Annotated in this window: 52 protein-coding genes and 5 tRNA genes (2 of these 57 cut by a window edge); 20 read left to right on the top strand and 37 right to left on the bottom strand. The window is 68.4% G+C overall.

From position 1 onward, the window contains the following. Positions 1-245, bottom strand: partial view of a thiamine-phosphate kinase gene (locus OID54_RS27275; protein WP_329023690.1) — the beginning only. 724 nt of this gene lie to the left of the window's left edge; only the first 245 of its 969 coding nucleotides appear in the window; its start codon is at positions 243-245; its stop codon lies off the left edge, out of view. 335 nt (positions 246-580) lie between these two features. Here OID54_RS27275 and OID54_RS27270 point away from each other — a divergent pair, with 335 nt between their 5' ends. Continuing rightward, a complete protein-coding gene (locus tag OID54_RS27270) occupies positions 581-814 on the top strand; it encodes an Lrp/AsnC ligand binding domain-containing protein (protein ID WP_329023688.1) in 234 nt (77 codons plus the stop codon). A gap of 503 nt (positions 815-1,317) precedes the next feature. On the opposite strand, the gene OID54_RS27260 is transcribed toward OID54_RS27270, so the two are convergent. The 3 genes from OID54_RS27260 to OID54_RS27250 are packed head-to-tail and all read right to left on the bottom strand — an operon-like array spanning position 1,318 to position 4,308. Continuing rightward, the gene (locus tag OID54_RS27260; protein ID WP_329023686.1) at positions 1,318-2,490 is read right to left on the bottom strand and encodes a D-alanine--D-alanine ligase family protein; all 1,173 of its coding nucleotides are present in this window, start codon (positions 2,488-2,490) and stop codon (positions 1,318-1,320) included. Between the two features lie 58 nt (positions 2,491-2,548). Next, a complete protein-coding gene (locus OID54_RS27255; protein ID WP_329023683.1) occupies positions 2,549-3,559 on the bottom strand; it encodes an NAD(P)H-dependent glycerol-3-phosphate dehydrogenase in 1,011 nt (336 codons plus the stop codon). Beyond that, entirely contained in the window at positions 3,556-4,308 is a 753-nt protein-coding gene (locus OID54_RS27250) for a lysophospholipid acyltransferase family protein (protein ID WP_329023681.1), read from the bottom strand. The genes OID54_RS27255 and OID54_RS27250 overlap by 4 nt, the downstream gene beginning before the upstream one ends. A 139-nt stretch (positions 4,309-4,447) precedes the next feature. Here OID54_RS27250 and cofC point away from each other — a divergent pair, with 139 nt between their 5' ends. After that, on the top strand, positions 4,448-5,149 hold the full coding sequence (gene cofC, locus OID54_RS27245; RefSeq protein WP_329023679.1) for a 2-phospho-L-lactate guanylyltransferase: 702 nt from the start codon (positions 4,448-4,450) through the stop codon (positions 5,147-5,149). A 167-nt stretch (positions 5,150-5,316) separates the two neighbouring features. Then, positions 5,317-5,520, top strand: a complete 204-nt coding sequence (locus tag OID54_RS27240) for a hypothetical protein (protein WP_329023677.1) — start codon at positions 5,317-5,319, stop codon at positions 5,518-5,520. A 156-nt stretch (positions 5,521-5,676) separates the two neighbouring features. Here the strand turns inward: OID54_RS27240 and OID54_RS27235 are convergent, their stop codons facing one another. The 4 genes from OID54_RS27235 to leuC form a co-directional block, all read right to left on the bottom strand. Continuing rightward, complete coding sequence (locus tag OID54_RS27235; protein WP_329023675.1) at positions 5,677-6,327, bottom strand: HU family DNA-binding protein; 651 nt, start codon at positions 6,325-6,327, stop codon at positions 5,677-5,679. Positions 6,328-6,481: 154 nt separating this feature from the next. Continuing rightward, positions 6,482-6,709 (bottom strand): hypothetical protein, encoded by a 228-nt coding sequence (locus tag OID54_RS27230; protein ID WP_329023673.1) that lies wholly within the window; start codon positions 6,707-6,709, stop codon positions 6,482-6,484. Between the two features lie 104 nt (positions 6,710-6,813). Then, entirely contained in the window at positions 6,814-7,407 is a 594-nt protein-coding gene (leuD, locus tag OID54_RS27225; RefSeq protein WP_329023671.1) for a 3-isopropylmalate dehydratase small subunit, read from the bottom strand. Positions 7,408-7,413: 6 nt separating this feature from the next. Continuing rightward, entirely contained in the window at positions 7,414-8,847 is a 1,434-nt protein-coding gene (leuC, locus tag OID54_RS27220; protein ID WP_329023669.1) for a 3-isopropylmalate dehydratase large subunit, read from the bottom strand. 141 nt (positions 8,848-8,988) lie between these two features. On the opposite strand from leuC, the gene ndgR reads away from it, so the two are divergent. Further along, entirely contained in the window at positions 8,989-9,705 is a 717-nt protein-coding gene (ndgR, locus tag OID54_RS27215; RefSeq protein ID WP_329023667.1) for an IclR family transcriptional regulator NdgR, read from the top strand. A gap of 251 nt (positions 9,706-9,956) precedes the next feature. On the opposite strand, the gene OID54_RS27210 is transcribed toward ndgR, so the two are convergent. The 9 genes from OID54_RS27210 to OID54_RS27170 form a co-directional block, all read right to left on the bottom strand. Further along, positions 9,957-10,029: transfer RNA gene (locus OID54_RS27210), tRNA-Glu, on the bottom strand. A 15-nt stretch (positions 10,030-10,044) separates the two neighbouring features. Further along, positions 10,045-10,116 (bottom strand) — tRNA-Gln (locus OID54_RS27205). Positions 10,117-10,128: 12 nt separating this feature from the next. Beyond that, positions 10,129-10,201 (bottom strand) — tRNA-Glu (locus tag OID54_RS27200). Positions 10,202-10,284: 83 nt separating this feature from the next. Next, positions 10,285-10,357: transfer RNA gene (locus OID54_RS27195), tRNA-Glu, on the bottom strand. A 21-nt stretch (positions 10,358-10,378) separates the two neighbouring features. Beyond that, a tRNA-Gln gene (locus OID54_RS27190) sits at positions 10,379-10,450 on the bottom strand. Between the two features lie 88 nt (positions 10,451-10,538). Further along, positions 10,539-11,258 (bottom strand): HAD family hydrolase, encoded by a 720-nt coding sequence (locus OID54_RS27185; protein ID WP_329023666.1) that lies wholly within the window; start codon positions 11,256-11,258, stop codon positions 10,539-10,541. Between the two features lie 65 nt (positions 11,259-11,323). Next, entirely contained in the window at positions 11,324-12,799 is a 1,476-nt protein-coding gene (gltX, locus tag OID54_RS27180; RefSeq protein WP_329023665.1) for a glutamate--tRNA ligase, read from the bottom strand. Beyond that, positions 12,792-13,577: a fumarylacetoacetate hydrolase family protein gene (locus OID54_RS27175; protein WP_329023663.1), complete on the bottom strand. Its 786-nt coding sequence runs from the start codon at positions 13,575-13,577 to the stop codon at positions 12,792-12,794. The genes gltX and OID54_RS27175 overlap by 8 nt, the downstream gene beginning before the upstream one ends. 208 nt (positions 13,578-13,785) lie before the next feature. Further along, a complete protein-coding gene (locus OID54_RS27170) occupies positions 13,786-13,956 on the bottom strand; it encodes a hypothetical protein (protein WP_329023661.1) in 171 nt (56 codons plus the stop codon). Between the two features lie 596 nt (positions 13,957-14,552). Here OID54_RS27170 and OID54_RS27165 point away from each other — a divergent pair. From OID54_RS27165 to OID54_RS27130, 8 genes are all read left to right on the top strand, one after another. After that, on the top strand, positions 14,553-18,383 hold the full coding sequence (locus OID54_RS27165) for a sensor histidine kinase (protein WP_329023659.1): 3,831 nt from the start codon (positions 14,553-14,555) through the stop codon (positions 18,381-18,383). Between the two features lie 9 nt (positions 18,384-18,392). Beyond that, positions 18,393-18,806: a roadblock/LC7 domain-containing protein gene (locus OID54_RS27160; protein ID WP_142214992.1), complete on the top strand. Its 414-nt coding sequence runs from the start codon at positions 18,393-18,395 to the stop codon at positions 18,804-18,806. A 141-nt stretch (positions 18,807-18,947) separates the two neighbouring features. Beyond that, positions 18,948-19,346, top strand: a complete 399-nt coding sequence (locus OID54_RS27155; protein WP_329023658.1) for a DUF742 domain-containing protein — start codon at positions 18,948-18,950, stop codon at positions 19,344-19,346. After that, entirely contained in the window at positions 19,327-19,908 is a 582-nt protein-coding gene (locus tag OID54_RS27150; RefSeq protein ID WP_329023655.1) for a GTP-binding protein, read from the top strand. Before OID54_RS27155 ends, OID54_RS27150 begins: the two co-directional genes overlap by 20 nt. 364 nt (positions 19,909-20,272) lie before the next feature. After that, positions 20,273-23,587 carry a sensor histidine kinase gene (locus tag OID54_RS27145; protein ID WP_329023653.1) on the top strand — a complete coding sequence of 1,105 codons (3,315 nt, stop codon included), beginning with the start codon at positions 20,273-20,275 and terminating at the stop codon, positions 23,585-23,587. A gap of 10 nt (positions 23,588-23,597) precedes the next feature. Further along, a complete protein-coding gene (locus OID54_RS27140; protein ID WP_329027814.1) occupies positions 23,598-24,011 on the top strand; it encodes a roadblock/LC7 domain-containing protein in 414 nt (137 codons plus the stop codon). Between the two features lie 98 nt (positions 24,012-24,109). After that, positions 24,110-24,685: a DUF742 domain-containing protein gene (locus OID54_RS27135; RefSeq protein WP_329023650.1), complete on the top strand. Its 576-nt coding sequence runs from the start codon at positions 24,110-24,112 to the stop codon at positions 24,683-24,685. Continuing rightward, the gene (locus tag OID54_RS27130; RefSeq protein WP_050791473.1) at positions 24,666-25,247 is read left to right on the top strand and encodes a GTP-binding protein; all 582 of its coding nucleotides are present in this window, start codon (positions 24,666-24,668) and stop codon (positions 25,245-25,247) included. Before OID54_RS27135 ends, OID54_RS27130 begins: the two co-directional genes overlap by 20 nt. 427 nt (positions 25,248-25,674) lie before the next feature. On the opposite strand, the gene OID54_RS27125 is transcribed toward OID54_RS27130, so the two are convergent. From OID54_RS27125 to OID54_RS27105, 5 genes are all read right to left on the bottom strand, one after another. Then, positions 25,675-25,884: an acyl-CoA carboxylase subunit epsilon gene (locus OID54_RS27125; protein WP_329023649.1), complete on the bottom strand. Its 210-nt coding sequence runs from the start codon at positions 25,882-25,884 to the stop codon at positions 25,675-25,677. Positions 25,885-25,913: 29 nt separating this feature from the next. Beyond that, the gene (locus OID54_RS27120) at positions 25,914-27,497 is read right to left on the bottom strand and encodes an acyl-CoA carboxylase subunit beta (RefSeq protein ID WP_329023647.1); all 1,584 of its coding nucleotides are present in this window, start codon (positions 27,495-27,497) and stop codon (positions 25,914-25,916) included. A 154-nt stretch (positions 27,498-27,651) separates the two neighbouring features. After that, the gene (locus OID54_RS27115; RefSeq protein ID WP_443055682.1) at positions 27,652-30,012 is read right to left on the bottom strand and encodes a polysaccharide lyase 8 family protein; all 2,361 of its coding nucleotides are present in this window, start codon (positions 30,010-30,012) and stop codon (positions 27,652-27,654) included. Between the two features lie 97 nt (positions 30,013-30,109). Next, on the bottom strand, positions 30,110-30,736 hold the full coding sequence (locus OID54_RS27110; RefSeq protein ID WP_329023645.1) for a helix-turn-helix transcriptional regulator: 627 nt from the start codon (positions 30,734-30,736) through the stop codon (positions 30,110-30,112). Next, positions 30,733-31,887, bottom strand: a complete 1,155-nt coding sequence (locus OID54_RS27105; protein ID WP_329023643.1) for a threonine synthase — start codon at positions 31,885-31,887, stop codon at positions 30,733-30,735. Before OID54_RS27105 ends, OID54_RS27110 begins: the two co-directional genes overlap by 4 nt. 149 nt (positions 31,888-32,036) lie before the next feature. Between OID54_RS27105 and OID54_RS27100 the strand changes: the two genes are divergently transcribed. Then, entirely contained in the window at positions 32,037-32,639 is a 603-nt protein-coding gene (locus OID54_RS27100; RefSeq protein WP_329023641.1) for a YceI family protein, read from the top strand. 117 nt (positions 32,640-32,756) lie between these two features. Here the strand turns inward: OID54_RS27100 and OID54_RS27095 are convergent, their stop codons facing one another. The 4 genes from OID54_RS27095 to OID54_RS27080 form a co-directional block, all read right to left on the bottom strand. Continuing rightward, positions 32,757-34,154, bottom strand: a complete 1,398-nt coding sequence (locus OID54_RS27095; RefSeq protein WP_329023639.1) for a hypothetical protein — start codon at positions 34,152-34,154, stop codon at positions 32,757-32,759. A gap of 99 nt (positions 34,155-34,253) precedes the next feature. Then, positions 34,254-35,891, bottom strand: coding sequence for a citramalate synthase (cimA, locus tag OID54_RS27090; protein ID WP_329023637.1), 1,638 nt, complete (start codon positions 35,889-35,891; stop codon positions 34,254-34,256). Between the two features lie 660 nt (positions 35,892-36,551). Next, a complete protein-coding gene (locus tag OID54_RS27085) occupies positions 36,552-37,874 on the bottom strand; it encodes an MFS transporter (RefSeq protein WP_329023636.1) in 1,323 nt (440 codons plus the stop codon). 123 nt (positions 37,875-37,997) lie between these two features. Then, positions 37,998-38,546: a TetR/AcrR family transcriptional regulator gene (locus OID54_RS27080; RefSeq protein WP_329027810.1), complete on the bottom strand. Its 549-nt coding sequence runs from the start codon at positions 38,544-38,546 to the stop codon at positions 37,998-38,000. 632 nt (positions 38,547-39,178) lie between these two features. On the opposite strand from OID54_RS27080, the gene OID54_RS27075 reads away from it, so the two are divergent. Beyond that, positions 39,179-40,429, top strand: coding sequence for a helix-turn-helix domain-containing protein (locus tag OID54_RS27075; RefSeq protein WP_329023634.1), 1,251 nt, complete (start codon positions 39,179-39,181; stop codon positions 40,427-40,429). Between the two features lie 676 nt (positions 40,430-41,105). On the opposite strand, the gene OID54_RS27070 is transcribed toward OID54_RS27075, so the two are convergent. The 8 genes from OID54_RS27070 to OID54_RS27035 form a co-directional block, all read right to left on the bottom strand. Next, positions 41,106-42,128, bottom strand: a complete 1,023-nt coding sequence (locus OID54_RS27070) for an agmatine deiminase family protein (RefSeq protein ID WP_329023632.1) — start codon at positions 42,126-42,128, stop codon at positions 41,106-41,108. 88 nt (positions 42,129-42,216) lie between these two features. Then, entirely contained in the window at positions 42,217-43,908 is a 1,692-nt protein-coding gene (locus OID54_RS27065) for an urease subunit alpha (RefSeq protein WP_329023630.1), read from the bottom strand. Between the two features lie 76 nt (positions 43,909-43,984). After that, a complete protein-coding gene (ureA, locus tag OID54_RS27060) occupies positions 43,985-44,668 on the bottom strand; it encodes an urease subunit gamma (RefSeq protein WP_329023629.1) in 684 nt (227 codons plus the stop codon). Positions 44,669-44,818: 150 nt separating this feature from the next. After that, positions 44,819-45,328 carry a tetratricopeptide repeat protein gene (locus tag OID54_RS27055; protein WP_329023628.1) on the bottom strand — a complete coding sequence of 170 codons (510 nt, stop codon included), beginning with the start codon at positions 45,326-45,328 and terminating at the stop codon, positions 44,819-44,821. Between the two features lie 45 nt (positions 45,329-45,373). After that, positions 45,374-46,462, bottom strand: a complete 1,089-nt coding sequence (locus OID54_RS27050) for a branched-chain amino acid aminotransferase (RefSeq protein ID WP_329023627.1) — start codon at positions 46,460-46,462, stop codon at positions 45,374-45,376. A gap of 249 nt (positions 46,463-46,711) precedes the next feature. Further along, positions 46,712-47,752, bottom strand: coding sequence for a 3-isopropylmalate dehydrogenase (locus OID54_RS27045; protein ID WP_329023626.1), 1,041 nt, complete (start codon positions 47,750-47,752; stop codon positions 46,712-46,714). A 255-nt stretch (positions 47,753-48,007) separates the two neighbouring features. Next, positions 48,008-48,136 carry a hypothetical protein gene (locus OID54_RS27040; RefSeq protein ID WP_285366387.1) on the bottom strand — a complete coding sequence of 43 codons (129 nt, stop codon included), beginning with the start codon at positions 48,134-48,136 and terminating at the stop codon, positions 48,008-48,010. A gap of 380 nt (positions 48,137-48,516) precedes the next feature. Then, positions 48,517-49,074 carry a GNAT family N-acetyltransferase gene (locus tag OID54_RS27035; RefSeq protein ID WP_329023624.1) on the bottom strand — a complete coding sequence of 186 codons (558 nt, stop codon included), beginning with the start codon at positions 49,072-49,074 and terminating at the stop codon, positions 48,517-48,519. A 100-nt stretch (positions 49,075-49,174) separates the two neighbouring features. Here OID54_RS27035 and OID54_RS27030 point away from each other — a divergent pair, with 100 nt between their 5' ends. From OID54_RS27030 to OID54_RS27020, 3 genes are read left to right on the top strand one after another with little or no spacing between them, the layout of a single operon-like run. Beyond that, the gene (locus tag OID54_RS27030) at positions 49,175-49,750 is read left to right on the top strand and encodes a CDP-alcohol phosphatidyltransferase family protein (protein WP_329023622.1); all 576 of its coding nucleotides are present in this window, start codon (positions 49,175-49,177) and stop codon (positions 49,748-49,750) included. Next, positions 49,747-50,601, top strand: coding sequence for a phosphatidate cytidylyltransferase (locus OID54_RS27025; RefSeq protein ID WP_329023620.1), 855 nt, complete (start codon positions 49,747-49,749; stop codon positions 50,599-50,601). Before OID54_RS27030 ends, OID54_RS27025 begins: the two co-directional genes overlap by 4 nt. After that, positions 50,598-51,872 (top strand): lysophospholipid acyltransferase family protein, encoded by a 1,275-nt coding sequence (locus tag OID54_RS27020; protein WP_329023618.1) that lies wholly within the window; start codon positions 50,598-50,600, stop codon positions 51,870-51,872. Before OID54_RS27025 ends, OID54_RS27020 begins: the two co-directional genes overlap by 4 nt. A gap of 53 nt (positions 51,873-51,925) precedes the next feature. On the opposite strand, the gene OID54_RS27015 is transcribed toward OID54_RS27020, so the two are convergent. Further along, entirely contained in the window at positions 51,926-52,387 is a 462-nt protein-coding gene (locus tag OID54_RS27015) for a hypothetical protein (protein ID WP_329023616.1), read from the bottom strand. Between the two features lie 181 nt (positions 52,388-52,568). On the opposite strand from OID54_RS27015, the gene OID54_RS27010 reads away from it, so the two are divergent. Both OID54_RS27010 and OID54_RS27005 read left to right on the top strand, forming a co-directional pair. Then, positions 52,569-53,048: an SRPBCC family protein gene (locus OID54_RS27010; protein ID WP_329023615.1), complete on the top strand. Its 480-nt coding sequence runs from the start codon at positions 52,569-52,571 to the stop codon at positions 53,046-53,048. Then, positions 53,045-53,401 (top strand): ArsR/SmtB family transcription factor, encoded by a 357-nt coding sequence (locus tag OID54_RS27005; RefSeq protein ID WP_329023613.1) that lies wholly within the window; start codon positions 53,045-53,047, stop codon positions 53,399-53,401. Before OID54_RS27010 ends, OID54_RS27005 begins: the two co-directional genes overlap by 4 nt. A gap of 77 nt (positions 53,402-53,478) precedes the next feature. On the opposite strand, the gene pruA is transcribed toward OID54_RS27005, so the two are convergent. Further along, a complete protein-coding gene (pruA, locus tag OID54_RS27000; protein WP_329023612.1) occupies positions 53,479-55,119 on the bottom strand; it encodes an L-glutamate gamma-semialdehyde dehydrogenase in 1,641 nt (546 codons plus the stop codon). A gap of 38 nt (positions 55,120-55,157) precedes the next feature. Beyond that, positions 55,158-56,084 carry a proline dehydrogenase family protein gene (locus OID54_RS26995; RefSeq protein WP_329023610.1) on the bottom strand — a complete coding sequence of 309 codons (927 nt, stop codon included), beginning with the start codon at positions 56,082-56,084 and terminating at the stop codon, positions 55,158-55,160. Between the two features lie 177 nt (positions 56,085-56,261). Here OID54_RS26995 and OID54_RS26990 point away from each other — a divergent pair, with 177 nt between their 5' ends. Then, a protein-coding gene (locus OID54_RS26990; protein ID WP_329023608.1) for a PucR family transcriptional regulator crosses the window boundary here: on the top strand, positions 56,262-57,144 show its 5' portion. 374 nt of this gene lie beyond the right edge of the window; the window shows 883 of its 1,257 coding nt (coding positions 1-883); it begins with the start codon at positions 56,262-56,264; its stop codon lies beyond the right edge, outside the window.

The raw sequence follows: 57,144 nt of genomic DNA, 5'->3' as shown, positions 1-57,144 counted from the left end.
GCCGCGATATCGGCCAGATTCTGTGCGGCGGCCTTGCGACCCACGTCGTACGCCGTCGACCAGTCACGGCGAAAGTGCCGGCCCTCCAGAAGGATGTCCGTGCTCGCCACGACCCTGCCGTCGGGGGCCGCCACGACCGCGGCGTCATCGCCGGGCCCCAGCCGTACCGCGGGGGTGGAGGTGAGTCGGGAAGTGAGCTCCCTGATGAGCCCAAACTCCCCCAGCTCGCCCACAGTGCCCTTCACCCGAGTCTCACCTCTCCGTCGTCCCACCGGTGTCTCCGGCAAGACCCCGTCCGGACCGGCCCGCCGGCCCGGAAGAACCCGCCCCGCCGGACCGTCCGACGAAGCCGCGGACCCATGTACGGGCCCTCCGCTTGCGGTCGCGGCGCGCTTGCTCCGTCGGTACCGTCAAGGGATACGTCAACTTCTGCTGTGCGCACACCACGCTGCGGGCGCCACCCGGCGCGGAGGTCTCCCCGCGGCCCACGGCGACGCGATACCGTGGCGTCCCTTTCTCTCCCCTGAGGTCTCCCCACCGACGGTAGGGGAAATGATCCTCGGGCCGCCCTGGAGGTTCCGTGGTACAGGCGTACATCCTGATTCAGACCGAAGTGGGCAAGGCGTCGATCGTCGCCGAGGCCATCGGAAAGCTTCAGGGAGTGATTCAGGCCGAGGATGTCACCGGCCCCTATGACGTGATTGTGCGCGCCCAGGCGGATACGGTCGACGCCCTGGGGCGTCTGGTGGTGGCCAAGGTCCAGCAAGTGGACGGCATCACCCGCACTCTGACCTGTCCGGTCGTGCACCTGTAGCCCCCGTCTGCGCTTGGCCGGCGACATCGGTCGGCCGGTCTCCGCCCGAACTGTGCCCCGGTGGGGCCGCTCGCTCCCGCGGGCTGCTCCCTCTTCGGACGCCACGACCACGGTCGCGGTTCCCCTGTTGCCGTCCGACCGGGCGGCCCCTGCACCGGTCGTCACGAGGAACTGCGACGAACGGCCGGTAGCTGAAGCCACAACGATCCACAGCCGTCGTCCGAACGGACCGCCGGCTGGGGCGACGCCGCGATCGTACTGCGCTGCGGTGTCCCCCGACGGGGGAAGGTGAGCTGCATTTCGGTGGGGCGACCGCTGCGGAGGCGGTCGCCCCACCGGCGAAACCACAGAGGACGGCACCGGCATCGGCGCCGGGACACGGCATCGGCCGGTGCCGCGCCGAAGTGACGTTGCCCATCGGGGTACTCACAACCCGCCATCGAGTTGACCCCCGGTCGCCCAACTCGGCTTTCTGTCGGGCGTATTGGCGCGGCGAAGGCCCTCTAGCGCAGTCCGGTGGAGCGTCGCAGCGCCGCCTGGATGAGTCGGTCGACCAACTCCGGGTAGCCGACGCCGCTCTCCTGCCACATCCGCGGGTACATCGAAATCGGGGTGAAGCCCGGCATCGTGTTGATCTCGTTGATGACGAACTCGCCCTCCTCGGTGAGGAAGAAGTCCGCACGGACGAGACCCTCGCACGAGGCCGCGTCGAAGGCGGCGACCGCCAGCCGCTGTACTTCGGCGGTCTGCTCGGCCGTCAGCGGTGCGGGCACGATGCCCTCGGCCGAATCGATGTACTTGGCCTCGAAGTCGTAGAAGGCGTGGGACTGCGCCGGGGGGATCTCGGCCGGGACGCTGGCCCGCGGACCGTCCTCGAACTCCAGCACCCCGCACTCGATCTCCCGGCCGCGCAGCAGCGCTTCCACCAGGATCTTGGGGTCGTGGCGCTGTGCCTCGGCCACCGCATCGTCGAGGCCGGACAGATCGCCGACCTTGGTAATGCCGATGGAGGATCCGGCCCGGGCGGGCTTGATGAACAGCGGCCAGCCGTGGTCGCCCGCGAAGTCGACGATCTTCTTGCGCGCGGCGGCGGGGTCCAGTTCCCACTCACGCGGGCGGATCACCGTGTAGGGGCCGACGGGCAGGCCGAAGGAGGTGAAGACCCGCTTCATGTACTCCTTGTCCTGGCCCACCGCGGAGGCGAGCACCCCGGAGCCGACGTACGGCACTCCGGCGAGCTCCAGCAGGCCCTGGATGGTGCCGTCCTCGCCGTAGGGGCCGTGCAGCACGGGGAAGACGACGTCGACCTCGCCCAGCGCTTTCGGCACTGCACCGGGCTCCGTGTAGACGACCTCGCGGCTTCCCGGGTCGACGGAGAGCATGACCTGTCCCTCGGGGGACTCGACCAACTGCTCGACGTGCGGGGTGCGGCGGTCCGTGATCGCCATCCGCTCCGGCTCGTCGGCGGTGAGCACCCACCGGCCGTCCGAGGTGATGCCGATGGGCAGCACCTCGTACTGGGAACGGTCGACGGCGCGCAGTACGGCTCCGGCGGTGACCATGGAGATCCCGTGTTCGGAACTGCGACCGCCGAAGACAACGGCCACACGCGGCTTGCGGAGCGGCTGCTCAGGGCGCTGCGGCTCAGGGCTCTGGGGGAGGTTCTCAGTGCTCATATCGGCTTGAGCGTACCTGTTGGTACCCCGGGAGTCAGCGCCGCTGCGTCCGGTCGTGTCAGCGGCGTTCGGCCTTGGCGCTGCGGGACATCAGCTCCTTCAGCGCGACCACCGGGGGCTTGCCGTCGTGCACGATGTCGACGACCGTCTCCGTGATCGGCATATCCACTCCGTGCCGACGGGCCAGATCCAGCACGGATTCACAGGACTTGACGCCTTCGGCGGTCTGCCTGGTGACGGCGATCGTCTCCTGCAGGGTCATGCCCTTGCCGAGGTTCATCCCGAAGGTGTGGTTGCGCGAGAGCGGCGAGGAACAGGTGGCGACCAGGTCGCCGAGTCCCGCGAGCCCGGAGAAGGTGAGCGCATCCGCGCCCATGGCGAGCCCCAGGCGCGTGGTCTCGGCCAGACCACGGGTGATCAACGATCCCTTGGCGTTGTCACCGAGGCCCATGCCGTCCGCGATGCCGACGGCGAGACCGATGACGTTCTTCACTGCGCCGCCGAGCTCGCACCCCACCACATCGGTGTTGGTGTACGGGCGGAAGTACTGGGTGTGACAGGCCGCCTGGAGCCTTCTGGCGACGGCCTCATCGCGGCAGGCGACGACCGAGGCCGCGGGCCGGCGCTGGGCGATCTCCTTGGCCAGGTTGGGACCGGTGACCACCGCGACGCGATCGGCACCGACACCGGCGACCTCCTCGATGACCTCGCTCATCCGCTTGGCGGTGCCGAGTTCGACGCCCTTCATCAGCGAAACGAGGACGGTGTTCGCGCCCAGCTCGGGCACCCAGGCGGCGAGATTGGCGCGCAGGGTCTGCGAGGGGACGGCGAGCACCGCGAAGTCGGCACCGTGCAACGCCTCGGCCGGGTCGGTGGTGGCCGACAGGGAGGGCGGCAACTCGATGCCCGGGAGGTAGTCGGGGTTGGTCCGGGTGGTGTTGACCGCTTCGGCGAGCTCGGCGCGACGACCCCACAGGGTCACATCGCACCCCGCGTCGGCGAGCACCATGCCGAAGGCCGTCCCCCAGGAGCCCGTTCCAAAGACGGCTGCCTTCGCCGGGTGTGTCACATCGTTCCTTCCCCTGCGGCTTTGCGCCGCTGTTCTGCACGCGCCGTGCGGTGGTCGAACGGCTCGGCCGGTGCCTTGGTTCCCCGTACCTCTTCGAGGAGTGCGGTGATGTCCCCCATGATCGCCTCGGTCACCTCGCGCAACACCTCGGGCGTGGGTTCCTGATCGTAGAACCTGGTCAGGTCGACGGGCGGTCCGGCCTGCACGATCAGGGTCTTTCGGGGGAAGAGCCGCAGCGGCCTCTCCTTGGCGTACGGGGGCATCGCGAGGTTGGCACCCCACTGGGCGACCGGAATCACGGGAGCCTTGGTCATCAGCGCGACCCTGGCGGCGCCGGTCTTGCCCACCATGGGCCACATCTCGGGGTCGCGCGTGATGGTGCCTTCGGGGTAGAAGGCCACGCACTCGCCCTGTTCGATGGCGGCGACCGCGGCGCGGAAGGCGTCGAGCGCGTCGGTGGTCTCCCGGTAGACGGGGATCTGCCGAGTGCCGCGGAGCATCATGCCGACGAAGGACACCCGGAAGAGCGCCGCCTTCGCCAAAAAGCGCGGCACCCGTCCGCTGTTGTACTGGAAGTGCGCGTAGGACAGCGGGTCGAGATAGGAGTTGTGATTGACCGCGGTGAGGAATCCGCCGTCGGCCGGAATGTGTTCCATTCCCCGCCAGTCCCGCTTGAACAGAACCAGTAGCGGCGGTTTTGCGATGACCGCCGCCAGGCGGTACCAGAAGCCGATTCTACGGCGGGACACTCGGACACCCTTCTTCTTCGTCCGGGCGTTTGCCCGGATGCCGGGGGTCAAGTGTCGCCCCAGCCCCCTGGTCTGTCGAGGACACGGTACGCCCCGACTACCGGACCGCCCCGTCGGATCAACCCCGCGGCGGGCCACAATGGGAAGCACACGCAGCCCTGCGCACTTGGACGGAGAGCCGACCACGAACACCGACCCAACGGCACGCTGGTCCTTGGTGATCCCGTTGAAGCCCCTCGCCCTGGCGAAGAGTCGACTGGCCTCCCGCGCGGGTGACCTGCTGCGACCACAGCTGGCGCTCGCCTTCGCCGAAGACACCGTCGTAGCCGCGCTGGCCTGCACGGCCGTGCGAGATGTGGCAGTTGTCACGAACGACCTCCTGGCCGGCAGCCGACTGCGGGCGCTGGGGGCGCGCATCGTGCCCGACCGCCCGGCGACGGGGCTCAACGCCGCATTGGTCCAAGGGGTCCGTGCCGTGCGTCAGGGGCGGCCCGGGGCTGCCGTGGCCGCGCTCAATGCCGATCTGCCCGCACTCAGGTCGGAGGAATTGGGGCGGGTGCTGGAGTTCGCCCATGGATTTCCGCGAGCCTTTCTCGCTGATGCGGTGGGCATCGGCACCACTTTGCTGACGGCCGGCCCGGGAGTGGAATTGCAGCCCGCTTTCGGCGGCTCGTCACGAAGTCGCCATTCGATGTCAGGGGCGGTGGAAATCACGCTGAGTGGTGTCGATTCCGTCCGTCAGGACGTGGATACCGGGGATGACCTCTCCGCCGCACTCGCACTGGGCGTGGGACTTCGGACGAACGAACGACTGGCCGGGGTGCAGCGCATGGAGGGGTAGCCCGATCCCATTTCGGCATTCCTGTTGGAGGGCACTGCTCCACCGGAGTGGTGCCGCATCGAAACGGCCGCCTTCTCCCTCGGATTCCGTACGGGTATCGGATGCGCCCGTCACAGGCGGCAGGACGGATCGGCAGGGTCGCCTCGGCAGGGCATAGGCTTCGTCCCATGCAGGCGACTTCGTTTACCTACGATTCCGACACTCGCAGCGGGAGCGTGCTGCTCGACGACGGCACCCCGATGGAGTTCGACGCAGCGGCCTTCGACGCGGGCGGGCTGCGGTTGTTGCGGTCGGGCCAGCGGGTCCGGATCGAAACTGCGGGCGAGGGCACGGACCGTCGTATCACCCTGGTGACGCTCCAGACCTTCTGAGCCCGGCGCACGTACCCCGTACCGAACCTCTCGGACCCCGTCTGAGCTGCCGCTTCCTCCAACAGCTGAGGGCCGGTGGCCGGGTCTGGACATGCCGCGGGCCGGGCTCCCCGGAGGGAGCCCGGCCCGGCGCGTGAGCGGCCCGTTGGGTACCGCCTACCTCTTCCTGGCAGTGGCCGTCTTCTTGGCGGCGGTGCTGCGTGCCGTGGCCTTCTTGGCGGGCGCCTTCTTGGCGGTGGCCTTCTTCGCCGGGGCGGTCTTCTTGGCCGTGGCCTTCTTGGCGGCGGCCTTGGCGGGCGCCTTCTTGGCCGCGGCCTTCTTGGCCGTGGTCGCCTTCTTCGCGACCGTCTTCTTCGCCGCGGTGGCCTTTGTCGCGACCGTCTTGCGGGCGGTCGTGGCCTTCTTCGCGGCGGTCTTCTTGGCGGTGGCCTTCTTGGCCGCGGCCTTGGTGGTCGTCCGGGTGGAAGCACCGCCCGACAGGCTGCCCTTGGGCGCCTTCTTGACCGAGACCTCACCACCGCGCGGCAGCTTCTTCGAGCCGCTGACCAGGTCCTTGAAGCCCTGGCCCGCACGGAAGCGGGGTACGGAGGTCTTCTTGACCCGGACCCGCTCACCCGTCTGGGGGTTGCGGGCGTAGCGGGCGGGACGGTCGACCTTCTCGAACGATCCGAAGCCGGTGACCGATACCCGGTCTCCGCCGACAACCGCGCGGACGATCGCGTCAAGCACCGCGTCGACAGCGTCTGCGGCCTGCTGACGGCCGCCGAGCTTGTCGGCAATCGTTTCTACGAGCTGCGCCTTGTTCACGTCTTCCCCTTCGGAGACATTGCCGGAACGAATGTGTCCAGGCTTTTTCGCACGTTAGGCAGATATATACCGCAAATCAAACACGAAACGGTCTAATCACCCTAGTGCCGCAACGAAGTCGACTTCGGAAGTGGGTCAGCACGGAGTTCGGACGTCAGTCGCCTTCGGGAAATCGACCCTCGTCGAGGTCCTTCATCAAGCGGTCCAGACGCCGTGCTGCATCCGGGAGATCGTGCTTCGCCGCTGCCGTCACGACCAGCAGCTTCCGGGACAGCGCCTTCCTTACGCCCTCCGGGACTTGCAGTTCACGCACTCGTGTGTGCGCTTCCTTGAGTTGGGCCGCGAGCTCGGCATAGAGCTTGAGTTGGTTGTCGCGTCCCATGCACCGATTGTGCCATCTGGGGCGAGTTGTCGCCCGGCAGGGTCTCAACAGACGACTGCGCCCCCCACCGGACGGTGGGGGGCGCAGTCGGGTAAAAGCGCTGATCAGACCTGTAGAGTGCGTGGTTTGAAGGCGGGGCGAGTGGACTCGTAAGCCGCGATGTCCGCTTCGTTCTGAAGGGTGAGGCTGATGTCATCCAGCCCGTTCAGCAGCCGCCAGCGTGCATTCTCGTCGAGTTCGAAAGCAGCCGTGATGCCCTCGGCCCGCACCTCGCGCGCCTCCAGGTCAACCGTGATGTCGACGTTGGGATCGGCTTCGGTGAGCTCCCAGAGCCGCTCGACGGTCTCCTGCGGCAGAACGACGGTCAGCAGACCGTTCTTGAGGGAGTTGCCGCGGAAGATATCGGCGAACCGGGAGGAGATGACCGTCTTGAAGCCGAAGTTCTGGAGTGCCCAGACGGCGTGCTCACGCGAGGATCCGGTACCGAAGTCGGGCCCTGCGACCAGGACCGATGCACCCTGCCGCTCGGGCAGGTTGAGGACGAAGGAGTCGTCCTTGCGCCACGCCTCGAAGAGTCCGTCCTCGAAACCGTCCCGGGTGACCTTCTTCAGCCAGTGGGCGGGGATGATCTGGTCGGTGTCCACATTGCTGCGGCGCAGCGGGACGGCGCGGCCGGTGTGTGCGGTGAATGCTTCCATGGCTCCTCAGACTCCCGCGGTGACGGCTGCATCAGCCTGGTCGGACAGATCGGCCGGAGAGGCCAGATGGCCCAGTACCGCGGTGGCGGCGGCAACCTGCGGCGAAACGAGATGGGTACGTCCGCCCTTGCCCTGCCGCCCCTCGAAGTTGCGGTTCGAGGTGGATGCGGAGCGCTCGCCAGGGGCCAGTTGGTCGGGGTTCATGCCCAGACACATCGAGCATCCCGCGTGCCGCCACTCAGCGCCGGACTGGGTGAAGACCTTGTCCAACCCCTCCTCGACCGCCTGGAGCGCCACGCGCACCGAGCCGGGCACCACCAGCATCCGTACCCCGTCGGCGACTTTGCGCCCGTCCAGGATGGACGCGGCGGAGCGCAGGTCCTCGATGCGACCGTTGGTGCAGGAGCCTACGAAGACGGTGTCGACCTTGATCTGGCGCAGCGGCTGGCCGGCGCTCAACCCCATGTACTCCAGGGCCCTTTCAGCTGCATGCCGCTCCGAAGCGTCCTCGTACGAAGCAGGATCGGGGACGTTGGAGGACAGCGGCGCGCCCTGCCCCGGGTTGGTACCCCAGGTGACGAAGGGAGCCAGTTCGGTGGCGTCGATGACGACCTCGGCGTCGAAGGCCGCGTCGTCGTCGGTGCGCAGCGTCTTCCAGTACTCGACCGCAGCGTCCCAGTCGGCGCCTTCGGGGGCGTGGTCACGGCCGCGCAGGTACTCGAAGGTGGTCTCATCCGGTGCGATCATGCCGGCGCGGGCGCCCGCCTCGATCGACATGTTGCAGATGGTCATCCGCGCTTCCATCGAAAGCTTCTCGATGGCCGAGCCGCGGTACTCCAGGATGTAGCCCTGACCGCCGCCGGTACCGATCCGGGCGATGATCGCGAGGATGAGGTCCTTGGCGGTCACCTCCTCGGGCAGTTCGCCCTCGACGGTGATGGCCATGGTCTTGGGGCGGGCCAGCGGCAGCGTCTGGGTAGCCAGTACATGCTCGACCTGCGAGGTGCCGATACCGAAGGCGAGGGCACCGAACGCACCGTGCGTGGAGGTGTGGGAGTCACCGCACACCACGGTGGTACCGGGCTGGGTCAGTCCCAGCTGGGGTCCCACGACATGGACGACACCCTGCTCGACGTCGCCCAGCGGGTGCAGTCGCACACCGAAATCGGCGCAGTTCTTCCGCAGCGTCTCCAACTGGGCTCGGGAGACGGGGTCGGCAATGGGCTTGTCGATGTCGAGCGTCGGTGTGTTGTGGTCTTCGGTGGCGATGGTGAGGTCGAGGCGACGCACGCGCCGATTGCCCAGACGGAGTCCGTCGAAGGCTTGGGGGCTGGTCACCTCGTGCAGCAGATGCAGATCGATGTAGAGCAGGTCGGGCTCGCCCTCAGCGCGCCGGACGACGTGGTCGTCCCAAACCTTCTCCGCGAGTGTCCTACCCATCGCTTTCCCTCCGGCCGGCCACGATGCCGGCACCGCTAGAGATCCTGACGCAGCCCGTTGTCGCAGGCTGCTACTACAGACTGGCGGGTTCCCGAGAAATTTGAACTTGCGTTTCACAGTGTGAGACGCGAGTATCGTTGCATGGACAACTCTAGCGGCGTCGGCGTTCTCGACAAGGCGGCTCTGGTACTGAGCGCACTGGAGTCCGGTCCGGCCACCCTCGCCGGGCTGGTCGCGGCGACCGGGCTCGCCCGACCCACGGCCCATCGACTGGCCGTGGCACTGGAACACCACCGGATGGTGGCGAGGGACATGCAGGGCCGGTTCATCCTGGGGCCGCGGCTCTCGGAGCTGGCCGCCGCGGCCGGTGAGGACCGTTTGCTGGCCACCGCCGGTCCGGTCCTGACCCATCTGCGCGATGTGACCGGTGAGAGCGCACAGCTGTATCGCCGCCAGGGAGATATGCGGATCTGTGTGGCCGCGGCCGAGCGGCTGTCCGGATTGCGGGACACGGTCCCGGTCGGATCCACACTGACGATGAAGGCAGGCTCGTCCGCCCAGATCCTGATGGCCTGGGAGGAGCCCGAGCGGCTGCACCGCGGTCTCCAGGGCGCACGCTTCACGGCGACGGCGCTCTCGGGCGTACGGCGCCGGGGCTGGGCCCAGTCGATCGGCGAGCGCGAGCCCGGGGTGGCATCGGTCTCCGCTCCGGTGCGCGGCCCCTCCAATCGCGTCGTCGCCGCGGTGTCGGTCTCAGGACCCATCGAGCGGCTGACCCGGCACCCCGGCCGGATGCACGCACAGGCGGTCATCGACTCGGCCGCCCGGCTGAGCGAGGCCCTGCGCCGCACCAACTGACCCACCTCCGACACGGGAACTCCCCCGCCGAGGGCGGCGGATGACTGATGGTCAATCCCTGCTCGCCCGGGGGGAGTTCCTCGGGGGCACCCGACCGGCCCGGCCAACGACCGCTCTGGAACGCCTCACTGCGGGGGCGCCGGGGAAGCTGCCGGTGGGCCGGCCGGCTCCCCTCGATCGTTGCGGTGCAGACCCCGGGAGCGGGAGAACGAAGAAGCCCTCCGCATTGCTGCGGAGGGCTTCTCCTGATGTACCCCCGACCGGATTCGAACCGGCGCTACCGCCTTGAGAGGGCGGCGTGCTAGGCCGCTACACAACGGGGGCAAGATCTGGGATCTGCTGGCCTACCAGGACTCGAACCTAGACTAACTGAACCAGAATCAGTCGTGCTGCCAATTACACCATAGGCCATGGTGATTTCCGTACCCCCGACCGGATTCGAACCGGCGCTACCGCCTTGAGAGGGCGGCGTGCTAGGCCGCTACACAACGGGGGCCCTAGCGATCCCACCCGGCGAGGCCGGGTGATGTCACTGCGCGATCACCGGGAGCGACCCAAGTGATCAGCAGGATGGATCTGTACCCCCGACCGGATTCGAACCGGCGCTACTGCCTTGAGAGGGCAGCGTGCTAGGCCGCTACACAACGGGGGCTTTGCAGATGAGCTCTGCGAGCTGGCCTACCAGGACTCGAACCTAGACTAACTGAACCAGAATCAGTCGTGCTGCCAATTACACCATAGGCCACCAAAAAGCAACCCCCACTGAGGGGATTCATTTGGTTTGCGCTTTCCGGTCTGACCCCGTGGCCTTGGCGGGCGGCGCAGGAAGAACATTACCCGAAGGAGAGCGGCGCTCCAAAACGGGTATCGCCCTGCAACAGGGCGGGAAGCTGGTCGAGAGCGGTGATCCGGACGAGTTCGGGCCGGCCACCGACACCCGTGCGGTCCAGCCAGACCGCGGGGAGCCCCGCCTCACTCGCTCCGCGGGCGTCGATGTCCGGCTCGTCCCCCACGTACAAGACCTCGTGGGCCGGCAGCTCCATGGCCTCGCAGGCAGTGTGGAAGGCTCTGGCAGCCGGCTTGCTGTAGCCGAGTTCGGCCGCGCAGATCACCGTCTCGAAGCGTTCGCGCACCCCCAGCACCCGCAGTTTGTGGTCCTGAACGGCGAGCGCCGAGTTGGACAGGATCCCGTGCCGGTACCCCGTGAGGAGGTCCAGCACCGGAACCACATCGGGAAAGAGGGTCCAGGCGGCCTCGTAGTGGGCGATGTAGCGCTCGAACCAAGCGTCCGCCTCGGGATCCGACAGCCCGGCCAGGCCGGTGAACATCCGCACGCGGTCGCGCCGGTGCTGCTGCCAGTCGACCTCCCCGGCCGAGAAGCGCGCCCAGTGCACGGCGGTGACCTCCCGCCAACGCAGGAGGGCCTGGTCGGCGGAGTCGTATCCGGCGTCCAGGCCCTCCGAACGGAGGTGCTGCATGATCCCCAGGCGATCGGCGTCGTAGTAGTTGAAGATCGTGTCGTCTACGTCCCACAGGACGGCGCGGATCGTCATGATCCAACGCTACCGATGCTCCTGGGCACCGTCACGGGATCGCGTGATCCCGTGACGCGTACGGCTCAGGCCGTGAGCTTCGCCAGTGCCGCGTCGATCCGGGACAGGGTCTTCTCCCGGCCCAGGATCTCCAGGGACTCGAAGAGCGGCAGGCCGACCGTGCGACCGGTGACGGCGACCCGTACCGGCGCCTGCGCCTTGCCGAGTTTGAGGCCGTGGGCCTCACCGGCGGCCAGGACCGCTTCCTTCAGCGATTCGGCGCTCGTCCAGTCGGCGGACTCCAGCTTCTCCCGGGCGGTGCGCAGTAGGGCGTCGGAGCCCTCCTTCATCGCCTTCGTCCAGGAAGCCTCGTCCTCGGCGGGCTCGGCCAGGAAGAGGAAGTCGACGTTGACCGTGATGTCAGAGAGGACCGTGAGGCGGGTCTGGGCGTAGGGGGCGATTGCCTCCCAGGCCGCGCGGTCGAACTGCTCGGGGGCCCAGGTGGCGTACGGGGCCTCAAGCCAGGGAGCGCACGCCTCGGTGAACGCCTTCACATCGAGCAGACGGATGTGGTCGGCGTTGATCGCCTCGGCCTTCTTGAGGTCGAAGCGCGCCGGGTTGGCGTTGACGTCGGCGATGTCGAACCGTTCGATCAGTTCGGCGATCGAGAAGATGTCCTGGTCGGCCGAGAAGGACCAACCGAGCAGCGACAGGTAGTTCAGCAGTCCCTCGGGGAGGAAACCGCGCTCCCGGTAGAGGTTGAGGGAAGCCTGCGGGTCGCGCTTGGACAGCTTCTTGTTGCCCTCGCCCATCACGTACGGGAGGTGGCCGAAGGCCGGGATCTGCTGGGCGACGCCCAACTCGATCAGTGCCTTGTAGAGCGCGATCTGCCGTGGTGTGGAAGAGAGGAGGTCTTCGCCACGCAGTACGTGCGTGATCTCCATGAGCGCGTCGTCGACCGGGTTGACCAGGGTGTACAGCGGAGCGCCGTTGGCCCGGACGATGCCGTAGTCCGGCACGTTGTCCGGGGTGAAGGTCAGCTCGCCGCGCACCAGGTCGGTGAAGACGATGGGCTCGTCGGGCATCCGGAAGCGGACGATGGCCGGGCGGCCCTCGGCCTGGTAGGCCGCGATCTGCTCGGCGCTCAGCGCGCGGCAGTGGCCGTCGTAGCCGGAGGGGCGGCCGGCAGCCCGTGCCGCCTCGCGGCGTGCGTCGAGTTCCTCGGTGGTGCAGTAGCAGTGGTAGGCGTACCCACCGTCGAGGAGGCGCTGCGCGATCCCCTGGTAGATGTCCATGCGCTGCGACTGCCGGTAGGGGGCGTGGGGGCCGCCGACCTCGGGGCCCTCGTCCCAGTCGAGGCCGAGCCAGCGCATCGAGTCCAGCAGTTGCTGGTACGACTCCTCCGAGTCGCGTGCGGCGTCGGTGTCCTCGATGCGGAAGACCATGGTGCCGCCGTTGTGCCGGGCGAAGGCCCAGTTGAACAGGGCGGTGCGGACCAGACCCACATGGGGGTTTCCGGTCGGCGAAGGACAAAAACGTACGCGGACGTTCGCGTTAGCCACGCTTGATCACCTTGTTGGTGAGAGTGCCGATGCCTTGGATGGTGACGGCGACCTCGTCGCCGATGCCGAGGGGGCCGACCCCGGCCGGGGTGCCGGTGAGGATCACGTCACCCGGGAGCAGGGTCATGGCCTCGGTGATGTTGACGATCAGATCCGTAATGGAGTGGATCATCTGTCGGGTGCTGCCGAGCTGACGTTGTTCGCCGTTGACGGTGCACTGGACCGTCAAGTCGCCCGCTTCTTCCAGGCTGATGCCCGTCTCCACCCACGGCCCGAGCGGGCACGAGGTGTCGAAGCCCTTGGCCCTGGCCCACTGGGCCTCGCGCTTTTGGACGTCGCGTGCGGTGACGTCATTGGCACAGGTGTAGCCGAGGATGACGTCCTGGACGCGCTCGGGCGGCACTTCACGGCACATGCGGCCGATGACGACCGCGAGTTCGGCCTCGTAGTGGACTTCCTCGGAGAACGAGGGGTACGCGATGGCGTCGCCGGAACCGATCACCGAGGTGGACGGCTTGAAGAAGGCGAAGGGGGCCGGCGGGAGCTCGTGTCCGAGCTCAGCCGCGTGGTCCGCGTAGTTGCGGCCGAAGGCGACGACCTTGTTCGGCAGCACCGGCGGCAACAGCCGCACCTTGCTGAGCGGGACCTTGGTGCCCGAGAGCTCGAAGTCCGCGAACGGGATGCCCTTGATGATGTCGAGGACGAGTTCCTCGGGACCGTCACCCTCGACCGCGCCGAAGGCGACATTGCCGTCGATGGAGAATCTGGCGATGCGCACGGATGCGGCTGCCCCTCTACTACTGCTGACGCTGCTGAAGCCTGACGGTCCAGGCTAACGCGGTCGCGGGGAGCCCCGACGCCCACCGCCCCGCAGCCGTGGTGTCCGACGTGCGCCCTACGGCTGCGGGGCGGTGGACGAACCGGGTGCGGGGCGATGGGGGGGGACGGCGTGGCCGTCGATGGCGCCAGCTCGGGAGAGCTCGGCCTCAGGAGGCGGGGGCGTCCATCAGGATCGTGCGACGGGGGTTGGCCGTCTGGGTGGGAAGATCGAGCGAGTGCTCCGGCTGCTCCGGCGTCTGCAGCTGCTCGGCGTCCGAGAGATGGGCGAGGGTGGTGCGCCGGGGGTTCGCTATGTTGCGGAGCATCATCGTCTTCATCGGTGTTTTTACGACCTTCTCGGCGTATGGCCGCACAGACGGCGGCGGAAGCGGCGGTCACTACAGAGTGCTGATTCTGTAAAGCGCCAGGCTAAACATCCGATTCCCCGAGAAATCTCCGGAAAGCCGAGGTTCAGGGTGTGATTTTGGTCACGATTCGATGCGCATTTCGGTCAATGTGGACCGTTGATCATCTCCGAGGAATCGGACATTTAGCGCCTGAATCTGGCATTCCACTCTCGATCATGGCGACTGGGACACCCGTTCAGGGCTTGGAAGTCGCAGCAATTCGCACCTTTTGACCAGGAAATCCTTCTACGCCTGGTGACCCGCCACTCACACCGAGTCACCCAGGTCACAGGACGGTACGCGGCCCTTGTTGCGGATCCTGCACTGTGCTGGAATTCCACGCACCGCCGCGGTTTCAGGCCGGCGCGCAGAGGCGCAACGCAGCGCCGAGCGGCGGCGGGAGAAGGGGGAGAAGCGCCGGTCACTCACGACCACCAAAACGTAGGGGCGCCCCGCGCCTCACAGACGCCGACACCGTCCCGCCGCAATCCACGGCAGGGGCGCCTGGTCCAGAGGTTGCGACGCTAGTGCAGGGACGTTACAAGAGGGATGGCAGCGCTGCGGCCGAACCGGAGCCGCAGGGCGGGACCGACCGCGGCTCCTCGCCCCAGCACACCCAGAACCAGACTCCGACAGCGCCGGGCGAAGGCGGCACTTCCGCACGCCCCGGCGCGTCTGTCCCGGACGGCCCCGAAGCGCCCAAGGCCCTGCCCAAGGCGAAGGGTCCCAACGACACCGGCTCGCGCCTTGCGCTGCGCAACTGGCGCATCAGCACCCGTCTCGTCTCCCTCCTGACGCTCCCCGTCGTCGCCGCGACCACCCTGGGCGGTCTGCGGATCAACGAGTCCATGGAACGCATGGAGCAGCTGGAACACATGCAGCTGCTCACCAACATGACCCAGGAAGCGACCAGGTTGGCGGTAGCCCTCCAGGACGAGCGCGACCTGACGGCCGGCCCCCTCTCCAACGGGGTGCCCGAAACCAACTTCAAGGTCACCAGTGAGCGCCTGGAGACGGACCGGGCGCGGGCGGCGTTCCTGGAAACCACCCTGGACATCTCCAACAACGGTGACCGCGAAGCCATCGACGGCATCCGGCAGAACGCGAACATCATCGTCACCCAGATCAAGGACCTCACGAGGATCCGGGAGAACGCCTACGCGCCCGACACGTCCGTGGCGCTGACGGTCCAGAGGTACCACCGGCTGATCCAGTCCCTGCTGAGCCTCTCCCAGGACATGGCCCAGGCGACAAGTAACCCGGAGATGATCCAGCGTACGCGTGCGCTGGCGGCCTTCTCCTCCGCCAAGGAGTACGCCTCGATACAGCGCGCGATCATCGCGTCGGCGCTGCCCGGCGGCAACGACAGCAAGAAGGTCAAGCTCGACGAGGACGACCGCGAGTACGGACTCACCGCCTTCGAGAACGGCGACGACGAACTCCAAGAGTTCCAGGGGATCTACGACACGTACGGCGGTGACGCCTCCGAGTTGACGGACGCGCTGGACAACGGCAACCCGATCATCGCGGCCTCCGAGCAGTACGCATCCCAGGTGTTCTCGAAGGAACGGGGCATCCACGAGCAGACGGCGCGCTCGTACCTGGACTGGACGGACGACTACACCGTCCGCATCGACGCGATGAACACCATCGAGGCGACGCTGCTCGGCGAGATGGAGGCCAAGGCCCGTCAGCTGCGCGAGGAGTCACAGCAGGAAGCCATCATCAACGGTGCGCTGATCCTGTTCGTCCTCGGCGTCTCGCTCGTCGGCGCGTTCGTGGTGGCCCGCTCCATGATCCGTTCGCTGCGCAGGCTCCAGGACACCGCTACCAAGGTGGCCCAGGAACGCCTGCCCGAGCTGGTCAAGCACCTCTCGGAGTCGGACCCGCAGGACGTCGACACCTCCGTCGAGTCGGTCGGTGTGCACTCCAGGGACGAGATCGGCAAGGTCGCCGCGGCCTTCGACGACGTGCACCGCGAGGCGGTTCGACTCGCCGCAGAGCAGGCGCTGCTGCGAGGCAACGTCAACGCGATGTTCACCAACCTGTCCCGCCGTTCACAGGGACTCATCCAGCGTCAGCTCTCGCTCATCTCCGAGTTGGAGTCCCGCGAGGCCGACCCGGACCAGCTGTCGTCGCTGTTCAAGCTGGACCACCTGGCGACCCGTATGCGCCGGAACGGTGAGAACCTCCTCGTCCTCGCGGGCGAGGAGCCGGGCCGTCGCTGGACGCGGCCGGTCCCCCTCGTCGACGTGCTGCGTGCCGCCGCGTCGGAGGTGGAGCAGTACGAGCGCATCGAGTTGGCCTCCGTGCCGACCACCGAGGTCGCCGGCCGGGTCGTCAACGACCTCGTGCACCTGCTCGCCGAGCTGCTGGAGAACGCCACGTCGTTCTCCTCGCCCCAGACCAAGGTCCGGGTCACCGGTCACGCACTGCCCGATGGACGGGTGCTGGTCGAGATCCACGACACCGGCATCGGCCTCTCCCCCGAGGACCTCGCCGCAATCAACGAGCGGCTGGCGTCGCCGCCCACCGTGGACGTCTCGGTCTCCCGTCGCATGGGCCTCTTCGTGGTCGGTCGACTCTCCCTTCGCCACGGCATCCGCATCCAGCTGCGTCCCTCCGACTCCGGGGGTACGACCGCGCTGGTCATGCTCCCCGTCGACGTTGCTCAGGGCGGCCGGAAGGTCCCCCTCGCACCCGGTGCGGTGCAGGGCGCGCCGCCGATCATTCCGCCCGGTCTGGGCGGCCCCGTCACGACGGGGAACAATGGACGCCCCGGGATCAGCGGTCCCGGTGGCAGTGGTCCCGGAGCATCCGGCGGCAGCCCGCAGGGGGCACCCGGTGGACTTCTCGGTGCCGGGGCACCGCCGCGCGGGCAGGTCGGCGCGGGTGCGGGCAGCAGCCCGGCGCAGCGTGCCGCTCTCCCCAGCCGCGATGGTGGTCCCAGCCGTCAGAGCAGCGGTCTGGCCGGTGCGTTCGGCGGCGCGGCAAGTGTGCGCAACGCCCGCTCCACCGGTGCGCCGGGCGAGCAGCCGCGCCCGGGTCAGCAGGACGGCGACCGCGGACGGCAGCTGCCGCCTTCGGGCGGGCCGCGGCCGGAGCTGCCGGGTTCGAGCCCGCAGCGTCCGCAGACCACGAGTTGGGGCACCGACCAGATGCCCGGCGGCCCCAAGGGCCGTGGTGAGGGTCCGCGCGGCCATGCGGACAACGAGGCGGCGCCCGGCCCGGCGACGGCGGAGTTCGCGCGTCCCGACTTCAACGACCAGCAGGCCGAGTTCCCCGCGGGTCTGCCCCAGCGCGGGCCGGTGGCCTCCGGGCCGAGCGCGCCGTCCGGACAGTTCGTCCGCCCGGATGTCTTCGGTCCGCCGGCGAATGCGAGTGGTGGTGCTTCCGCACCTGCCGGACCGACGGGATCGTCCGCGGGGCAGTTCACTCCGCCCGGGAGCCCTGTCGGTGGGCCGCAGAATGCGGCGTCCACGGAACAGTTCGCCCGCCCCGACTTCGGCGCACCCACACCCCAGGACCCCACCTCCACCGGGCAATTCCCCCGCCCCGACTTCGGCGCACCCACACCCCAGGACCCCACCTCCACCGGGCAATTCCCCCGCCCGGACTTCGGCGCACCCACACCCCAGGACCCCACCTCCACCGGACAGTTCGCCCGCCCCGACTTCGGCGCACCCACACCCCAGGACCCCACCTCCACCGGGCAATTCCCCCGCCCCGACTTCGGCGCACCGCAGCCGCCGCTTCCCGGCCAGGCCCCGGTGCCGCCGGGATTCGACGCGCACCCGGGTCTGCCCGCACAGCACGCCCTAGCGCCGCAGCCCCAGCCGGAGGCCCTGCCGCCGGCCGGTCCAGGCGATGGCCGTACACCGCTGTTCGACACCCTGGAGACGGATTGGTTCCATACCCAGGGCAGGGCGCAGAACGGTCTGCCGGACCAGCCGGTGGACCCCCCGGCGCCGGGAGTCTCGCGCAACACCGCCGAGCACTCCGTGCCGTCGATGCCGCAGCGCCCGACCGCGGGTCGCCCCGCGAGCCAGGGCGCGCACAGCAACGGTTGGCGCCCCTCCCCCAATGACGAGTTGGTGCGCCAGGCCGAGCGGCTCAAGAAGCCGACCGCGGGCGGCGTCACCACCTCAGGTCTCCCTCGTCGTGTCCCGCGGGCGAATCTGGTCGCGGGTACGGCACAGGAGCAGAGCACCCAGAGCGGTCCGCAGGTTTCGCGTGCGCCGGACGATGTGCGCGGCCGGCTGACCAACCTTCGCCGAGGCATTCAGCAAGGTCGTCAACAGAACACTTCGACGACCGGTAGCTTCAACCTCGGCCCCACTCACCCGCAGGAGCGTTAGTTGAGCCCGATGAGCCAGGCGGCCCAGAACCTGAACTGGTTGATCACCAACTTTGTGGACAACACCCCTGGGGTGTCCCACACGGTCGTGGTCTCCGCCGATGGACTCCTGCTGGCGATGTCCGAAGGTTTCCCGCGCGATCGGGCGGACCAACTGGCAGCGGTCGCCTCCGGGCTGACCTCGCTCACCGCAGGAGCGTCAAGAATTTTCGAAGGCGGCCCGGTCAGCCAGACCGTGGTCGAGATGGAGCGCGGCTTCCTCTTCCTCATGTCCGTCTCCGACGGTTCCTCGCTGGCCGTGCTGGCCCACCCCGAGTGCGATATCGGTCTCGTGGGCTATGAGATGGCCCTGTTGGTCGACCGTGCGGGCAGCGTCCTCACTCCGGACCTCCGCGCCGAGCTCCAGGGAAGCCTCTTGCACTGATCCGTATGCTTCCGATCCCACTCCTTCTACGTATCTGTGTCAGATAGCGCTCCACGCGCCGTCACTGTCAGGTCGACCAACCGGCTCCCCCACCGGCCCGCTCAGACGGCACCAACCCTTGCTGTCCCGCCCGGAGGACTCATGACCCCGCCAACTGCCTCTCACGATCCGTACGGCTCCGATGCCTACGGGTACGAGGGTGACCAGCCGCTGGTGCGTCCGTATGCCATGACCGGTGGCCGTACCCGGCCGCGTTACCAGCTCGCCATCGAGGCGCTGGTGAGCACCACGGCCGATCCCTCGCTCCTTGCCGGGCTGCTGCCCGAGCACCAGCGGATCTGCCATCTGTGCCGCGAGGTCAAGTCGGTGGCGGAGGTGTCGGCCCTGCTGTCCATGCCGCTCGGTGTCGCCCGGATCCTCGTGGCCGACCTCGCCGAGGCGGGCATGGTGGCGATCCACCAGCCAGGCAACGGAGACGCCGGCGGAGCGCCGGATGTGACACTGCTCGAAAGGGTGCTCAGTGGACTTCGCAAGCTCTAGCGGCGGAGCGGCCCGCTCAACCACCAGCGCGAAAATCGTGGTGGCGGGCGGATTCGGCGTGGGCAAGACCACGTTCGTCGGCGCCGTCTCGGAGATCAACCCGCTGCGTACCGAAGCCGTCATGACCAGCGCATCCGCAGGCATCGACGACCTCACCCACACCGGCGACAAAACCACCACCACCGTCGCCATGGACTTCGGCCGCATCACCCTCGACCAGGACCTCATCCTCTACCTCTTCGGAACCCCCGGACAGGACCGATTCTGGTTCATGTGGGACGACCTCGTCCGAGGAGCCATCGGAGCCGTCGTCCTCGTCGACACCCGCCGACTCGCCGACTGCTTCCCCGCCGTCGACTACTTCGAAAACAGCGGCCTCCCCTTCGTCATCACCCTCAACGGCTTCGACGGACACCAGCCCTACAACCCCGAAGAAGTCCGCGAAGCACTCCAAATCGGCCCCGACACCCCCATCATCACCACCGACGCACGCCACCGCGCCGACGCCAAAAGCGCCCTCATCACCCTCGTCGAACACGCCCTCATGGCACGACTCAAGTAGCCGGTCGGCTTCAAACACCCCAAGTCGGCGGCGATATACGGCAGTTGTCGCAAATGCGCAGAGGCGGACTGTGTCCTTAGACACGGTCCGCCTGCGCGTTCATAACGTTTCGACAGAGAATTCCCACGGCCCGGACACCCGTTGCATACGGTCGGTACCGCTGCGCTCACATCGTCCTTGCCTTTTGAAAGGGCTCGCTCTTTATGCCCGTTTTATCGGTCAGTGCCATCGGTAGGAATGGCTGATTCCAACTGTTTGGAACGGACCCTCTCCACATGCTGAAATTCGACGAACTCCTGAGTAGTACGGCTCTGAACGAAACACGGCACAGCTCAGGTGCCGGTGCCGAGAGGTTGTTGGTCGAGTGAGGCGAAGCATGACGGGCTCCGCGGAGCAGCAGGCGCGGGGAAACTTCACCCCGCCCGCGCGCACGGCGGTGCCCTCGGACGAGCCGGCACCGCACCCTCCCAACCATGAGGCCGGCGGCCGGGGCGGCAACGGCCCGCTCTCCCCGCGCAACTGGCGGGTGCCCACCCGACTGAACGCGATCCTCCTGATACCCGCCCTGGTCGCGCTCGTGATGGGTGGTCTCCAGGTCAAGGGATCGATCGAGACCTGGGACGAGGCCCAGCGGGCCGAGCAGACCGCACTGATCGTGCAGGCCGCGTCCGGATACGGTCAGGCGCTCCTCAACGAGCGCGACCTGACGGCGACGACCCTCCTCAGCGCCGGTTCGTCGGACGCCCGCCGAACCGATGTGATCGACTCCGCGTACGCGGAGACGGACCGCGCACGCCGCGAGTTCGACTCCGCCGTACGGAACCTCCCCCAGGGCCAGGGGCTGGAGCGGCGACTCGCGCTCTTTCGCGAGCAAGAGCCCGACCTGGAGAAGCTCCGCAAGTCCGCCTACAGCGTGGGCATGGATCCGGTCTCCACCGAAGAGGGTTACGTCAGCATCCAGCACCCGCTGATGTCGTTCTCCAACGAGCTCGGCTTCGGCACCGGAAACGTCTCTTCGTACGGCCGTACGGTCTACGCCGTCCAGCTCGCGAAAGCCGCGGCGTCCTTGCAGCGCTCCATCGGCACGCATCTGCTGGTGCGGCCGAGCACCGAGGCAGACATCGCCCAGAAGCAGCGGGTGGCCTTCAACTCCTACAGCTACCTGGAGTCGATCGCGGTCAGCGAATTCGTCTCGGGCGGGAGCAAGGCCGACGCGGACCGCCTCCAGCGGGTCATGGCACAGAAGAGTTCCCAGGTCGACCGGAAGTTCCAGGGCTCCGACCTCCCGCGCGAGGGCAACTCCGCCTTCGCCGGGATGGCCCTGCAGATCGGCAGCGGCGCGGGGCCCTCGGCGCTCCGAAAGAACGGCATCACCGCGAGCAGCTGGATGGCCATCGCCACCGCCAAGTTCGAGGGTTACAGCGAGGTGGAGAGCGAGCTCCTCGACCGGACCGTGGAAGAGGCTTCCACGATCGCTGCGGACGCCCGTCGCGACGCCTACATCAACGGTCTGATCACCGTCCTCGCCCTGCTCACCGCCTTCCTCGTGGCCGGTGCCGCCGCACGTCAGATGAGCCGCTCCATGCTGCGGCTGCGCGCTGCCGCCTTCTCCATCGCCCAGGATCGGCTGCCGAGCCTCGTCGACCAGCTCTCGCGGACGGAACCGGGTCGTGTCGACACCCGCGTGGAGCCGATCCCGATCGACACCACGGACGAGATCGGCGAGGTCGCCCGGGCCTTCGAGCAGGTCCACCGGGAAGCAGTCAGGCTCGCCGCCGAGCAGGCCATGCTGCGGGGCAACGTCAACGCGATCTTCACCAATCTCTCCCGTCGCAACCAGTCCCTGATCGAGGGGCAGATCTCCCTGATCACCGAGCTGGAGAACGGCGAGGCCGACCCGGATCAGCTGGCGTCGCTGTTCAAGCTGGACCACCTGGCGACCCGGATGCGCCGCAACGGCGAGAACCTGCTGATCCTCGCCGGGGAGGAGCCGGGCCGGCGGTGGAACGAGCCCGTACCGCTGGTCGACGTGCTGCGTGCGGCAACCTCCGAGGTCGAGTCGTACGAGCGCATCGAGCTGACCGGGGTCCCGGAGTCGGAGATCCACGGTCAGGCCGTGACCGACCTGGTGCACCTCCTGGCCGAGCTCCTGGAGAACGCCACCACCTTCTCCTCACCGCAGACCAAGGTCAGGGTGACGGCGACCAGGCTGCCGGACGGCCGTGTCATGGTCGAGATCCACGACAAGGGCATCGGGCTGACCGCCGAGGACTTCGCCGACATCAACCACAAGTTGGCCAATCCGCCGACGGTGGACGCGGCGGTCTCCCAGCGGATGGGCCTCTTCGTGGTCGGACGGCTCGCCGACCGCCACGGCATCCGGGTTCAGCTGCGCCCATCGGGCGAGCAGGCGGGCACCACCTCGCTGGTGATGCTTCCCGACGCGATCACGCACGGCGGCGGTGGCGAGCAGCAGCCGGCGGACGGCTTCACCGTGTCGCAGATCATTCCCAAGCAGCCCACGTTCACCAGCCCGCCCCTGCGCACGGCCGCGGAGCTCGGATTCGACGACTCGCGCTACGAGACCCCTGCCGCGGCCCCTGAGGCCCCGGCGGCGAACCAGGCCCAGGAAGCTCGCTCGCGCAAGCGTGAGGAGCGGAAGGCGGCCCTGGAGGCACGGTTGGCGGACGGCGGCCCCACGGCTCCGCAGCCGGCGGCACAGCCCCTGCAGGGCGAAGGGCAGCCGGCTGAGCAACAGGGCTACGGTTCCGGCTTCGGACAGCCCTACCAGCAGCCGGGTTACCCGGGGCAGGGGTTCGGCCAGAGCCAGCCGCAGACCCAACCCGGTCCGGCCTTCGACGGCTTCCCCGGTGCCGCGCCCGTGGGCCAGCCCCACGATCCTGCGTACCAAATGCCACAGCAACACCAGATGCCACAGCAAGATCAGGCATATCAGGGGCATCTTGGATCGCCCTATCCGGAAGCAACGTATCCGAGCCAGCAGCCGACCTCGCCGCAATTCGCCGGTCAGTTCGAAGGCCACCCCCACCAGGGCGAGTGGGCAGATCAGGGCTCTCAACCCCACGCTTTTGAGTCTGATTTTCAGCCAGAATCGGAATTGGCCTCATCTGTCTCCAGCGGCCCCACGGCCGGCCCCGAACGCGTAGGCTTCGAACGTCCGGGACCCTCTTCGAGCAGCGGTCATGAGCTGACCGAGGCCGGTCTGCCACGGCGCGGCAGTCAGCAGAAGTCGCAGCCCGAGCAGCGACAGCCTCAACAGCAGTGGCAGCCGCCCGCGGAGCGGACCACGCAAGCGGCGCAGGGCGCCCAGTCCGAGGCGGTGGTCGGCGGTGTCAGTGGCGCGGCGGAATCCGCGGCACAGCCCGCGGATTGGCGTTCCGCCAACGACGCACGCTTCCAGCGGGCGGAGAAGCTCCGCGAGCCGAAGGCCGGCGGAGTCACCGCTTCCGGCCTGCCGCGACGGGTGCCCAAGGCCAACCTCATCGAGGGTGCGGCGGAGCAGACCCCCCAGCGGGGCCCACAGGTTTCCCGTGCCCCCGAGGACGTCCGGGGCAGGTTGAGCAACCTGCGCCGGGGCGTCCAGCAGGGACGCAACGCGGGAGCGGACACGAACGGACCGGGCTTCGGCCCGGGTAGCAGCTACCACCAGGAGCGTTAGTGTGAGCCCGATGAGCCAGGCGGCGCAGAATCTGAACTGGTTGATCACCAACTTCGTGGACAACACCCCCGGGGTGTCCCACACCGTGGTGGTCTCCGCCGACGGACTCCTGCTGGCGATGTCTGAAGGGTTCCCGCGCGATCGGGCGGATCAACTGGCGGCGGTCGCCTCTGGTTTGACCTCGCTCACCGCAGGAGCGTCCAGGATCTTCGAAGGCGGCGCGGTCAACCAGACGGTGGTGGAGATGGAACGGGGCTTCCTCTTCCTCATGTCCATCTCCGACGGCTCCTCGCTTGCCGTGCTGGCCCATCCCGAGGCCGACATCGGTCTGGTGGGCTATGAGATGGCTCTGCTGGTGGATCGCGCCGGGAATGTCCTAACTCCGGACCTTCGCGCCGAACTTCAGGGGAGTCTTCTCAACTAATAGGCAGACAGTGCGTTTCACGCCACCGCACCATAGGGTGCGGTGGCGCACCCCCCACAGGGACAGGAACCGGCTTACTCGCGGTCGGAGGAGGAAACGTGGCAACACCCCCAGGCGGACGCCGTTATGACGGCGGTGTTCATCGGATGCCCGGAGAGCAGTCGCACAACCGCTACAACTTTCCTTCGACCCCGACCAGAGGGGACACCCCTCAGCCGTACCAGCAGCAGCCGTACCCCTCGCACGACCAGCAGCCGTACCCGCCCCAGGACCCACAGCAGTACGGCCACCAGCAGCAGCGGCCACCCGAGCCGCCGTCGCACCAGAACGCGCACAACCCGCTGGTGCGTCCGTACGCGATGACCGGTGGCAGAACCCGGCCGCGTTACCAGCTCGCCATCGAGGCGCTGGTCAGTACCACGGCAGATCCAGCGAGGCTGCAAGGGCAACTGCCCGAGCACCAGCGGATCTGCCGACTGTGCTTCGAGATCAAGTCCGTAGCCGAGATCTCGGCACTCCTCCATCTTCCTCTCGGTGTCGCCCGGATCCTCGTGGCCGACCTCGCCGAGGCGGGCATGGTGGCCATTCATCAACCCGGCGGCGACGAGGCCGTCGGCGGTCAGCCAGATGTGACACTGCTCGAAAGGGTGCTCAGTGGACTTCGCAAGCTCTAGCGGCGGTGCAGCCCGCTCAACCACCAGCGCGAAAATCGTGGTGGCGGGCGGATTCGGCGTGGGCAAGACCACGTTCGTCGGCGCCGTCTCGGAGATCAACCCGCTGCGTACCGAAGCCGTCATGACCAGCGCATCCGCAGGCATCGACGACCTCACCCACACCGGCGACAAAACCACCACCACCGTCGCCATGGACTTCGGCCGCATCACCCTCGACCAGGACCTCATCCTCTACCTCTTCGGAACCCCCGGACAGGACCGATTCTGGTTCATGTGGGACGACCTCGTCCGAGGAGCCATCGGAGCCGTCGTCCTCGTCGACACCCGCCGACTCGCCGACTGCTTCCCCGCCGTCGACTACTTCGAAAACAGCGGCCTCCCCTTCGTCATCGCCCTCAACGGCTTCGACGGACACCAGCCCTACAACCCCGAAGAAGTCCGCGAAGCACTCCAAATCGGCCCCGACACCCCCATCATCACCACCGACGCACGCCACCGCGCCGACGCCAAAAGCGCCCTCATCACCCTCGTCGAACACGCCCTCATGGCACGACTGCGCTAGACCGTTCCCTGAACGCGGTGGCTGCGCCCCGTGGACGCAGACGCAGCATATGAGCCCTCGTCCTCCATGCGGAGGCACGAGGGCTTCGTGCTGCCAGGGGCCAGGTGCGCCGGGCCGGGGAGCACCGTGGGTCCGGTTCGGGGCATACCGCTCGGCGCCGTACTGCCGTGAAAGGCGCGGCTGCCGGTCGCACCGGAGCACTTGCCCGCCCCGCTCACACGGCCAGCCCTGAGACAGCCCGCAACGGCCACCAGCGGCCCTTGTGGCACGACGTACGCGGGCACACCGACGTACGCAGGCACCTGGACGTACGCAGGAAGTGCCCGGGGCGGTCGCCGTCCGTGCACGACGAAAGCCGGCCCCGTCCACCTCTTCGAAGTGGACGGGGCCGGCTCGGCGTCGTGCGGCCCGTTTGCGGGCGCTTGGCTCAGCCCTGCCAACTGTGGGAGGGCTGGAAGCCGCGCTGACGCTCCAGGCGCCGCCAGCCGGCCGCCGTCGAGCGCTCCTGGAGCGGTGCGCTCTCGGGCTGAGAGGCTGCACGGGCCAGGAGGACCGCGGTGATCGCGGCCAGTTCCTCGGGGTCGCAGTGCCCCTTCTCGACCCGCAGCACGGAGGAAGAAGAACGGTTGCTGCTCATACTGATGTGGCTCCCATTTCTCCGCAGCATTACTGCGGGGGGTTGCCGTGCTTGCGGGACGGCAGGTCGGCGTGTTTGGTGCGGAGCATGGTGAGTGAGGAGATCAGTACCTGACGGGTTTCGGCGGGGTCGATCACATCGTCGACCAGTCCGCGTTCGGCCGCGTAGTACGGATGCATCAACTCGGACTTGTACTCCTTGACCATGCGGGTCCGCATGGCCTCGGGATCCTCCGCATCGGCGATCTGCCGACGGAAGATCACATTCGCGGCGCCCTCGGCACCCATCACCGCGATCTCGTTCGTCGGCCAGGCGAACGTCAGATCCGCACCGATCGACTGCGAATCCATCACAATATAAGCGCCGCCATACGCCTTCCGCAGAATCAAAGAAATCCGCGGCACCGTCGCATTGCAATACGCATACAACAACTTCGCCCCATGCCGGATGATGCCACCATGCTCCTGATCCACCCCCGGCAAGAACCCCGGCACATCCAACAGCGTCACAATCGGAATATTGAACGCATCACACATCTGAACAAACCGAGCCGCCTTCTCCGACGCCTCGATGTCCAACACCCCGGCCAACGACTGCGGCTGATTCGCCACAATCCCCACCACCTGGCCGTCCAACCGAGCCAACGCACAGATGATGTTCCGCGCCCACCGCTCATGGACCTCCAGGAAGTCCCCCTCGTCCACCAACTCCTCAATCACCCGATGCATGTCATACGGACGATTCCCATCCGCCGGCACCAGATCCAACAACACATCCGAGCGCCGATCCGCCGGATCATCCGACACCGCCAACGGCGGATTCTCCCGATTGTTCGACGGCAACATCGACAGGAGGTACCGCACCTCAGCGATACACGTCTCCTCATCGTCATACGCAAAATGCGCCACACCCGACGTCTCAGCGTGCACATCCGCACCACCGAGACCATTCTGCGTAATCTCCTCCCCCGTCACCGCCTTCACCACATCAGGACCCGTGATAAACATCTGCGACGTCTCACGCACCATAAACACAAAGTCCGTCAACGCCGGCGAATACGCCGCACCACCCGCACACGGACCCAACATCACCGAAATCTGCGGAATCACACCCGACGCCCGCGTATTCCGCTGAAAAATACCCCCATACCCAGCAAGCGCCGACACGCCCTCCTGAATACGCGCACCCGCACCATCATTCAACGACACCAACGGCGCACCCGCCGAAATCGCCATATCCATAATCTTATGAATCTTCGCCGCATGCGCCTCCCCCAACGCACCACCAAAGATCCGAAAATCATGCGCATACACAAACACGGTCCGACCCTCAACCGTGCCCCACCCCGTCACCACACCATCAGTGAACGGACGCTTCGCCTCCAACCCAAAACCAACCGCCCGATGCCGCCGCAACTGCTCCACTTCACGAAACGAACCCTCATCCACCAACAACGCGATCCGCTCACGCGCCGTCAACTTCCCCTTCGCATGCTGCGCCTCGGTCGCCCGATCACTCGGCCCCGCCACCGCCCGCGCCCGCAGGTCATGCAGCTCCGCCACCCGTCCACGGGTGTCGGCGGGCTCGCTGGAAGTCTCGTCCACAACGGTCATACATCGACCCTACGGACGCGACCAAGAAAACCATCCCGTTGACTCTGCACAGTCTCGCGACCGATCTCCTGTGAACCTCCCACAGAAGCATCCAGTACAGCGGCTCAACCACCAGCTCGGGACCACTGATCTTTGTGGAGTTTCCATAAAGTGTTCATGCGAGGGTCACAACACAGCGAAGCGTCTCGCCCTGATCGGTCCCGCTGAGCCGCAGCCTGAGCGAGCGTCCCGTACCACGTACCTCCACGCCTGGATCATGGTGCAGGACCTCCCGCACGGGGTGGTTCCAGCGGATGTCCAGGGCGGCGCCGGAGCGCTCCGGATCGCTGACGCACACGGTGGCGACCCGTCCGCGGCGAGCCGGCTCCGCCTGCTGTGGGGACCCGATCCGCACCAGGACGCTGGCGGGAGCGCTCGCGATCAGCGGGCCCACCGTACCGGGACGCCAGAAGTTCGCGGCCATCAGCCCGAGGGCCGGAACAGCCACCGCCTGCCGCGAGGCGTCGTTGGCGAGGATCCGCAGCCGGCGCCCCTCAGCCGCCCGGTTGGCGACCGCCCGCCGGGTCGCGCCCGGCATCAGCAGATAGGCGTACGTCGCATCGACCGGATCGATTCCATGGTCAAGCCAGAGCGTCTGGTAGTGGCGGGTCACCCGCTCGCTGGTGCTCATGGTGTTGATATCGCTCCAGGCCCCGGTGCGCTGCTCGCGCAGGGTGCGCAGTTCCCCCTCGGCGCCGAGCAGGACCCAACCGCCATGGCCCTCCAGATGCGCCCAGCGCCGACCACGGGTCAGCCGCGCGCCCCCAACCGCACCCAGCAGCCGGTTGTCCACGACCGTCTCCACGCGAACGCCGTCCCCACAGCTGATTCCGGCACCCAGACAGATCACGGCGTCATCCACGCAGAACCAGGACTTACGGGCTTCGAGCGTGGACCCGAGGCCGCGCAGATACTGACCGATCGCCGCGTACTCCCCGTCGGTGGTGCCGCCCACCCAACGGGCATCGGGACGGGGCTCGCCCCATTCGCCCCCCGCACGGTCGGCGAGCCGTCGGGTGGAGACGGTGGTGCCTGGCAGCCGGTACCAGTCGACCGTCGGCCAGAACCAGTCGGTGTACTGGTCCTGGCCGACCATTGACCGATCCGGCCACCAAGAGAGCATTCCGGCCCCGGTGTGCCAGCCGCGCGGGTTCTCCCCATTGCCGCATTCGTAGAACGAGATCCGGTTCGAGGCCATGGCGATGCAGGCGGCCCACCCCGGCCGTCGATGCACGGCGCGGTCCATGGCCGGAAAGAGTCGGTGCCCGACCGGCTCGGGCGCGACAGGGGACGGACCGCGGGCGATGGAGTGGAGCCGGGCGAGGTCGGCCACCTCGTACTGGGCGCTGGTGAGGATCGGTGTGGTGGTGTCCCGGGCGATCCAGCCCTTGATCCGTGCGTGCCACCGGTTCCGTTCCGGCTCGCTCGCGGCTTCGGCAAGCAGTGCCATGGCGCCGATCATCGCGTGCCCGTGGAAGTGGTCGCTGCGCATGGTCCGGCTGTCGTCGTGGCGCAGGTACCCACGGCTGATCGCCCGGCCGTTGACACTGTCCATCATCAGACCGTTGTGGATCAACGGGGCGTACGCGTGCTCCACACTGTCGAACACATGTCGGCGACGGGGGTCGACGATCGCCCAGGGGGAGCCTGCGAGCAGGACGAAGAGGCGCGCGAGACCGTCGAGTAGGACCTGTCCATAGGTGCCGGAGTAGGCGACCGAGGTGTGCTGTACGAACGATCCGTCGGGGTGGAGACCGTCACCGCTGGTCACCTGGGGGAAGACGGGTGACAACGCCTCGACGGCGAGGGTGATGCGCTGCGGGGCGGCGCCCAGGATGCCGCGGAGTGCGACCGATCGGCAGAGGTCGACACGGTTGGCGCCGGTGGAGGTGCCGCCGTAGGTGCGGAGCAGGGCATCGGGGATGAAGTGGTCGACGGCGGCGCAGGCCGCTCGGCGTTGCTCCTCGGTGAGGTGGTCATGGAGGACGGCGGTGAGGTCCATCAGATGGCGGGGAGCGCCGATCTGCCATTCCCACCAGTTTCCGTAGCGGGTGGTGCCGGGGTGGTAGACGGTGGTCGCGAGGTGGTCGAGGCCGCGCAGGACATCGGCGAGGGTGTCGGGGTCGTGGGTGTGCGCATGGGCCCGTGCCATGGTCCACAACCGGCTGTAGCTCTGGGTGATCCCGGCGGGTGGGTCGAAGGGGTGGTCGGGCCAGAGGGAGCGGGCGGTGGGGGCCATCGTGGCTCGTGCGGTTGCGGCGAGACGCACGGTACGGGCGATGCGGGAGGCGTACGGCTCCGCGGTCGGGTCGTATCCGGTGCCGAGACTGATCTCCAGCCAGCGTCTTCTGAGCTCGGTGAAGGGGTCGGCGCCCTGCGGGGCGGCGGACGCCGGTGCGGTCGAGGCCAGAGTGAGGGCGCCCGCACCGATACCGGTGAGGAAGGCCCGGCGGGATCCACGGGACGGAAGCAGCACGGCTACCTCTGGGGACGGGAGCGGTCGCGCCCCGGGTGGGGCGCGTCCACTCTTCCCGTCATGTCGCCTTCCGCCAAGGAAGTGCCGGACGTGTCCGTCAGGTCCGGAGGTGGTTGTAGACCGTGGCCCGGGAGACGCCCAGGATTCCTGCGAGGGTCCGTACGGCGTGTTTCACCTGGAGGAAGCCCTGTGCTTCGAGGGTGCGGACCAGTTCGCGCTTGTCGGCCGTGGTCAGGGCCTGGGGCGATCGGCCGCGGCGGGCGGCGAAGTCCTGCGCCACGCCGTGCAGTTCTTCGACGGTCCGGGCGCGGAGGGTCTCGTGGAGGGGGCGCTCGCCCTCGTCGGTGGCGATCAGCCGGCTGATGCCGTTGACGACACCGTCGAACACGGAGATGTCGAGGTTGAGGCAGATCGCTGCCACGTAGGCACCGGAGCTGTTCTTGATGCCAATGGAGGTGCTCTTGACGGCGCGGCCGTCGGGGAAGCGGTTGGGATAGTTCTGGACGACGGCCGGGAAGTCGGGGTCCTGGATGCGAGCGCGGCCCAGTTCGGTGGCGGGCTCCCCCACGGTCCGGCCGGAGAGGTTGTTCTCGATCGCGCGCAGGGAGTGGTCGGGGTCGCGCAGGTCGTGCAGGACCACCTCGCACAGTCCGGGGAACATCCGGCCGATCGCGGTGGTGATCTTCTCGGCCTCACGCAGCAGCAGTTCGTCCTCGACGGTCATGGTGCGTCGCTTCCGTCGAAGGTGTCCGCCAGGGCGGCGGGGGCCTTGAGCCCGGAGCCGGTGAGGATGACGACGGTGCGATCACCGGGCCGGATCAGACCGCGGGCGGCGAAGGTGCCGATTGCGGCGGCGGCGGTGGCGCTGGTCGGTTCCGCGTACAGGCCCTGTGCGGCGAGGCGCCGCAGGGCTGACTTGATGTCGTCCTCGGGGACGGTCGCCATGTCGCCGCCCGAGCCTCGGATGGCCCGCAGCACCTCGGGGAGGCGGACGGGGTGCGCGATGGCGGTTCCCTCGGCGATGGTCGGCGTCCACTGTCCGGGCACGGCGTGCTCCACGCCGGCTTGGAAGGCAGCGTGGAGGGGTGCGCAGTTGGCCGGTTGGGCGACGAGCAGTCGGGGCAGGCGCTCGATCTGTCCGGCGGCGAGCAGTTCACCGAAGCCCAGCGCACAGCCGAGCACGGTGCTGCCGGCTCCGGCCACGGTCACCACCTGGTCGGGTGCTTCGAAGCCGAGGTCTTCCCAGATCTCGTACGCGAGGGTCTTGGTCCCCTGGAGGAAGAGGGGGTGCCAGTTGTGGCTGGCGTAGCTGGTCTTGGCGGACAGGCGCAGTGCTTCGGCGGCGGTCGCCTCGCGGTCGCCGGGAACGAGCCGTACGTCCGCCCCGTACGCCCGGCTCTGGAGGATCTTGGCGGGTGAGGTGGCGGCGGGGACGAGGATGGTGGCCCGGATGCCTGCGGCGGCGCAGTAGGCGGAGACGGAGGCGCCGCCGTTGCCCGAACTGTCCTCGATGACGTCGGTGATGCCCTGTTGGGCGAGGAAGGAGACCATCACCGTGGTGCCGCGGTCCTTGAAGCTGCCGGTGGGGCTGAACCACTCCGCCTTGAAGGTGACCGGAACGCCGTCCCACTGCGCTTCGATCAGGGGGGTGCGGCCTTCGCCGAGCGAGACGGGGCGGGGGATGGCGACGGGAAGTGCTGCTCGATAGCGCCAGAGCGAGCGGACGTCGGTGTCGATGTCGTGACGGGTGATGCCGGGGAGCGGGGTCACCGACAGCGGGGTCCCGTTGTCGGCGCGCCAGCGTCGGCCGGTGAGGGGGTAGGTGTCGCCGGTTCGTTCGTCGAGATAGCGGGGAGGCGTCGGGTACCGATCCATGCTTGACAAGCTTTCTAACAATGGACATCTTGTCAAGCTCGCGATCTCGCCACACCCCTCGATCGCGAAAGAAGTTGAAACTTAAACGGAATTCGTCTACAGTCAATCTCGTTGAAGGTTTAACAACATCCCCCCTCAAGGAGAACATCATGGGTCTGTTCAACCGCAAGGCAGCCACCACCGCCACCGCCACCTCGACGGTGGACCCCGCACTGGCCGCATTGAGCGGTGAGTACACCCTCGACCCCGCCCACACCAGCATCGGTTTCACCGTGCGCCACGCGATGGTCACCAACGTCCGCGGCACCTTCACCGAGCACGAGGGCAACCTGGTCCTGAACGGCGACGACCCCGGCTCCTCCCGTGCCGTGATCGACGTCAAGATCGGCAGCATCGACACCGGCATCGCCGACCGTGACGGCCACCTGCGCAGCGGTGACTTCTTCGACGTCGAGCAGTTCCCCCTGATGAGCTTCCGCTCCACCAACGCCGAGCAGATCGGTGGCGACCAGTACCGGGTGACCGGCGATCTGACCATCAAGGACGTGACCCGCCCGCTGGCGATCGACCTGGAGTTCAACGGCGCCGCCAAGGACGTCTACGGCAACGAGCGCATCGGCTTCGAGGGCAGCGCCGAGATCCTGCGCTCCGAGTGGGGCCTGACCTGGAACGCCGCGCTGGAGACCGGTGGCGTCATGGTCAGCGACAAGGTCAAGCTGAACTTCGACATCTCCGCGATCAAGAACGCCTGACCCGCTGCCCGTCGAGGGCACCCAGAGCGCGCCCGTCCTGCCGTCCCCCCACGGCCGGGGCGGGCGCTCTGCATGGTGGGACCGGGCGGAACCGCAGGAGACCCTGGCCGACGGGCGTCAGAACCCGCCGCCGTCGAACCCGCCGCCTCCGCCACCGCCCCAGTCGCCGCCGCCGAAGTCCGAGGAATTGAAGTCGGCGCCCGAGAAATCGCCACCGGCCGCGCCTTCGAAGCCGTCCCCGCCGTACTCGGCGGCGTAGGCGGGCGAGGCGAGCATGCTGCCGAGCATCGTGCCCACGAGCAGTCCCGGCAGCAGACCGCCGCCGAAGTAGCCACCGGCCCACGGCCCGTACGCGGGGCCCGCCTCCCAGTACGGCCGGCGGCCGGTTTCGGTGTCGACCGTACGGGCGAGCGGGGCCTGTCCGTCGTCCAGACGAGCGGCGTCCGCCGCGCAGACCGGCACCTCGCGGGAGGCTCCCCCGGACGGAGTCCAGCTGCGATCGGCCGTCGACGGTCCGTGTCGGGGGTCGAAGAAGCAGGGTGGTCTGCGCTCGGGCAATGTACGACCGGTGCGTCGGGCATCGAGCACGGCCAGACTGAACCGGCCGTCGTCGAGGGCCCGGGTCACCGTGCGTACGTCCGAGGGGTGAGCGGCGCCGCCCATCCGTGACTTGGCCTGGTCATAGGCGTCCAGTGCCCGCTCGTAGTCGGCGCGCATCGTATCGTCGGCGCCCTTTTCCGAGGGGTGGAAGTCCAGCCGGTCCAGTTCCTCGCCGAAGGCCGTGATGTCCTCGTCCACGACCACCCGGAGCCGGTCGAGCGCTGCCTGCTCCTCGGCGGCCTTCTGGCGCTTGCGGCGGCGCACGACGGCATAGGCACCCGCGCCTCCAGCCGCCAGGAGCGTGCCGAAGGTGATCAGGGCACCGGTGTTGACGGAGGAGTCGTAGCCGTCGGCGCCCGTGCCGGTCGAGCCCCAGGAGGCGGGCGCGCTCCCCTTCATCTGCGGCAGGGCCTGGTCGACGAAGTTGTTCAACTGGGTCACCGTGTTGGCACCCGGAGGCGTCTTCACGGCCGTGACCAGGTTCTGGACCGCCTGATTCGACAGGACGGCACGGTCCGCGCCCGCGTTGAAGCCGTCGCCGAGCCGGATCGCGTAGAGACCGGTGATGCCCGTGTCCGTGCGGATCGCCGGGAGCACGGTGGCAGCCGGATAGTCGGAGCCGACCGGCAGTACGGCGACGAACAGCGGTTTGTCCGCATCCTTGATCTTCTTCGCCAGCGCGTCGGCGTCCTGCCTGGACAACTGGTCCGAGGCCCGCGGATCGACGTAGACGGGACCGTCCTGGAAAGCGTCGGCCACCGTTTCGGGGCCGGTGACCTGCATGCTCGTGGTCACGGCCGAGCTGGCCACCGAGTCGGCTCCGGTGGCCGCCTGCGCTCCCGGAGCCGTCCCAAGGGCGGCGGCCGAGAGCGCCAGCAGCAGACCGGACAGTGCGGAAAGCAGCCTGGTCCTCATCCTTCGACGCTACCTTGAAAGCAGCTGTTTCAGGACAAGTAGCGACATGCTGTTCCGTCTACCCCGCTCCCTCCGTCCACCCCAGCTGCCCCATGGGGCTTACTCGGCCGGTTCCACTCCTGCCCGCAGCAGACCGTAGGTGTACGCGTCCTCCAGGGCCTGCCAGGAAGCGGCGATGACATTGTTGGCGACGCCGACGGTGGCCCATTCGCCGGTACCGTCACCCGTGGTGATCAGCACCCGGGTGGTGGACTCGGTGCCGTGGCGGCCTTCGAGGATACGGACCTTGTAGTCCACCAGCTCCAGCTTGGCCAGCTGCGGATAGAACCGCTCCAGACCGACGCGCATCGCGCGGTCCAGTGCATTGACCGGTCCGTTGCCTTCCGCGGTGGTGACGATCCGCTCGCCCTTCACCCACAGCTTCACCGTGGCCTCGTTGGCGTGGGTCCCGTCCGGGCGGTTCTCCGAGATCGTGCGCCAGGACTCGGTGCGGAAGTAGCGGCGCGCCCTGCCCTCGGCCTCGGCCCTCAGCAGCAGCTCGAAGGAGGCGTCGGCGGCCTCGTACGTGTACCCCTGGAGCTCGCGCTCCTTGACCCGCTCGACGACCCTGCCGATCAGCTCACGATCACCGCCGAGGTCGACGCCCAGTTCCTTGCCCTTGAGCTCGATCGAGGCCCGGCCGGCCATGTCGGAGACGAGCATCCGCATGGTGTTGCCGACCATCTCGGGGTCGATGTGCTGATAGAGGTCAGGGTCGACCTTGATCGCGGAAGCGTGCAGCCCGGCCTTGTGCGCGAAGGCGGAAACACCCACATAGGGCTGGTGGGTGGAGGGGGCGAGGTTGACGACCTCGGCGATGGCGTGCGAGATCCGGGTCATCTCGGCGAGCGCTCCGCTGGGCAGCACCTTCATGCCGTACTTCAGCTCCAGCGCGGCGACCACGGGGAAGAGGTTGGCGTTGCCGACCCGCTCTCCGTATCCGTTGGCGGTGCACTGGACGTGCGTCGCGCCCGCATCGACGGCGGCGAGGCTGTTGGCCACCGCACAGCCGGTGTCGTCCTGGGCATGGATGCCCAGACGGGCACCGGTGTCGGCGAGCACGGTGGCGACGACGGCCTGGACCTGCGCGGGAAGCATCCCGCCGTTGGTGTCGCAGAGCACGACGACATCGGCCCCGGCCTCGGCGGCGGTCCGGACGACGGACTTGGCGTACTCGGGGTTGGCCCGGTAGCCGTCGAAGAAGTGCTCGCAGTCGACGAAGACCCGACGGCCTTGGGCGCAGAGGTAGGAGACGGTGTCGCGGACCATCTCCAGGTTCTCTTCGAGGGTGGTGCGCAGGGCCAGTTCCACATGCCGGTCATGTGCTTTGGCAACCAAGGTGATCACGGGTGCACCGGACTCAAGCAGGGCTCTGACCTGCGGGTCTTCAGCCGCCTTTCCACCGGCTCGGCGGGTGGCGCCGAAAGCCACCAGCTGGGCGTGTCGGAAGGTGATCTCCTGCTGGGCACGGGCGAAGAACTCCGTGTCACGCGGATTGGCACCGGGCCAGCCGCCCTCGATGAAGGCCACACCGAACTCGTCCAGATACCGGGCGATGGTCAGCTTGTCGGCAACGGTGAGGTTGATGCCCTCGCGCTGGGCACCGTCGCGGAGCGTCGTGTCGAAGACGTGAAAGGTGTCGTCGACGCGGAAGCCTGCGTCGGCCGCCGTACCGGTATCCGTGGGCTGTGGGGTCATGGCTGTGTTGCTCCTGTCGGATGAGTGGCTCCCGGAATGACTGGCTCCACTTGCCCCCATCTTCGCGCGCTGTCCGTTTTCGACCAGGGTTGGGGCCGGAAAACGAAAAAACCCCTCGCGGGTGCGAGAGGTTTGCGCGCGGGTCTGGGGCACGATGAGTGCGTCGCACGGGTGGTACGAGGCATTCACTGCGGACCGGCGCGCCTGCTGCCCATAATCATGGCGAACGAAAGCACGCGAGAAGTGTGCCACAGGGTCCGCCGCTGATGGTGAGTGGTCTCACCATGCGGGCACCGCGGCCATCGAGTGGACGGCGGTCGGCGCGGCGGGGATGCGGCGGGGACAAGGATCGAGGCCGGACCCGGGCATTCTGCGTGGCGTTCATGCGCCGAGTGGGCCACGGCTCCGGTCGGTAATAACCGCGCCGCGACACAGGCGCCCGCCACAGTGGTCGGCTCCTGCCTCATGATTCCCCCTGACCTCATGCACCCCGGCGCCCGCCGGAGGCTCAGGGCGAGTCAAGCGCATCACCTCCGTCGGAACAATCCGATCAAATACGTACAACCACTAGCCAAGATCAAACGTCCGCAGGCACGAGCGCCGTTCAGTCGTTCAGTCGTTCAGTCGTTCAGCCGTTCAGCTATTCAGCTATTCAGCTATTCAACGGGATGCAACCTTCGCAGGAGCCGGTTCAGCACGCTCCGCGGTGGCCCCCACCCGGTTGAGGTCGATGCCCCTGGTCTCCCGCATCGCCAGATAGACGATCAACGAGACCGCGGCACACCCCGCGACGTACCAGGAGAACCCCGACTCCATGCCGGCCTTCTTGAACCAGAGCGCCACATACTCCGCCGTCCCCCCGAACAGGGCGTTGGCGATGGCGTACGGCAGCGCGACCCCGAGCGCGCGCACTCCGGTCGGGAAGAGTTCAGCCTTCACACAGGCATTGATCGAGGTGTAGCCGGTGATGACCACCAGGGCGAGCAGGGAGAGCCCGAAGGCCGGCCAGAACGAGCCCGCATGCCGGAGCATCGTCATGATCGGCACGGTGAGAAAGGTCGACCCCAACGCAAAGGTGATCAGGAGCGGACGGCGGCCGATCCGATCGGAGAGCCGGCCGGCCAACGGCTGGAGGCAGGCGAAGACGATCAGCGCACAGAAGGAGACCAGGGTCGCGGTCTCCTTAGGCAGCCCGGCGCTGTGGGCGAGGTACTTGGTGAGATACGTGGTGTACGTGTAGTACGCCACGGTCCCGCCCATCGTCAGCGCGATGACCAGGAACGCTTCCCGCTTGTGGGCGAGGAGGGCCTCGATCGTGCCCTTGAGACGATCGGGCGTGTCGTCGCCGGACTCCTCGTACACCTCGGTCTCCAGCATCGCGCGGCGCAGGTAGAACACCACCGCAGCGCCCAGCGCTCCGACAATGAAGGGGATGCGCCAGCCCCAACTGTGGAGCGCCTGGGACGACATGGTGTTCTGGAGGACGATCTGGAGCCCCAGCCCCAGGATCTGGCCCGCCGTCATGGAGACGTACTGGAAGCTGGAGGCGAAGCCCCGGTGCTGGGGCAGCGATGCCTCGGTGAGGTAGGTGGCGCTGGCCGCGTACTCGCCGCCGACGGACAAGCCCTGGAGGAGGCGGGCCACCAGGAGAACGGCCGCCCCGCCGTATCCGGCCACCGCATAGGTGGGGGCGATCGCGATCAGCAGCGCCGAAGCGGACATGAGGGTCACGGTGAGGGTGAGGGCGGTCTTGCGCCCCCGGCGGTCCGCGACCCGACCGAGCAGCCAGCCGCCCACCGGTCGCATGAAGAATCCGACGGCGAAGATGCCCGCGGTGTTCATCAGCTTGGCGGTGTCGTTGCCCTCGGGGAAGAAGGCACCCGCGAAGTAGGTGGCAAAACTCGCGTACACGAACCAGTCGAACCACTCGACCATGTTCCCTGCGGACCCGACCCAGATCTTCTTCCAGTGCGCTCGTCCCATGGCGGAACACCGTGCCGGACGGCCCGTGGCCCGACAAGGCCGGCCGGCACAACGATCCCGTGTACTTGCGTGCCTTGCGTTCCCTACATGGTCCAGGGCCCGACTCCCCCACCTGACGTTGCGTCAGACATGCGGATGATAGAGCGTACCTTCGAGGAATTCGCCTATGTGTACGAGAACTTGGGCCCGCTCGGTCCCGGGAATCCCCACCGCGATGTGGACGCTGAAGCCGTCGAGGAGCGCGCGCAGTCGGGTGGCGTAGCGGTCGGGATCGACCGATCGGAACTCCTCGCGGGAAATCCCCTCCGCCACGAGGGCGACCAGATCCCGGTGCCAGGCACCCTCGATCGCGGCCTGGCGTGCCCGCGCCTGCTCGCCGGCGCCCTGGGAGCGATTCCACACCTCCAGCCAGAGAGTCCAGTGGGGGTCGCGCGGGCCCTCGGGCAGATAGAGCTCGACGAAGGAACGCAGCCGCTCCCGGGCCGGTCCCGAGTGGGAGAGCAGCGCACCCCGCTCGATGCCCAACCGGCCCTCGCTCCACTCCAGGGTCCGCAGGAGCAGTTCGTCCTTGCTGCGGAAGTAGTAGAGGAGGTGTCCACTACTCATGCCCACCTCGCGACCGAGGGCCGCCATGGTGAGCCCGTCGAGACCGTGTGCGGCGATGGTGGCCATGGCTGCGGCCAGGACGGACTCGCGGGGCGGCGCGACATTGCGGCGCCGGGAGGGGGTCACAGAGTGCCTTCCGTACTGGGGAAAGAGGGTCGGGTGTGTTGCGTGGTGCTCGTGTGCCAGTGGGCGATCCCAAGGCGGTGTCCACCGGGTTCACGGGGCCCGGACGGCACGCCGTTCCCGGACGCACTGCACGCCGGTGCACGGGGCATCACATTCACCCGTACGTTCTATCGGATTCGCTGGCCCTGTAGCGACCGGACGGGCGACTGTGGCCGCCTACCGCACGATGTGATTTCCCCAGTACAACGTCTATCGATGCCGGGGTCAGAGTGCCAGGGTGGGCGGAGGGAACCGCTCCACCTGCGCCGATCAGGTGGGGCTTTGTCCCGCCCGTGCCCCCATTCGGGCGGGACCAATGTTGCCCCTCCCGTCTCCCCACGGGAGGGGCGCGGGGATACCAGATCATGCCGAGGGCGTTGAGGCTTCGCTTTATGGAAGGCATGCCGGGAGACTCCGCGGCATGGCTCTCCCGCGGGATCCACGACGGTAGAAGTTGGTGGCAGGAAGCACCCATGAAATAGACCTTGCCCCATACCCTGGCAGTGACGAGCTGGACAGAGAGGGGCAGGGCCGTGTCATCTCGTGCTACCCCGGACCCGTACGCCGACCCGCTGGCATTCGGTCAGCGTCTACAGATTCTCCGCACTCGCCGCGGCGTGACCCGCGAGCAACTCGGCGGGCTCCTGGGCCGATCCGGCTCCTGGGTCAAAGCGCTGGAGACCGGCCGGCTCAAGACGCCGAAGCTGGACGTCATACTGCGGCTCGCGGACGTGCTCCGGGTCCGGGACCTCTCCGACCTCACAGGGGACCAGTCCATGCACGTCCCCCTCTTCACCGGCCCTGGCCATCCACGACTCGGGGCGGTCAAGGCCGCAGTGGACGCGCTGACTCCTGGGGCGGACCGGGAAGCCCCTTCGTCAGAGCATCTTGCGGCGCGGCTCGCGCAGGCTTGGTCGGCTCGGCATTCCTCTCCGAAACACCGCGAGGTGGTGGGGGCACTCCTCCCGGAGTTGCTCCGTGATGCCCAACTGGCTGTGCGGCAGGCCAATTCGGCGGGCGATCGGCGTTCCACGCAGGCGATCCTCTCCGAGGTCTACTCACTCGCTCAGTTCTTCGTGGCGTATCAGCCGGACGCTGCGCTGCTCTGGCGGGTGGCGGAGCGGGGCATGGTGGCGGCGCAGGAGTCGGAGGACCCGCACAGCATCGGGGTGGCGGCGTGGTTGTGCGCACAGGCGCACCGTGATGCGGGACCGGCTCATTTCGACGCTGCGGACATGGTGACCACACAGGCGCTGGACTACCTGAGACCGCTGCTGCCGGACGCCAGTGACAATGTTCGGGCCATCACGGGGGCGCTGGTCTTCGAGGCCGGATACACGGCTGCCCGCCGAGCTGATACGGGCACGGCATGGCGCCACTGGGACGAAGCCCGACGTATGGCCAAACGGCTGCCCGAGAACTACTTCCACCCGGTGACCAGCTTCGGACGCACGATCATAGGAGCCCACGCGGTCACGGTGGCGGTGGAGTTGCACCAGGGCGGGGAGTCCGCACGGCAGGCAGCGGCGTCGGATTCAGCGGCGATCCCTTCTCGTCCGCGCCGTGCCCGGCACCGCATCGAGCAGGCTCGCGGCTATCAGCTGGACGGGCAACCGGATGTCGCCCTGGCGACGCTCGCGCAGGCGCATGAGGCCGCGCCGGAGACCATCCGGTACAACGGGTTCGCGAAGATAATCGTGCTGGAGGAAGTCGAGTCGAGGGCGCCGGTCCGACGGCGTCGGGCGTCTGAACTCGCAGTGAAGCTGGGCCTGCTGGCTGCCTGACGCATCAGGAATCGAAGGGGCACAAACCGTGCCCCTTCTACCATGTGTGCACGCCTACCGTCGTCTGAGTGACGCTGACCAGCTCAGAATGGCGGGCCGAATGATGACGATGTCTGTGTACGGAGTACGGCCCGACCTATCTCGGTATCCAGTACGGCCGAAGGTCGTGATCCCGGATCCGCCGCCAAACCAGCAGACGCCAAACACGTCCTCGCATACCCGCCGTGCACCTGCCGCCGCTGCACCGCGAAGGGACAGTGACGGTGGAGATGCAAACCTGGCGCGACGCCCGAGCCCGAGCAGAATCCGCGGCGACAGCGCTTCAACAGTCGCTCCGCCAATTCGGCCTATCCGAGCGGGCCGTGAGATCGATCCGACCGGTGGTCACCCACGATGGCCGGCCGCACGTGCAGGTGGGCCGACTAGCCGCGGACGCAGTGGAACAGTTGGCCGAGACAATACGGCTCTCTGCCCCGCAGGGCCGGTAGATGTATGCCTCACGGTCCCGCGCGTGGGGCAGGCACCCCCAAGCCACGGCCGCCCCAACGGCCGGGGCCACTCCTCCGTGGTGGTCGTCCACAGAGGCTAGGCGGCACCCCACCCATCCTCTGGCGACCACGATCAAAAACCTGTACCTGGCCAGGTACATCGCTGATCAACCGCCATGCTCAGCAGGTCAGACGGAAACCCTCGGCTGCTGTTGGGTGATGCAGTGGATGCCCCCACCGCCCGCGAAGATCGTCCGTGCATCCACCAGCACCACTTCGCGCTCGGGGTAGAGACGTCGGAAGACGGTCGCGGCCTCTTCGTCCCGTGGGTCGTCGAAGGCACAAAGGATCACCGCGCCGTTGCAGACGTAGTGGTTGATGTACGAGTAGTCGGCCCAACCGCCGTCCTCGTTGTGCACGCTCGTGGGTGCCGGGACCTCGATCACCTCGAAGGGGCGTCCCTGTGTGTCCGTCCGGGTGCGCAGGAACTCCACGTTCTCGGCGCAGGGTTCGTGGTCGGGGTGGGTGGGGTCGGGCTGGGTGTGGACGACGATGACGCCGGGCCCCGCGAACGCCGCGACGATGTCCACATGGCCCAGCGTGCCGAAGCCGTGCGGCGGGTAGTCCGCGGTCAGTCCCCGCGGCAGCCAGATCGCCTTGGTCGTGCCCAGTCGGGCGTGGATCTCCGCTTCCACCTCGGCCTTGGTCCAGCCGGGGTTGCGCTCAGGTCCGAGTTGCACGGTCTCCGTCAGCAGCACCGTGCCCCGACCGTCGACGTGGATGCCGCCGCCCTCGTTCACCAGGGGCGAAGAGTGCACGGGCACACCTGCGATGTCCGCCACCTGGCGCGCGATGGTGGAGTCATGCTCCCAGTGGGCCCACTCCTGTGCACCCCAACCGTTGAACACCCAGTCCACGGCGGCCAACCGACTGCCGTCGGTGACGAACGTAGGGCCGATGTCACGCATCCACGCGTCGTCGAGTTCCCGCTCGACAATCTCGATCCCGGGGCCGAGCAGGGCACGCGCCTCGCGGGTCCCGGCCGGGCCGACGACCACGGTGACCGGCTCGAATCGCCGCACCGCACGCGCCACATCGGCCCAGGCACGCCGGGCGGCGGCGAGGTCCTCACCGACGAAGGTGGTGTTGGGTACCGGCCAGGCCATCCAGGTGCGCTCGTGCGGTGCCCACTCGGGCGGCATATGGAACATGGGTCACTCCTGGCTGGTGGGCGGGGCGTCGGGGCTCGGGAAGGTCAGGGATCAAGGAGGCCGGCGGCGAAGAGGCAGCGGTCAGAGGTCAGAGGAAGTACAGGCGGTTGAGCGGGACGGCGTCGGCGGGATCCGACCGGATCGGTTCCCCGTCGAGGGTGACCAGCCCGCTGCGGGCGTCCACATCCACGTCCCCGGTGCGGGAGTTGAACCGCAGGTCGGCCGGCCCGATGCCACGGGTGCCGCGGACCGCGACCCGTCGTCTGCGGGTGGGCATGAGGTCGGCGCCGAGGTCGACGGCCGCTTCGGCCACGAAGGCCACGGAGATGTCGGCGGCGGTCGCGCCGTACGAGCCGAACTGGGGCCCGAGCACCAGGGGTTCACAGGTGTCCGTCGCGGCTCCGGGGTCACCGGTCACCCCGTACGCCGGGAAGCCCGACTTCAGTACGAGTTGGGGTTTGGCGCCGAAGAACCGCGGCTGCCAGAGCACGATGTCGGCCATCTTGCCGACCTCGATGGAGCCGATCTCGTGTGCGAGGCCGTGCGCGATGGCCGGATTGATCGTGAGCTTGGCGATGTAGCGGAGCACTCGGCCGTTGTCGTCGTGCGGCCCGTCGCCTTCGATCGGCCCCCGTTCGGCCTTCATCTTGCCGGCCATGGCGAAGGTCCGGCGCACGGTCTCACCGGCCCGGCCCATCCCCTGGGCGTCCGAGGAGGTGATGCCGATGGCGCCGACGTCGTGCAACACGTCCTCGGCGCCCATGGTCCCGGCCCGGATACGGTCGCGGGCCATGGCCGCGTCTCCCGGCAGATCGGTCTTCAGATCGTGTACGGAAACGATCATTCCGTAGTGCTCGGCGACGGCGTCCCGGCCGAACGGAAGGGTCGGGTTGGTGGAGGAGCCGATGACGTTCGGCACCCCGGCCATCTTCAGGACGTTGGGTACATGGCCGCCCCCGCACCCCTCGATGTGGAAGGCGTGGATCGTCCGGCCGGCGAGCACCTTCAGGGTGTCCTCGACGGACAGGCATTCGTTGAGCCCGTCGCTGTGCAGGGCGACCTGGACGTCGTGCTCCTCGGCGACCCGTAGCGCGGTGTCCAGCGCCCGGGTGTGGGCGCCCATGTCCTCGTGGACCTTGAATCCGCAGGCCCCGCCCTCGGCGAGCGCCTCGACCAGGGGGGCCGGGTCGGATGAGGAGCCGCGGGCGAGGAAGCCGATGTTGACCGGCCAGGCGTCGAAGGCGTTGAAGGCGTGGCGCAGGGCCCAGGGGGAGTTGACGCCGACGCCCCAGACCGGGCCGAACTCCTGGCCGATGATGGTGGTGACGCCGGAGGCGAGGGACGCTTCCATGATCCGGGGTGACAGCAGGTGGACATGGGTGTCCACGGCGCCGGCGGTGGCGATCAGCCCCTCGCCGGAGACGATGGTGGTGCCGGTCCCCGTGACCACCTCCACTCCGTCGAGGGTGTCGGGGTTGCCTGCACGGCCGATGCCGGCGATCCGGCCCTCCCGGATGCCGATGGAGACCTTGCGGATGCCCTGGACGGCATCGATGACCAGGACATTGCTGATGACGACGTCACAGGTCTCGCGGACGGCCGCGGCCTTGAGGTGGAGTCCGTCTCGGGCCGTCTTCCCGAAGCCGGCGAGGAACTCGTCCCCCTGCTTCTGGGAGTCGGACTCGACCCGGACGACAAGACCGCAGTCGCCGAGGACCACTCGGTCGCCCGCGCGGGGGCCGTGGACGGCGGCGTACTCGTACGGGTCGATTCCGGCCATCAGTGCAGCTCCGTTGTGAGGTCGACGGCCGCTGAACGGCTCGCGGCGCACGGCGAGGGGTGCCGTGGTGGGGTCGTCATGGCCGGGCTCCTCGATATCCGCAGGCAGCCGCCCTGCGCAGGGCCTCTTCCTTGGCGCCCGGGGCGTCGAGGGGGCCATCCACAAGACCGGCGAACCCGATCGCGACGCGGGCACCACCGATCGGCAGCAGACCGACCTCGATCCGGGCGTCCGGATCGAAGCGGACGGAGGAACCTGCGGGGACGCACAACCGCATGCCGTACGCGGCGGACCGGTCGAAGTCGAGTCGCGGATTGGCCTCGAAGAAGTGGAAGTGGGAGGTGACGCTCACGGGGACGGGCGCCGTGTTGTGGACGGACAGTCGCAGCGCCGGTTCCGGTTCGGGGGTGGTCGGGCCCGGTAGGACCGCGCCGGGTGCCGTGTCGCCCAGCCCGGTGCCGCCGATCGGATCGCTGACCACGGCGAGGCGGGACCCGTCGTCGAAGACGGCCTCCACATGGACCTCCGTGACCACGTCGCTGACCCCGGGCAGAACGTCGTTCGGACCCAGCACGGCACGGGCGGCTTCGACTGCCTCTGCGAGGCGCCGGCCGTCACGTGCTGCTTCGCAGACGGTGTCGGCGATCAGCGCGGTCGCCTCGGGCACATTGAGCCGCAGACCACGGGCCCGCCGCGCCCGGGCGAGTTCCGCCGCACTGAAGAGCAGCAGCCGGTCCCGTTCGGTGGGGGTGAGTCGCACCTCTCCACACCTCCTTTTAGAGCATCACTCTAAACCTGAGACACGCAGGAGGAAAGAAGCTCGGGAGGATGGGATCAATGGAATTGAGCAACACTCGAAGAGAAACCAGCCAACGCGGTGGCCCTCGGGAGCTCTGAGGTGGCAACCGCCCTAGCTCACCGTGCCGTCCAGATCCCGGGCGTACTCCGCGATCGCCCCTCGGTACTCCCGTACGGTCGGGTCCTCGCTCGTCGCGGCGAGGAGTTCGAGGAGCAGTCGTACGGACTCCTGATGGCGGCCCTCGTTGTAGAGGGCCATCGCCAAGAACGCGCGCAGCGCGCCGTGCTCCGGGAACTCGGCGACACCGCGCCGCAGCGTGGTGCCCGCCTCATGGAAGCGGCCGAGCACCCGATAGGTGCTGCCGAGACCTAGGAATGCCTCCGAGCGGTCGACGGACGGCAGCGCGGGGGCGGTGACCCGCAAGGCCCGCTCGTAGTGGGGGACGGCCTCCGCCTCGCGACCGAGGACATCGTGCGCCCAGGCGGTCTGATAGGCGATCCTGGCGTCATCGGGCCAGTGCTCGCCGAGGGCGAGGAGGCGCAGCCGCGCCTCGGCCGCGTTGCCGTTCTCCCGCAGTCGTACGGCCTCGGCCAGTTCCTCGTCCCGCTCGGTTCCGCGCATGCCCCCATCCTCGCTGACGTGGGACGGGGGCGTGCGCGGCAGTGCTCAGCCCAGCGGGTGCATCCAACCGTGCTCGTCCGAAGCGGCTCCGGTCTGGATGTCGAGGAGCGCCTTGCGCAGTCGGAGGGTGACCTCGCCTGGCTTGCCGTCGCCCTGGGTCCATTCGCCGCCTGCGGACTTCACCAAGCCGACGGGGGTGATCACGGCAGCGGTTCCGCAGGCGAAGACCTCGGTGAGCGTGCCGTTCTCGCTGTCGCGCTTCCAGTCCTCGGTGGAGATGCGTCCCTCGCCGGACTCATAGCCGAGGTCCTTGGCCAGGGTCAGGAGCGAGTCACGGGTGACGCCCGCGAGGAGGGAGCCGGTCAGCTCCGGGGTGACGATGCGGTCCCCGTACACGAAGTACAGGTTCATCCCGCCCATCTCCTCGACCCACCGGTGCTCCAGCGCGTCCAGCCAGACCACCTGATCGCAGCCCTTCTCGGCGGCTTCGGCCTGGGCGAGCAGGGAGGCCGCGTAGTTGCCGCCGGTCTTCGCGAAGCCCATGCCACCGGGGACCGCGCGGACGTAGTTCTCGGAGAGCCAGACGGAGACGGGCTGCACCCCACCGGGGAAGTAGGAGGCGGCGGGCGATGCGATGACGAGGAAGAGGTACTCGTTGGCGGGCCGCACACCCAGCCCGACCTCGGACGCGATCATGAAGGGGCGGAGATAGAGCGATGCCTCACCGCCGTGCTCCGGCACCCATGCCTTGTCCTGCTGGATGAGGACATCACACGCCTCGATGAACAACTCGACGGGCAACTCGGGCATGGCCAGCCTGCGGGCCGAGCGCTGGAAGCGGGCCGCGTTGGCGTCCGGACGGAAGGTGGCGACCGTGCCGTCGGGACGGCGGTACGCCTTGAGGCCCTCGAAGATCTCCTGGGCGTAGTGCAGGGTCATGTTGGCCGGGTCCATGGAGAGCGGCCCGTACGGCGTGAGCTGCGCGTCGTGCCAGCCGCGGCCGTCGGTCCACTTGATCGTCACCATGTGATCGGTGAAGTGGCGGCCGAACCCGGGGTTGGTCAGGATCGCCTCGCGCTCCGCGTCGGAAAGCGGATGCGCCGAAGGCTTGAGCTCGATCGAGGGCGTCGTCATGAGGAGTGTCCTTCACCGTTGGTTGTGACGGACCGCACTCACGCCGCCGCCGATGCTAGGACGTCCGAGCATTACCGCGAGCCCACGGCCCGTCTCGATTATCGCCCGAAGGGGTGAATGCGAGAAACGGGGGTGGAACCGGGGGGAACGGCGTGAATCAGTCCAGGATGATGGTGACACCCGGAAGCCGTACAGGAAAAGCCGCCGGGTGCGAAGTGCGACCCGGCGGCTTGGGGTGGAAGCGTCGGGTCAGCCCGCTACTCGCGCCGCGAGCGCGTCGCCGATCTCGTCCGTGGTACGGAACGTGCCGTCGCGGCCCGCGAGGTCGGCGGAGGCCGCTTCCTCGATGCGCACTGCCTCGGCCTCGAAGCCGAGGTGACGCAGGAGGAGGGCGACGGACAGGATGGTGGCCGTCGGGTCCGCCTTGCCGGTGCCCGCGATGTCGGGCGCCGAGCCGTGGACGGGCTCGAACATGGACGGGAAGGTGCCCGTCGGGTTGATGTTGCCGGAGGCCGCCAGGCCGATGCCACCGGTCACGGCGGCGGCGAGGTCGGTGAGGATGTCACCGAAGAGGTTGTCGGTGACGATGACGTCGAAGCGCTCCGGCTGGGTGACGAAGAAGATCGTCGCGGCGTCGACGTGCAGATAGTCGGTGGTGACGTCAGGGTACTCGGCAGCCACCGCGTCGAAGATGTTCTTCCACAGATGTCCCGCGTAGACCAGGACGTTGTTCTTATGGACCAGCGTCAGCTTCTTGCGCGGACGGGAGTTGGCCCGCTCGAAGGCGTCACGGACGACGCGCTCCACGCCGTACGCGGTGTTCACGCTGACCTCGGTGGCCACCTCGGCGGGCGTACCGGTGCGCAGCGAACCGCCGTTGCCCGTATACGGGCCCTCGGTGCCCTCGCGGACGACGACGAAGTCGATCTCGGGGCGGCCCGCCAGCGGAGTCGCCGTGTTCGGGAACAGCTTCGAGGGGCGCAGGTTGACGTAGTGGTCGAAGGCGAAGCGCAGCTTCAGCAGCAGCCCGCGCTCCAGCACGCCAGAAGGTACGGTCGGATCACCGATGGCGCCGAGCAGGATCGCGTCGTGGGCCTTGAGGGCCTCCAACTCCGCGTCGGGCAGGGTTTCGCCGGTACGGTGCCAGCGCTGGGCGCCGAGATCGTACTCCTTGGTCTCCAGCTTCACGTCCTGCGGCAGGACCGCGGACAGGACTTTCAGACCCTGGGCCACGACCTCTTGGCCGATGCCGTCGCCGGGGATGACTGCGAGATTGAGGCTCCGAGACATGTCGGGCACCCTACTCTCCGTCCCATCCCATGACATGCGATGTCCACACTGTGGACTGAAGGCTGACGGTCGAACACCGCGCGCACCGAACTCCGCGCCGGAAGAGGACCGTCGAGGCACCGAACCGGGCCGATCTGAGAGAACACAGCGGCTCGGGACGGTGGACGGACCTTTCGTCGCCGAAGATCGAGACACGGCGACACAGAGGTGCTCGACGGGACGCCGGGGATCAGCGCCCGGTCGAACCGCGCGGGGTCAGTGACCGGTCGAGCCGCCGTTGTCACGACGGTCGAGGGCGCGCTGGAGTGCAGCCGCGGCGTTCTTGCGGTCGGACTCGCTGGCGTGGGAGGCATGGCGGACACGGCGGGCGGTCTCAGCTGGCATGGTGATCGACTCCTTGAGATCACGGAGATGTCGAGGCGCCGGTTGGGGCGGGGAGCACGCCGCAGGGGTCACCTGCCGGGGCCGTTGCTCACACACGCCATTCGCTGGATCAAGCGAGACGTTCGGCTCCTACAAAGCTAGGGCAGGTGGGCTCCGCTGTCTCTACAAGTAGTCGGACTTCCTACTATCTGAGACGGAAATCATGGAACGCGCAGGTCAGAGAGGTTTGACGGAGAGCGCCCAAGGGGAGGAACCGGGCCGAATTCATCCACACCGCGGCGGCTGACCAACCCGCGCGGTGTCGACCCGGCTCCGCAGAACGCCTTCGGCCGGCCGGCCGAAGGCGACTCCCCCTCGGCGCAGTGGGAAACCGCCCGGCCTCAGATCACATCCCCGTCGCGCCAGTCGAACAGCAAGGCGTCGGGCGGTACCACCAGCCCGCCCGACGTCCCTCCGATCCGGACGAAGGTGGAGTCCTCCTCCTCCGGCAGCGGCACCAGCCCGTCCGGGCCTGCCGTCTCGATCCGGCCCTGCCACAGCGTCCAACCACGCGAGCGGTAGAGCGCCGCACCCGCATCCGATGCGGACAGGGCGCCGAAGTCGTACGCCCGGTCGATGACCCCCTCCAGGGTTTCCATGATCCGGTCGCCGAACCCCCGGCGCCGCTCCTGCGCCCGGACCGCGACCGCTTCGACGTATCCCACTCGGTACGAACGTCCGCGGTGGACGACCCTGCGCATGATCACCGAGCCATGGGCGACGGGGACGTCATCGGCGTCGTACAGCAGGGCGTGGACACCACCGAGGCAGTGGTCCCAGTCCTCATCGCCGAAGTCCCCGTCGAAGGCAAGGTCCAGGAGGCCACGGATCGCGTCGCGTTCGGCAGTGGTGAGCTGATGCGTGTGGGCGATACGAACCGCCCCGACTGTCGCAGACATGGGACTGAGTCTCTCCGGTCCCACGGCATGCGCGTACTCATTAATGAACTGAGTACGCAGCTCGTGGTGAAGAACAAGCCACCGCTGGAGAGTTGAACACATGAACGGCCTCTACTCCCTCAAGCCCTGGTACGCGGCCCGACTCTCCGGGGTCCGCGGCGCACTCGCCCGCCGCGATGTGTCGCCCGACGCATTGACCGCGGCCGGTGTGGTGAGCGCCGCCGGGGCCGCAGCGGCACTGGCCTGGCTTCCCGCCCCGCTCGCCGCGGTCCCGGTCGCCCTGCTGCTCGCCGCACGCCTGGCGTTCGCCAATCTGGATGGGGCACTGGCCCGGGACACCGGACGCACCACCCGGCGCGGCGCCCTGCTCAATGAACTCGGCGACCGGGCGGCGGACTTGGTGGTGCTGGCCGGATTTCTCGTATTGGCCCCGTTGTGGCTGGTGGCCATCACGGCCTTGGCGGCGACCCTCCCGTCCTGGGTGTCCCTCGCGGGGGCCGCGGCGGGAGCGCCACGACGCAACGGCGGCCCCATGGGCAAGACCGAGCGCTGCCTGCTCGTACTGGTCGCCGCCGCGACGGGCTGGGCCGTTCCGGTACTGGCGGTCATCGCGGTCGGTTCGCTGCTGACGGCAGTGCTCCGGTGCGGTGGACTCTGGAAGGAGCTCGCACGATGAGCGGCTTCCTCGTCGTGGGCGACGCCATGGGGCGGGCGCTCCCCCTGGTCGCAGGGGCCCTGGGCGCCGGTGGTGTCGCAGTTGCGGCACTGCCGGCGCGGGTACGGATGCGGGCAGAGCTGCGCCGGCGCTGGCGCACATGGGCACTGACCGCTCCCGTATTCCTGGGCTCCCTCTACCTCGGTGCCGGTGGGGCCTTCGCCCTGGCGGCCGTGCTCGGAGTGATCGCCGTGAGCGAGTACGTGCGAATGGCCGGGCTGGGCCGGTTCGATCAGACGGTGCTGACGGCGTCGGCGCTCGTCCTACCGGCGTTGGCCTGGCTGGCGCCGCACGTACTCGACCTGCGGGCCGCCGCACTGCTGTTGCTGATCGCTGCCGTACCGCCCCTGCTGTCGGGCGACCACACGACGGGGTTCACCCGGGCGGCGCGCTCCGCCTTCGGCCTGTTGTGGATTCCCCTCTCGCTGACCGGCCTGGTGACGCTCGGGGACACCGCGGTCGCGGTGGGACTCGCGGTGGCCCTGGGCGATGTGGGGGCGTGGTGCGGCGGCACCGCTCTGGGGCGGCGCGGGCCGCTGGCACGGCCGCTGTCGCCCAACAAGACCTGGGCGGGTGTGGTGGGGGCAGCGGTCGCCACCGGTCTGGTGCTGTTCGCGGTCGGCACCTTCACCCCGCAACTGTGGGCCGCGGTGCTGCTGGGGTGCGTCCTCGGGGACCTGTTGGAGTCGATGGTCAAGCGGGAGGCAGGGGTGAAGGACGCGGGGAGTTGGCTGCCGGGGTTCGGTGGTCTGCTGGACCGCATCGACTCACTGCTGCCGGCGCTGGTGCTGGCGATGGTGGTCGGCGCATGAGCGGGCGTGAGAGGTACGGCCCGAAGGCCGGCGCGCGACCCGTGCCCGGTTCGATCGCGGATCCGCCCGGCGTTGACCGACCCGAGCCGGGTGCGCAGGATCGTCCCTCCCGCTCGCGGGTGGCCTCCGTGCTCCGCCGCGCGCTGTGGTGGTGCGTGCTCACCCTCACCGGTGGGGTGGAGCGCCGCGGACGGCTGCCGCGCGGCGGCTGTGTCGTCGTCGCCAACCACTCCTCGCATGCCGATACGGCCGCCCTGCTCGCGGCCCTCGACGCCCGCCACACCCCCTTGATCGGGGCGGCGGCGGACTACTGGTTCGCCTCACGGTGGCGCAGCCGGATCTGCCGTCGGCTCGCGGCCGGCTTCCCGTTGCGGCGCACGGGCGGCGGGATGGGCGATCTGCTGTCGATGGCCGAGGAGTTGCGCGCCGGGCGAGCCGTGGTCCTCTTCCCCGAGGGCACCCGAGGCTCGAACGGCTCGGTGGGCTCTTTCCACCGGGGTGCGCTCGTGCTGGCCCATTCCGCCGGGGTGCCCGTGGTGCCGGTCGGGATCGCGGGGACGGATCGGCTGTTGCCCAAGCACGGACGGTTGCGCTCCTCCCTGGTCCGGGTGCGGATCGGGGCACCGCTGGCGCCGACGGCAACCCCGGAGGAGGCCCGGGACGCGGTCGCCGAACTGCACCGAAGGACCAACGCGGAATCGCTCCGGGACTCGAAGGTGCGGCGCTGGGTGGCCGCCCGGGCCGCTTCGCGCTGGGGGCTGCTGATCGCTTTCTGTTGGGCGTTCGCCGAGGCGTTGAGCTGGCCGCTGATGCCGGAGTTGCTGTTGGGCATCGCGTGTGCGGCGGCGCCTCGGGCGGCACTGCGGCTGTCGCTCACCGCATGGGCTGGGAGCATTGCGGGGGCGCTCCTCGCGCTGCACATCGCGGCGGCGGGGGTCGCCCTGCCTGCGCCGCTGACCACGGACCGGATGCGGGCCGAGGTGCAACAGCAGTTGGTGACGGAGTCCGCGGACGCCGTGCACCACCAGCCGTGGAACGGCGTTCCGTTCAAGGTGTACGCGGCCGAAGCCGGTCGGGCCGGCGTGCCCGTCGACGACTGGCTGCTCGCTTCGGCCGGTGCACGGGGTTCACGCACGCTGACGGTGGGGTTGGCGTTCGCCGCACTGGGCCTGCTCCTGCGGCGCTACCGCAGGTGCTACGGCATCTATCTGGCGCTGCTGGCCGGGGCGTTCACGACGGGGCTGACCTGGATCGTGATCGGCTGGCAGTGACAGGCCCTCTCCATGCATGGGAGAGGAAAGCCCGGTGAGTCGGTCACCTACTCCTAGACAGTCTCCGAGCCGTAAGGAATCGCCCAGTACGGACTGCGGAGACCGATCGACTGGATGTATCCGCCGGTGCGCCCGAGGCCGTGGTTCACCCGGGAGTCCGACGGCAGATGGCTCGCGACGTCGTGCCGGGGGCGGCCGAAGAGGTCGATGCCCTCGTGCAGTACGGGCACGAGGGCAGGCCCTTGGGGCTCCTCCCCCGAACTGTCACACGGTGATCTACCGAGTTCCACATAGCCGAGGCGCTGGGCGTGGTTCCCCTCCGGTGCACCGAGGACGTCGATGGTCAGCCCGAGGTAGTCGCCGCTGAATGCCCAGGCCGCGCCGCAGACGGATTGCGTGCGGATGTCGCAGATGGTGGACAGGGCCCAGCGCGCGGTGTGTTCGCTCATGCCGAAGCGGAGGGTGCCGGCGCGGTGCGGCAACAACACTCCGGTGCCCGGCAGGAGTTGGAACACGGCCCAAGTGTGGCACCGGCCCCTCCACCGGGAGCCGTCGCTGCGAAGAGTGTTCATCAGGTCACAGATCCATTCCGGAGACCCTCAGAACCCGCAACCCACGGGTTGCACCTCCTCCCGCTTCGTGCAACCCTGGAGTTGCACGTAAAGCCAGTGTGCAGCAACCAGAGGGAGGCCCACCATGACCGAAGACCTCAGTGCCGGCCGAGCCGGCGACCGGATCGAGAAGGAGATCACCATCGACGCCCCCGTGGCGCGCGTCTGGGCGGTGCTGACCGAACCGAAACACGTCGGCTCCTGGTTCGGCCAGGGCAGTCCCACCCCGGTGGACCTTCGCCCCGGCGGCACCATGTTCCTGGACCACGGCGAGTTCGGGCAGTTCCCCACCACCATCGTCGAGGTGGACGCACCCCATCGGTTCTCCTACCGCTGGGCGTCCGCCTACCCCGGCGAGCAGGCCGTGGACGGAAACTCCACCCTGGTCGAGTTCACCTTGACCTCCGAGGGCGACGGCACCCGGCTCCGCGTGGTCGAGACCGGCTTCTCCTCGATCACCATCCCCGATGACCGCAAGGACTCGGCCTCGTACGAGAGCCACGAGGCCGGCTGGAGCGAGCAGGTCGTCAACATCCAGCAGTACGCGGAACGACTGTCGGCATGACCGACCCGCAGGACCGGGTCTCGGACGAGGAGGCCGTCAGCGACGTCCTGACGGCGCTGGCGGACCCGACCCGGCGCCGGATACTCGACGCCTTGGCCGCCCACGGCGGCCGGGCGACGGCAACCCTGCTCGCCCTGGAGCTGCCCGTGAGCAGACAGGCGATCGTCAAGCACCTCGGCGTCCTCGCCCGCGCCGGCCTGGTGGAGGGACACCGGGAGGGACGGGAAGCGCGCTACGCCGTCGCACCCACCCGACTGGCCGCGACGGCCCGTTGGATGGACCGGCTGGCCACCGACTGGGACTCCCGACTCGCGACCATCAAACGGCTGGCGGAATCCGACCCCGAGCGGTGAGCCGTGCCCGGGCATGGAACCGCCCCCGTTCCGGCGTGGGGGCTGGAACGGGGGCGGGATCAGGGGGGCGGTGAAGATCAGCCCATGTGCGGGTAGCCGTACTCCGTCGGAGCGACCAGCGTCTCCTTGATCGCACGGGTCAGCGTCCAGCGCATCAGGTTCTGCGGAGCGCCGGCCTTGTCATTGGTGCCCGAGGCCCGACCGCCGCCGAAGGGCTGCTGTCCGACGACCGCACCGGTCGACTTGTCGTTGATGTAGAAGTTGCCGGCGGCGAAGCGCAGCTTCTCCATGGTGTGCGCGGCAGCGGCCCGGTCGTTAGCGATGACCGCACCGGTCAGCGCGTAGTCGGAGACCGACTCCATCTGGTCCAGCATGGCGTCGTACTGCTCGGCGGAGCTGTCGTCGTAGACGTGCACGGCCAGGAACGGGCCGAAGTACTCCGTGGTGAAGACCTCGTTGGAGGGGTCCGAGCACTCGACGACGGTGGGGCGGACGAAGTAGCCGACCGAGTCGTCGTACGTACCACCAGCGACGATCGTGCAGGTGTCATCGGCCTTGGCCCGGTCGATGGCGGCCTTGTTCTTCGCGAAGGAACGCTCGTCGATCACCGCACCGATGAAGTTCGACAGATCGGTGACGTCACCCATCTTGATCCCGTCGACCTCGGCCGCGAACTCCTCCTTGAAACCGGAGTTCCAGATCGAGGCGGGGATGTACGCGCGGGAGCTCGCCGAACACTTCTGGCCCTGGTACTCAAAGGAACCCCGGGTCAGCGCGGTCTTCAGCACGGCGCGATCGGCGCTCGGGTGCGCGACCACGAAGTCCTTGCCACCGGTCTCGCCGACGATCCGGGGGTACGAGCGGTACTTCTCGATGTTGTTGCCGACCGTCTTCCACAGGTGCTGGAAGGTCCGGGTCGAGCCGGTGAAGTGGATCCCGGCGAGGTCGCGGTGGTTCAGCGCCACCTCGGAGACGGCGATGCCATCACCAGTGACCAGGTTGATGACGCCCTTGGGCAGCCCGGCCTCCTCCAGCAGCTGCATCAACAGCACGGCCGCGTGCGTCTGCGTGGGGGACGGCTTCCACACCACCACATTGCCCATCAGGGCCGGAGCGGTCGGCAGATTGCCCGCGATGGCGGTGAAGTTGAAGGGGGTGATCGCGTAGACGAATCCCTCCAGCGGACGGTGGTCCATCCGGTTCCACACGCCCGGGGAGTTGGCCGGAGGCTGCTCGGCCAGGATGTCTCGGGCGTAGGCGACATTGAAGCGCCAGAAGTCGATCAGCTCGCACGGGGTGTCGATCTCGGCCTGCTGGGCGGTCTTCGACTGGCCCAGCATGGTGGAGGCGGCGAGCGTCTCGCGCCAGGGGCCGGACAGCAGCTCGGCGGCGCGCAGGATGATCGCCGCACGGTCGTCGAAGGACATCGCACGCCAGGCAGGCGCGGCGGCGAGCGCCGCGTCGATGGCGTCCTGCGCGTCCTGCTCGGTCGCCCCGGCGAAGGTGCCGATCACGGCGGAGTGGTTGTGCGGCTGGACGACGTCGACCCGCTCGCCGCCGCCCATCCGGCGTACGCCGCCGATGGTCATCGGCAGCTCGATCGGGTTCTCGGCCAGCTCCTTGAGCTTGGCCTCCAGCCGGGCGCGCTCGGGGCTGCCCGGTGCGTAGCCGTGGACCGGCTCATTGACCGGCGCGGGAACCTTGGTGACGGCGTCCATGGTGCCGACTCTCCTTAATCAGTAGGTCAGTTGGGGGTTCAGCCTCGGCTGACCAGCGAACGCAGGAAGAACGCCAGATTGGCGGGGCGCTCCGCGAGGCGGCGCATGAAGTACCCGTACCAGTCGGTGCCGTACGCGATGTAGACGCGCATGCGGTGGCCCTCGGCTGCGAGCCGGTGGTGCTCGCCCTCGCGGATGCCGTAGAGCATCTGGAACTCGTAGTCGTCGAGCTTGCGGCCGGCACGACGGGCGAGTTCCTGGCTGATGGAGATGATGCGCGGGTCGTGGGACCCGATCATCGGATACCCCTCGCCCTCCATCAGGATCTTCAGACAGCGGATGTACGCGCGGTCGACCTCGGCCTTGTCCTGAATGGCGACGGACGCGGGCTCCTTGTAGGCGCCCTTGACCAGCCGGACCCGGGAGCCCGCGGCGGCCAACGCCCGGCAGTCGTCCTCGGTGCGGAAGAGGTACGACTGGACGACCGCTCCGGTGCGGGGGAAGCGCTCACGGAGTTCGGTGTGGATGGCCAGGGTCGAATCGACCGTGGTGTGGTCCTCCATATCGAGGGTAACCGTGGTGCCGATCTCGGCGGCGGCCTCGACGACCGGAGTGACGTTCTTCAGCGCCAGGTCATGGCCGCCGGTGAGCGCCTGGCCGAAAGAGGAGAGCTTGACCGACATCTCGGCACGCTCCCCCAGGCCGAGCGGCTTCAGCGCCTCGATCAGCTCCAGATAGGCATCGCGGGCGCGCAGCGCCTCCGACGGATCGGTGATGTCCTCGCCGAGGACGTCGAGCGTGACCTCCAGGCCGCGGGCAGCGGTCTCCTGGACCACGGGGATGGTCTCGTGGACCGTCTCACCCGCGATGAAGCGACTGACCACGGGCTTGGTGACCGGAGCGGCCGAGACGATGCGACGCATCCTGTCGCTGCGCGACGCGGCGAGGATCACGGGACCCAGCACGGGGACCTCCTGGAAGTACGGGCGCCGGGCCGGAGCGCGGGGGAAGACGCGTCCGGAACGGCACGAAGAACCACCGTGAAATCTAAGGATCGCTCCGATCCTCAGCCATCGACAGCTGTCACGCATCCGTGGCCGGGATCTCAGACATCTGTCTGAAGGTCGTGTCAGAATGTCCGGATGAAGGGCGATTACCAGGAACTCGTGGATGAGATCTCGGCTCTGCTGGCAGCCCCGGCAACGCTGGAGAACCGCGATTTCGAGCTGATCGCCTTCGGCGCGCACGACAGCGACGACGACGATGCGATGGACCCGGTCAGGACCCGCTCGATCCTCACCCGAAAGTCCTCCCCCGCGGTCCGCGCCTGGTTCGAGGGCTTCGGGATCACCCGCGCCACCGCCCCCGTCCGCATCCCCGCCGCCCCCGACGCCGGCGTCTTCCGGGACCGCATCTGTCTGCCGGTACGCCATCGAGGCATCGCACTTGGCTATGTGTGGCTGCTGGACACCACCCCCGGGCCCACAGACGCCCAGTTGGCCGCGGCCATGGAGGTCGCCGAACGGATCGGCGGTCTGCTCGCCGACGAGGAACGGGCCGGCACGGATCTGTCCCGCGAGTTCCGTGCGGTGCTCACTGCGGATCGCGGCTGGCAGTACGACATGGCGGTGGCCGCACTGCGCACCGCTCTTGGCGGTGGGGAGCGGGGCGCCGACGGCCCCCATGCGGTGGTGTGCATCGCGCCCTGGCCGTCCGGCGACGCCCCGCCGGTCCGCGCGCTCCCGAGCGCGGCTGCCCTGTGCACGGTGCCAGGTGCGGCGGCCCGGGTCGAGGCTCCGGCCGTACGGACGTCCCGCGGTGGTTCGTCACGAGCCGCAGGTCGGGCGGGCGGTGGCGTGCCTGCTGCAACGGGCGGCAGTGGCACCGCGGGCACATATGCCCTCGCGGTGTTGCTGCGGCTGCGCACGCTCGACACCCCCGCCCCCGCGATCGCCGCCGCAGAGCGCCTGCTCACCTCGGCGACCAGCGCCGCCACGGCCGGTGTGTCCTCGCCCCACCAGGGCC

Origin of the sequence: Streptomyces sp. NBC_00690 (genome assembly GCF_036226685.1) — a bacterium.
Lineage (GTDB): Bacteria > Actinomycetota > Actinomycetes > Streptomycetales > Streptomycetaceae > Streptomyces.
The sequence above is the reverse complement of the archived record's forward strand: the minus strand, read 5'-3'. Positions and strand labels throughout refer to the sequence as shown.

Coding starts and splice junctions, on each gene's coding strand:
- OID54_RS27230 (WP_329023673.1), bottom strand. CDS start 6,709: ATGGGACGCGACAACCAACTCAAGCTCTATGCCGAGCTCGCGGCCCAA.
- OID54_RS27055 (WP_329023628.1), bottom strand. CDS start 45,328: ATGCGCGGAACCGAGCGGGACGAGGAACTGGCCGAGGCCGTACGACTG.
- OID54_RS27170 (WP_329023661.1), bottom strand. CDS start 13,956: ATGAAGACGATGATGCTCCGCAACATAGCGAACCCCCGGCGCACCACC.
- OID54_RS27080 (WP_329027810.1), bottom strand. CDS start 38,546: ATGGCCACCATCGCCGCACACGGTCTCGACGGGCTCACCATGGCGGCC.
- OID54_RS27040 (WP_285366387.1), bottom strand. CDS start 48,136: ATGCCAGCTGAGACCGCCCGCCGTGTCCGCCATGCCTCCCACGCCAGC.
- OID54_RS27155 (WP_329023658.1), top strand. CDS start 18,948: ATGACCCCGCCAACTGCCTCTCACGATCCGTACGGCTCCGATGCCTAC.
- leuD (WP_329023671.1), bottom strand. CDS start 7,407: ATGGAAGCATTCACCGCACACACCGGCCGCGCCGTCCCGCTGCGCCGC.
- OID54_RS27085 (WP_329023636.1), bottom strand. CDS start 37,874: ATGGGACGAGCGCACTGGAAGAAGATCTGGGTCGGGTCCGCAGGGAAC.
- cimA (WP_329023637.1), bottom strand. CDS start 35,891: ATGACCCCACAGCCCACGGATACCGGTACGGCGGCCGACGCAGGCTTC.
- OID54_RS27105 (WP_329023643.1), bottom strand. CDS start 31,887: ATGGATCGGTACCCGACGCCTCCCCGCTATCTCGACGAACGAACCGGC.
- OID54_RS27120 (WP_329023647.1), bottom strand. CDS start 27,497: ATGACCGTTGTGGACGAGACTTCCAGCGAGCCCGCCGACACCCGTGGA.
- OID54_RS27020 (WP_329023618.1), top strand. CDS start 50,598: ATGAGCGGGCGTGAGAGGTACGGCCCGAAGGCCGGCGCGCGACCCGTG.
- OID54_RS27100 (WP_329023641.1), top strand. CDS start 32,037: ATGGGTCTGTTCAACCGCAAGGCAGCCACCACCGCCACCGCCACCTCG.
- OID54_RS27160 (WP_142214992.1), top strand. CDS start 18,393: ATGAGCCAGGCGGCCCAGAACCTGAACTGGTTGATCACCAACTTTGTG.
- ndgR (WP_329023667.1), top strand. CDS start 8,989: ATGGACAACTCTAGCGGCGTCGGCGTTCTCGACAAGGCGGCTCTGGTA.
- OID54_RS27005 (WP_329023613.1), top strand. CDS start 53,045: ATGACCGACCCGCAGGACCGGGTCTCGGACGAGGAGGCCGTCAGCGAC.
- cofC (WP_329023679.1), top strand. CDS start 4,448: ATGGGAAGCACACGCAGCCCTGCGCACTTGGACGGAGAGCCGACCACG.
- OID54_RS27125 (WP_329023649.1), bottom strand. CDS start 25,884: ATGAGCAGCAACCGTTCTTCTTCCTCCGTGCTGCGGGTCGAGAAGGGG.
- OID54_RS27095 (WP_329023639.1), bottom strand. CDS start 34,154: ATGAGGACCAGGCTGCTTTCCGCACTGTCCGGTCTGCTGCTGGCGCTC.
- OID54_RS27185 (WP_329023666.1), bottom strand. CDS start 11,258: ATGACGATCCGCGCCGTCCTGTGGGACGTAGACGACACGATCTTCAAC.
- OID54_RS27260 (WP_329023686.1), bottom strand. CDS start 2,490: ATGAGCACTGAGAACCTCCCCCAGAGCCCTGAGCCGCAGCGCCCTGAG.
- OID54_RS27140 (WP_329027814.1), top strand. CDS start 23,598: ATGAGCCAGGCGGCGCAGAATCTGAACTGGTTGATCACCAACTTCGTG.
- OID54_RS27240 (WP_329023677.1), top strand. CDS start 5,317: ATGCAGGCGACTTCGTTTACCTACGATTCCGACACTCGCAGCGGGAGC.
- leuC (WP_329023669.1), bottom strand. CDS start 8,847: ATGGGTAGGACACTCGCGGAGAAGGTTTGGGACGACCACGTCGTCCGG.
- OID54_RS27030 (WP_329023622.1), top strand. CDS start 49,175: ATGAACGGCCTCTACTCCCTCAAGCCCTGGTACGCGGCCCGACTCTCC.
- OID54_RS27110 (WP_329023645.1), bottom strand. CDS start 30,736: ATGACCGTCGAGGACGAACTGCTGCTGCGTGAGGCCGAGAAGATCACC.
- pruA (WP_329023612.1), bottom strand. CDS start 55,119: ATGGACGCCGTCACCAAGGTTCCCGCGCCGGTCAATGAGCCGGTCCAC.
- OID54_RS27070 (WP_329023632.1), bottom strand. CDS start 42,128: ATGTTCCATATGCCGCCCGAGTGGGCACCGCACGAGCGCACCTGGATG.
- OID54_RS27050 (WP_329023627.1), bottom strand. CDS start 46,462: ATGACGACGCCCTCGATCGAGCTCAAGCCTTCGGCGCATCCGCTTTCC.
- OID54_RS27045 (WP_329023626.1), bottom strand. CDS start 47,752: ATGTCTCGGAGCCTCAATCTCGCAGTCATCCCCGGCGACGGCATCGGC.
- OID54_RS27025 (WP_329023620.1), top strand. CDS start 49,747: ATGAGCGGCTTCCTCGTCGTGGGCGACGCCATGGGGCGGGCGCTCCCC.
- OID54_RS27010 (WP_329023615.1), top strand. CDS start 52,569: ATGACCGAAGACCTCAGTGCCGGCCGAGCCGGCGACCGGATCGAGAAG.
- OID54_RS27065 (WP_329023630.1), bottom strand. CDS start 43,908: ATGGCCGGAATCGACCCGTACGAGTACGCCGCCGTCCACGGCCCCCGC.
- OID54_RS27035 (WP_329023624.1), bottom strand. CDS start 49,074: ATGTCTGCGACAGTCGGGGCGGTTCGTATCGCCCACACGCATCAGCTC.